Here is a 56,274-nt window from a genome sequence, read left to right on the forward strand (position 1 = left end):
AGCTGCGGCCGAGCGCGTGGCGCCTGCCGCCGGTGACGACGCGCGCGCCCTTCGACACGGCGTCGGCGATGTGCTCTTCGACTTTCTCGACCGCCTGCATGTCGATCAGCGGTCCCTGCGTGACGCCTTCATCGACGCCGTTGCCGACTTTCAGCTTCGCGACCGCGGCGGCGAGCTTTTCGGCAAATGCGTCATACACGCTGTCCTGCACCAGCAGCCGGTTCGCGCAGACGCAGGTCTGGCCGGTGTTGCGGTATTTCGACGCCAGTGCGCCATCGACGGCGGCATCGAGGTCGGCGTCGTCGAAGACGATGAACGGCGCGTTGCCACCGAGCTCGAGCGACAGTTTCTTGATCGTCGGGGCGCATTGCGCGGCGAGCTTGATCCCGACTTCGGTCGACCCGGTGAACGTGAGCTTGCGCACGACCGGGTTGGCGGTGAGTTCGCCGCCGATCTCGGCTGCGGAGCCGGTCAGCACGCTGAACACGCCCGCGGGCACGCCGGCGCGTTCGGCGAGGACGGCGAGCGCGAGCGCCGAATAGGGCGTCTGCGTCGCCGGCTTCAGTACCATCGTGCAGCCCGCGGCGAGCGCCGGCCCGGCCTTGCGCGTGATCATCGCGAGCGGGAAGTTCCACGGCGTGATCGCCGCGCAGACGCCGACCGGCTCCTTCGTCACGACGATGCGCTTGTCGGGCTGGTGGCCGGGGATCACATCGCCGTAGATGCGCTTGCCCTCTTCGGCGAACCACTCGACGAAGGACGCCGCGTACAGGACTTCGCCGCGCGCCTCGCTAAGCGGTTTGCCCTGCTCGGAGGTCATCAACAGCGCGAGATCTTCCTGGTGTTCGACGATCAGGTCGAACCACTTGCGCAGCACGCGCGCCCGCGCGCCGGCGGTCAGCGCACGCCACGCGGGCCACGCCCGACTGGCGGCGTCGATCGCACGGCGCGTCTCCGCGGCGCCCATCTTCGGGATCGTGCCGAGTTGCTCGCCGGTGGCCGGGTTGTGGATCGCGATCGTCGCGCTGCTGTCGGCATCGGCCCACGTGCCGCCGACGAGGCAGCGGCTGCGGAAGAGGTCGGGGTCATTTAACGCGAGGGTCATGGAAAGGCTCCTTGGTCGGGTTTGCACGCAATGCAAGGTGTATCGGGTTGCCGCCGGTCTTGCCGTTCGCGGCGCGACGGGCTACCGGCTCAAGGGCGATTCCACAGATTGCGGATGATGACGATCGAGCCGCGGTAGTTTGAAAAAGGAACCATCCCCTCGATGTGGAAATCGGCCGTCGAGGTGTCGCGGGGAATCGTGGCCAGCATCGGCATGCCATCCGGTTTGACGAAGGCGTGGACGAGCGGGCAGGCGCTGTTTGCCGTCCGCTTCTTGACGACCGCGACCTCGCCGTTCGCGAGCCGCACGATCGCCCCTGGCGGGAAAACGCCGATCTCCTTGATCATCATCTGGATCAGCCGGTTGTCGGTCTGCTTGCCCTGGTCGAGCATCAGCTTGCGCATCGCCTTGCCGGACACCATCGCCCTGCGGTACGGACGGTCGCGCACCATCGCACTATAGATGTCGGCAATTGCCAGCACGCGCGCCGGCAGCCTGATCGCGTCGTCGAAATGGCCATCGGGATAGCCGCTGCCGTCCAGACGCTCGTGGTGGTGGCGGACCGAGTCGAGCCATGCGGTGTCGGTCACGCCGAGACTCGTCAGAATCCATTCGCTATCGACGGGATGGCGTGCGATGCGCCGGCGCTGCAGTGACGTCAGCGGCGTCAGCTGGCGGTCGAGCGTGTCCTGGATGTCGATCAGGCCAACGTCATGGGTCAGGCCGGCCTTGACGAGCGACAGCCGCGACGCCCCGCCGACACCCATTTTCCTGCCGATCAGCTCGCACAGGATCGCTGCCTGCAGGTGATGGACCACCGCATACGACGTCTCGTAGTCCAGGTGCAGGTTCGCGAGCGCGGCGTCGGAGTCGTGCGTGCAGGCCTGCTGGATCGTCAGCGCAATGGTTTCGATGCGCGGAACGAATCCGGTGTCGAGACTGCCCGCCTTGTAGAGGTCGAACGTCCGCTTCAGGCTGATCTTCAGCAAGTCGAGCATCTCGAACGACTTGTGTTCATCGCTCGACGTGGTCGTGGAGGCTGCCGGAATGGGCCGCCCCTCGCGTTCGTGCTCGACGACGCGCCGGAGCGCGTCTTCAGGCTGCTCGCTCACGGTGCCTGGCGCCGCAGCGCATCGTCTTGGGGTTCATCGCATGGCTCACGGGACAGGGGATTCTTCGCATCGGACTGTAACCCTCCGCACTTCGCAACGTCCGCGAGGTGTTGCGGCGCCGAGTAGCGTAGCATTTTCGTCCCCCGCCCGGCAGCAGATGAAGATGTCTTCAGCCTGTTCCGCGCCTGAGGCCCGGTCGCCGCAGGGATGCTGACGACTTTGCCGGGCCACGCTGCGCGCAATTTTTCGCGACCGGATTCGATATCTTGTATAAGATGCATGACCTGACGCCGCACAGGTCGCGAGATGCAATATCGGTTTGACTTCGTTGCGGTTAACCCCTAGTATTGCCGGAATTTTTGAAGCGGTCTGCGCATGCTGCGCATCGCCTCGGCGGATCCCATGTTCAAGATGGTTTTCCTGCAGCTTGGCGCGACGATCGCAGCTACGGCCATCGCGGCCGTTTTTTTCGGCCTGCGCGGCGGAATTTCCGCAGCCCTCGGGGGACTTTCCTGCGTTTTGCCGAATGCGGTTTTCGCGCTCCGGCTGCACCTGGCCTCGAAGCGGCAGGGCGGAGCGAATGTGATCGTTTTCTTTATCGGCGAGTTCCTCAAGATCGCGTCGATCGTGGGATTGTTGGTGCTGGTCGGGCAGTTTTATGAAGACGTCCATTGGGGCGGCATCTTCATCGGCCTGATCCTGGCACTGAAGGCGAATTTATTTGCATTTTTGGTGAAGACCTGACCATGGCTACCGAAGCACCGACCTCCGGCGAATACATCGTCCACCACCTGACCCATATGAACTCCACCGGCCACGCCCAGAAGGCAGTGATCGACTGGAGCGTATGGAACCTCGACACCCTGTTCTTCTCGATCGCGCTCGGCGTCATCACGCTGTTCTTCCTGATCCGCGCCGCCCGCAAGGCGACTCCCGGGGTTCCGGGGCGGTTCCAGGCGGCCGTCGAGATCCTCGTCGAAATGGTTGCCGACCAGGCAAAGGGCATCATCCACAGCGCCGAATCGCGCAAGTTCGTCGCACCGGTCGCGCTGACGGTGTTCCTGTGGATCTTCCTCATGAACTCGATGGACTTCCTGCCGGTCGATCTGCTGCCGCGCCTGTGGGCGATGATCTCCGGCAACGAGCATGCCTATCTGCGCGTCGTGCCGACCGCCGACCTGAACGGCACGCTCGGCATGTCGATCGGCGTGCTGCTGATCTGCCTGTACTACAACATCAAGATCAAGGGAGTCTCGGGCTGGGTGCATGAGCTCTTCACCGCCCCGTTCGGCAGCCACCCGCTGTTGTGGCCGGTCAACTTCCTGATGCAGATCATCGAGTTCCTCGCCAAGACCGTCTCCCACGGCATGCGGCTGTTCGGCAACATGTATGCGGGCGAGCTGATCTTCATGCTGATCGCGCTGCTCGGCGGTACCGCGACGGTGTTCGGTTTCCTCGGCCACATCGTCGCCGGCTCGATCTGGGCGGTCTTCCACATCCTGATCGTCGCGCTGCAGGCCTTCATCTTCATGATGCTGACGCTGGTCTATATCGGCCAGGCTCACGAGAGCCACTAACGGTTTATTTGCAATCCCTGGTTTTTTCAACTTCATCAATCTTTTACTCAAGGAGTCGTCATGGAAAACGTTCTGGGTTTTGTTGCTCTGGCTGCTGGTCTCATCATCGGTATGGGCGCCATCGGTGCTTGTATCGGTATCGGCATCATGGGCTCCAAGTACCTCGAAGCTTCCGCCCGTCAGCCCGAGCTGATGAACGCGCTGCAAACCAAGATGTTCCTGCTGGCTGGTCTGATCGACGCGGCGTTCCTGATCGGTGTCGGTATCGCCATGATGTTCGCCTTCGCCAACCCGTTCCAGCTCGTCTGATCGGTTCGCTTATTTCGCCTCTTTCGGCCTCTCCGACCACAACCGAGGGACAAGAACAGTGAATTTGAACGCAACCCTGATAGCTCAGCTCGTTGTGTTCTTCATTTTGGCGTGGGTCACGATGAAGTTCGTGTGGCCCCCCATCGTGAAGGCGCTCGACGAGCGCGCGAAGAAGATCGCAGACGGGCTGGCAGCTGCGGACAAGGCCAAGGCCGACCTCTCGCTCGCCGAGAAGAAAGTTGTCGATGAACTGCGCAAGGCTCGCGAATCCGCGGGCGACGTGCGTACCTCCGCCGAAAAGCAGGCGGCGAAATTCCTCGACGACGCCCGTGCCGAAGCTGCCCGTATCATCGCCCAGGCCCGCGAAGCTGCCGAAGCCGAAGCCGGCACGGCCGCCCAGCGCGCCAAGGAAGCGCTGCGTGACCAGGTCGCCCATCTGGCTGTCGCCGGCGCCGAGAAGATCCTGCGTCGCGAAATCAACGCGCAGGTGCATGCCGACCTGCTCGCCAACCTGAAAACGGAACTGCAATAAGCCATGGCCGAGAACGTCACCATCGCGCGCCCCTATGCGGATGCCGCCTTCGAGCTGGCTCGCGGGGCAGGTGCGCTGGGGCCTTGGTCGGAAGCACTCGATCGTCTCGCCGCCGCTGCCGCGGATGCGTCGATGAAAGCCTGCATCAGTAATCCCAAGCTGTCCGCGGACCAGCTGTATCAGCTGTTCATCGACGTTGCGGGACAAGGCTTCACTCCCGAGCTGCAGAATTTCGTTCGTGTCCTCGTCGACAACGAGCGTCTGCAGGTGCTTCCGGAGATCCGTGACCTGTTCGTTGAACTCAAGAACGAACACGAAGGCGTCCAGGAGGCGGAAATCGCCTCCGCGTTCCCGCTCGACGATGCCACGCTGGCGAACCTGAAAGCCGATCTTGAGATGCGTTTCAAGACCAGGCTGAACATCAAGGTCAGCCTCGACCCCGAACTCATCGGCGGGGTCCGCATCGCGATCGGCGACGAAGTGATCGACGCCTCGGTCCGCGGCAAGCTCGCGAACATGGCCGCTGCGCTAAAGAACTAGGAGCATATACATGCAACTCAACCCCTCTGAAATCAGTGACCTGATTAAGAGCCGGATCCAGAACCTGCAGCTCGCAGCCACGTCGCGCAACGAAGGCACCGTGGTGTCGGTTACCGACGGCATCACGCGCGTTCACGGTCTCGCCGACGTCATGCAGGGCGAAATGCTGGAGTTCCCCGGCAATACCTTCGGCCTCGCGCTGAACCTCGAGCGCGACTCGGTCGGTGCGGTGGTCCTGGGTGAATACGAACACATCACCGAAGGCGACCCGGTCAAGGCCACCGGCCGCATTCTTGAAGTGCCGGTCGGCCCCGAACTGATCGGCCGCGTCGTCAACGCGCTCGGCCAGCCGATCGACGGCAAGGGCCCGATCAACGCCAAGTTGACCGACAAGATCGAAAAAGTCGCGCCGGGCGTGATCTGGCGCCAATCGGTGTCGCAGCCGGTGCAGACCGGCCTGAAGTCGGTCGATGCGATGGTGCCGATCGGACGTGGCCAGCGCGAGCTGATCATCGGCGACCGCCAGACCGGCAAGACCGCCGTCGCGGTCGATGCGATCATCAACCAGAAAGGCCAGGACATGTTCTGCGTCTACGTCGCGATCGGCCAGAAGGCTTCGACGATCGCGAACGTGGTGCGCAAGCTCGAAGAGCACGGCGCGATGGAATACACCATCGTCGTCGCCGCGACGGCTTCCGAATCGGCCGCGATGCAGTTCATCGCCCCGTACTCGGGCTGCACGATGGGCGAATACTTCCGCGACCGCGGCCAGGACGCGCTGATCATTTATGACGATCTGACCAAGCAGGCGTGGGCCTACCGCCAGATCTCGCTGCTGCTGCGCCGCCCGCCGGGTCGCGAAGCCTACCCCGGCGACGTGTTCTACCTGCACTCGCGTCTGCTCGAGCGTGCGTCGCGCGTGTCCGCCGATCACGTCGAGAAGTTCACGAACGGCGAAGTCAAGGGCAAGACCGGTTCGCTGACGGCGCTGCCGATCATCGAAACCCAGGCCGGCGACGTGTCCGCGTTCGTTCCGACGAACGTGATCTCGATCACCGACGGCCAGATCTTCCTCGACACCGACCTCTTCAACGCCGGTATCCGTCCCGCGATCAACGCCGGTATCTCGGTGTCGCGCGTCGGCGGCGCCGCGCAGACCAAGGTCGTCAAGAAGCTCTCCGGCGGTATCCGTACCGACCTCGCGCAGTATCGCGAACTCGCCGCGTTCGCGCAGTTCGCGTCCGACCTCGACGACGCGACGCGCAAGCAGCTCGAGCGCGGCCGCCGCGTCACCGAACTGATGAAGCAGCCGCAGTACGCGCCGCTGTCGGTCGCCGACATGGCGATCACGCTGTACGCGGTGAATAACGGCTACTTCGACGACGTCGAAGTGCCGCGCCTGCTGGCGTTCGAATCCGGGCTGCAGCAGTACGTCAAGGCCAAGAATCCGGCTCTCGTGACCAAGATCATGACCTCCAAGGAGCTCGACGCCGACGGCGAGAAGCAACTGGTCGCGGTGATCGACGAGTTCAAGAAGAGCTGGGCCTAAGGCCGCGGACGGAGACGGAATATGGCTAGCGGTAAGGAAATCCGTACCAAGATCAAGAGCGTGCAAAACACGCGCAAGATCACCAAGGCCATGGAAATGGTGGCCGCATCCAAGATGCGCAAGGCGCAGGACCGGATGCGTGCCGCTCGTCCCTATGCCGAGAAGATCCGCCGCCTCGCCGCGAACCTGTCCCAGGCCAATGTGACCGATTACAAGCACGCTTTCCTCGTCCAGAAGGACCAGGTGAAGCGGGTGGGTCTGATTCTGGTCACCACCGACAAGGGTCTTTGCGGCGGTCTCAACACCAATATCCAGCGCGTCGCGCTGAACGCGATGAAGGGCTGGGACGCCTCCGGCGCGACCGAGATCCAGGCCTGCTGCATCGGCAACAAGGGTTTCGGCTTCATGCAGCGGCTGGGCGCGAAAGTCGTGTCGCACGTCGTTCAGCTCGGTGACACGCCGCATCTCGAAAAGATGATCGGCCCGGTCAAGATCATGCTCGACGCGTTCCAGAACGGCGAGCTCGACGCGGTCTATGTGGCTTACACGCGCTTCATCAACACGATGAAGCAGGAGCCGGTGCTCGAGCAGCTGCTGCCGCTGACCGGCGAGAAGCTCGGCACGCCGGAAGGTTCGTGGGACTACCTGTACGAGCCCGACCCGCAGGTCGTCATCGACGAGATGCTGGTGCGCTACGTCGAGGCGCTGGTCTATCAGGCAGTCGCCGAGAACATGGCTTCGGAGCAGAGCGCGCGCATGGTGGCGATGAAGGCCGCGTCCGACAACGCGAAGAACGTGATCGGGGAACTGCAGCTGGTCTACAACAAGACCCGCCAGGCAGCGATCACGAAGGAGCTGTCGGAGATCGTCGGCGGCGCCGCCGCGGTGTAACGCATAACTGATTTAAGGAAACGACGATGAGTCAAGGAACGATCGTTCAGTGCATCGGCGCCGTGGTGGATATCCAGTTCCCCCGCGAAGCGATGCCCAAGGTGTATGACGCGCTCAAGCTCGAGAGCGCCGTCGGTTCGTTCGCCGAAGAGGGGCTGACCTTTGAGGTGCAGCAGCAACTCGGCGACGGCGTGGTGCGTACGATTGCAATGGGTTCGTCCGACGGCCTGCGCCGTGGCATGAAAGTCGCCAGCACCGGCAAGGGGATCTCGATCCCCGTCGGCCACGGCACCCTCGGCCGCATCATGGACGTGCTAGGTCGCCCGATCGACGAGGCGGGCCCGATCGAGGCTGACGAGCTGCGCCCGATCCACGCGAAGGCGCCGAAGTTCGACGAGCTGTCGCCATCGGTGGAGCTGCTCGAAACCGGCATCAAGGTCATCGACCTGATCTGCCCGTTCGCGAAGGGCGGCAAGGTCGGCCTGTTCGGCGGCGCCGGCGTCGGCAAGACCGTGAACATGATGGAACTGATCAACAACATCGCCAAGCAGCACTCGGGCCTGTCGGTGTTCGCCGGCGTGGGCGAGCGGACCCGTGAAGGGAACGACTTCTACCACGAGATGAAGGACTCCAACGTTCTCGACAAGGTCGCGATGGTGTTCGGCCAGATGAACGAGCCCCCGGGCAACCGTCTGCGCGTCGCGCTGACCGGCCTGACGATGGCCGAGCGCTTCCGCGACGAGGGCCGCGACATCCTGTTCTTCGTGGACAACATCTACCGCTACACGCTGGCCGGTACCGAAGTGTCCGCGCTGCTGGGCCGGATGCCGTCCGCGGTGGGCTATCAGCCGACGCTAGCGGAAGAAATGGGCCGCCTGCAGGAGCGCATCACCTCGACCAAGGTCGGCTCGATCACGTCGATCCAGGCTGTATACGTTCCTGCGGACGACTTGACCGACCCGTCGCCGGCGACGACCTTCCTGCACCTCGACTCGACCGTCGTGCTGTCGCGTGACATCGCTGCGCTGGGTATCTACCCGGCCGTCGATCCGCTCGACTCCACGTCGCGCCAGCTCGACCCGCTGGTGGTCGGCGAAGAGCACTACAACGTCGCGCGCCAGGTGCAGGTGACGCTGCAGCGCTACAAGGAACTGCGCGACATCATCGCGATTCTGGGCATGGACGAATTGTCGCCGGAAGACAAGCTCGCGGTGTCCCGGGCGCGCAAGATCCAGCGCTTCCTGTCGCAGCCGTTCCACGTCGCGGAAGTGTTCACCGGCTCGCCGGGCAAGTACGTGTCGCTCAAGGACACGATCAACGGCTTCAAGATGATCGTGAACGGCGAGTGCGACCACATGCCCGAACAGGCGTTCTATATGGTCGGCGGTATCGAAGAGGCCATCGAGAAGGCCAAGAAGCTCCAGTAATCGAGCCCGCCGCACGGCAGCTCGCTGTCGTGCGGCCTTGAAAAGGACATCACTATGGCAATGACGGTCCACGTCGACATCGTCAGCGCGGAAGAGCAGATCTTTTCCGGCCTGGCGGAGTTCGTCGCGCTCCCGGGTGAAGCGGGTGAACTCGGCATCCTGCCCGGCCACATGCCGCTGATGACCCGGATCAAGCCGGGTGCGGTACGGGTGAAGCGTCCCGACCAGGCGGAAGAAGAACTCGTTTTCGTCGCCGGCGGGATTATCGAAGTGCAGCCGGGACTGGTCACCGTGCTCGCGGACACTGCGATCCGGGGCAAGGATCTGGACGAGGCGAAAGCTCTCGAAGCCAAGCGCATCGCGGAAGAGGCGCTGAAAAACCAGTCGGCCGAAATCGATTACGCCAAGGCGCAGGCTGAACTCGCCGAAGCGATCGCGCAGATCGCGGCGATCCAGAAGCTGCGCAAACGCAGCCACTGAGCCGGACGGCGGGCAAAGCCGCCGGCATCGGGCAAAACAAAAAGGGCAGATCCGTCAGGACTGCCCTTTTTGTTTGGGTGCTTTCCTGCCTGCGGCGAAGTTAGCGCCCGTCCGGCGGAACGGCCATGGCGGATGCCCGCTGACCATGGCGCGACGGGGACTGTCGGGAGGCGCAGAGCCGCTCAACGCGCTTGTCGAGGCGCGCCAGGTCGTCGCGCAGCGCCCCCAGTTCTCCGCCATGCCCTTCGAGTGCCGCACGCGTGACGAGGAGCGGCTGCTCTTCGGTGAGATATTCGGCGACGTTGCCGCCCAACGCCTGGCACGCCCTCAAACCTCCGTCCCTGACGGCCTGCGCCCCGAGCACGACGCGGTGGGCGAGGATGTCGCCAAGCACGCGCGACAGGTCTTCCTCGGCGTCCCAGCGCAAGTTGCGGAACACGAAGCCGAGCGCATCGGCGAACTCGGCATTGCCGTCGATCCGCACTTCGCTCATTGCCTTCCCGGGATCTCCGGTGAGGAGGCCGGGCAGCGCGCCGAGCGGAAGCGAAAGCGTGATCGAAGGCGTCGTGGCTGCGTCCGCCGCGGCGAGAAAACCGTCCGGCAGGACCGTGAACATGATGTCGAACGGGTCGGCATGTAGTAGCGCATGCCGGCCCGCATGGGGCGAAAGCCGTTCCCGGGCCCAAGGCGCCGGGCCCAGCAGGTGGTTGATGGCGGTGAGGAAACCGCGGCGTGCGACTGACATCGTTTTCTGCGGGACCCCGGCATTCCGGGGTCCGCCGTAGAGGATTCAGGAAAGCTGCTGGATGCCCGCGACGACCCACCCGGCGTTTCCGGTCCTGGGTTTGGTCAGATGCCACACTTCGTCGAACGCCACTGGTGCCGCGCCTTCTTCTTCGCGCAGCAGGCCGGAGAAGCGGATGCTGACGACGTAGCGTTGCGCTTCCTCCACGACTTCGATGACTTCGCCGTTCAGCTCCACGACGTCGGTGCGCTGCGTCCCCGGAGCGCGTTCAGTCAGCTGCATGCGGATTTCAGCAAACATCTCGGGTGACGTGAATTCGCGGATGTCTTCGAGATTGCCGGCATCGTTGGCGGCCTGCAGGCGGATGAACTGGACCTTGGCCTGCCGCACGAACGCTTCGGCATCGAAGTTCGCGGGGATGTTGCCCGCTGGCGCAGGCGCCACCGCGCTGCTGGCAGCGGGGAAGCTTGCCGGCGCAGAAGCGGGGAAGCTCCCGCCGGCAGGAGCGCCGGCGTACTGCATCGCGCCGCCCGAGCGCGCTGCGGCATTGCGACGCGACAGCATGCGGAACAGCATCAGGGCAGCGAGCGCCAGCAGCGCGATCATCAGGAACGAGCCCATTTCGGCGCCGAGGCCCAGATGCGAGAAGAGCGCAGCCAGCCCGAGGCCGGCGGCCAGCCCGGCGAGCGGGCCCATCCACGACCGCTTCTGCGGCACGGCATTCGCGCCCTGCGGCGTCTGCTGCGGCGCGGCCGACGGCTGGCGCGGCGCCGACGGGCTCATCTGGCGCTGCATGCCGAAGCTGCCGCCCCCGCCGAGACGCTTGGCGTCGGCGTCAGGGATGCCGAAACCGAGGGTGAAAATGACCGCGATCAGGCCGAGAAGCAGGTTTTTCATGGGTGATATGTCTCCGTTCATGGTGCGAAACCGGCCGCTCGCCCCGCAGGAAAGGAAGCGGGCGCGCGCAGCGGAATCAGAGCTTGTAGCCGCGGTGCAGGGCGACGACGCCCCCGGTCAGGTTGAAGTAATCGACTCGCTTCAGGCCGACTCGTTCCATCAGCTCCTTCAGTTCGTCCTGCGAGGGGTGCATCCGGATCGATTCGGCCAGGTAACGGTAGCTGTCCGCGTCGTGGGCGACCTTGTCGCCCATCCAGGGCAGGATCTTGAACGAATAGAAATCGTAGGCCGGCGCGAGCGGCGCCCAGACTTTCGAGAATTCGAGCACGAGGAGACGGCCGCCCGGACGCAGCACGCGCCGCATCTCGGCGAGCGCGACGTCCTTGTGGGTCATGTTGCGTAGGCCGAACGCAACCGTCACGCAGTCGAACCAGTTGTCGGGGAACGGCAGCTTCTCGGCGTCGCATTGCGCGACCGGCAGCGCGAAGCCGCGGTCGAGCACCCGGTCGCGCCCGCGCGACAGCATCGCGTGATTGATGTCGGTGAGCCACACCTGGCCGTCGCGGCCGACCCGTTTCGCGAATGCGAGCGACAGGTCTGCTGTCCCGCCGGCGACGTCGAGCACGCGGTCGCCGCAGCCGACTCCCGATATCTGGATCGTGAATGCCTTCCACAGCCGGTGCAGGCCGAAGGACATGAGATCGTTCATCACGTCGTAGCGGCGGGCGACCGAGGAAAACACCTCGGCGACTTTTTTGTGTTTTTCGCCTTCCGCCACCGTCTCGAAGCCGAAATGGGTCGTCTTTTCGTTCATGCTCAGTGCTTGTGACCGCCGCAGCCGGATTTGGGCGGGACGGGTGGATTTTCGGCGGGATCGCGGCTGCGGCCTTCCTGCGCGAGCCGGTCGAGATACTGCTGCCACAGCGTGTCGTGCTGCGTCGCGAGCCAGTACAGGTAGTCCCAGGAATACAGGCCGCTGTCGTGTCCGTCGGAGAACACCGGTTTCACGGCATAGTTGCCGACCGGTTCGAGATCGACGATGTCGACATCGCGTTTGCCGACCTGCAGCACTTCCTGGCCGGCTCCGTGTCCGCGCACCTCTGCCGAGGGGGAATACACCCTCAGATACTCGAACGGCAGCGAAAACTCGCTGCCATCGTCGAACGCGATTTCGAGCACGCGGGATTTGCGGTGCAAGGTGAGCGCGGTGGGGGTGGGTGTTTTGTCGTCGAGTCCGGCCATGGTGACTGGTGAGTCGGGCGATGTCGGGAGTCCAATCATACCCGAATCGGCGCGGCCGAGCGGCGCCCGGCGGGCCGCGCTTCGATTGCGCCGGGATGACTTGTCACAAAAAATTCAAATGGCTGCAATACACTGCGTCGGCCAACATGGAGTGATGCATCGATGCCTGCGAACATTCTGCTAGTGGAAGACGAATCGGCCATTCAGGAGCTTATCGCCGCCAGCTTGACCCGTGCCGGCCACCGCGTCGTGCGGGCATCCGACGCGGAGGCGGCACAGCGCCTCCTGCGCGACGCGCTGCCCGACCTGGTGTTGCTGGACTGGATGCTGCCGGGCATGACGGGCATCGAACTCGCGCGCCGGCTCAGGGCCGACGAACGGACCCGCGCGATCCCGATCATCATGCTGACGGCGCGCGGCGAAGAGCAGGACAAAGTCGCCGGCCTCGAGAGCGGCGCCGACGACTACATCACCAAGCCGTTCAGCCCGCGCGAGCTGGCAGCCCGGATCACGGCCGTGCTGCGCCGGCGCGCACCGCAAACCACCGAGGACGCGGTCGAGGCGGGCGGCCTGCGGCTCGACCCCGCGACGCACCGCGTCGGCTGCGGGGACAGGCCGGTCGCGCTCGGCCCGACTGAATTCCGCCTGCTGCATTTCCTCATGACTCATCCCGAGCGCGTGCATTCGCGCGCCCAGCTGCTCGACAAGGTGTGGGGCGACCATGTCTTCGTCGAGGACCGCACCGTGGATGTGCATGTGCGGCGCCTGCGTGCGGCGCTCGAGCCGAGCGGGCACGACCAGCTGATCCAGACGGTGCGCGGCAGCGGCTACCGTTTCTCGCTGCGGGTCGAGGGCGGCAGCGTGCAATAATCCGGCCTCTGACCGCCTGCCGGAGCCCGCCATCACCCTTTCTGCCCGTTACGTCTGGAGCGTTGCGGCCGGTACGCTTGCGCTCATCGCCCTCGCGGCGCTGGCCGTCGGGCTCGTCGCGGGTCCGCTCGCCGGGCTGCTGACGATGAGCGGTAGCGTGCTGCTGCTGTATGTGCACCATGTGCGCAATCTCTGCCGCCTCGCTGCATGGACGCAGAAACCGGTCGGCACGCCGCCGCCGCACGGAACGGGAACCTGGCAGTACGCGTTTGCCGGCCTCGCACGGCGGGCGCGCCTCGGCGACGAGGCGCGCGAGCAGCTCTCGGTCGCGCTGGAGCGTTTTCGCGAAGCGAGCGAGGCGATGCCCGACGGCGTGATGTACCTTTCCGCCAGCGATCGTATCGAGTGGATCAACACCACGGCCGGGCAGCATTTCAGCCTTGACGGCTCGCAAGACCAGGGAGCGCCGGTCACGACCCTCGTGCGCGAACCCGAGTTCGTGCGCCTGCTGAGGACACGGAATGACGCCGAGCCGGTGGTCCTCCGCTCGGGCCGCCGGCCGGGCCTGACGCTGCTGGTGCAGGCCGTGCCGTTCGGCGACGGGCAGAAAATGATCGTGTCGCGCGACATCAGCCAGCTCGAAAAACTCGAAACCATGCGCCGCGACTTCATCGCGAATGTCTCACACGAATTGCGCACGCCGCTGACGGTCGTCATCGGCTTCCTCGAAACACTGATCGACGGGCATGAGGACCTCGAGCCCGCCGAAGCGATGCGTTATCTTCGGCTCGCGTTCGAGCAGTCGTGCCGGATGCAGTTCCTGATCGAAGACCTGCTGACGCTGTCCGCGCTCGAGACCGGCGCCCCGGCGGCGGCCGAAGAGAAGATCGTGGTCGGCCCGTTGCTCGCCGACATCGCCTGCGACACGGAATTGCTGTCGGGCGGGCGCCACGACGTCAGTCTCGTCGTCGCGGGAGGAAGCGAAGGCGCGGTCCTGCTCGGCAGCGGAAAGGAACTGCGTTCGGCGTTTGCGAACCTCGCGAGCAATGCAGTGCGCTACACGCCGGACGGCGGGCAGATTCGCCTGATCTGGCAACGGGTCGGCGGCGGAGCTGAATTCGCGGTCGAAGACACCGGGATCGGTATCGAAGCCCGGCATCTTCCGCGGCTGACGGAACGCTTCTACCGCGTCGACCGCGGACGCTCGCGTGAAACCGGCGGGACCGGACTCGGCCTCGCGATCGTCAAGCACATCCTGTCGCGCCATGACGCGCAGCTGCACATCGAAAGCGAGTATGGCAAGGGCAGCCGCTTCAGTGCGCGGTTTCCTGCGGCGCGTCTCGCGCGGGATCGGTCAGCGGTTCGAAACTGACCTGATCGAAATTCGTGCCGCGCGCCAGCAGCCCGGTCAGCCTCAACTGCAGCGGCTCGCCATCGTGGACTTCGATGACGCGCCGCTCCTGGAACCACCCGCCGGGCAGCACCAGCGACGCCGGGGCCTTCAGCGCCGGCGTCGCTGGCAGCAGGAAGGCCTGCTGGTAGGCGACATGCGTGCTGACGTTCAGGCCGAACAGGCGGGCGGCGACGACTTTCGGCAGCCCCGCCAGAACGTGGATACCGGCCTCCATCACGCCGTCCTCCCGGTACATCAGCCAGGTCACCTGGCCGAGCAGGAAACGTTCACCGTCGGGGGGGCGGATACCGACGAGCTGGTGATGTTCGAGACGCTCGGTATGCGGGTGTTGCTGCAGGCGAAAGCCGTTCACCGAATGATCGACCATGTCCCAGTGTCCGCAGACGAAGCCGAGTGTCGCGGCGACGTGCTGCCGCTGCTGTTCCGACCACCCCCGGACCGCCTCCGGCGCCCGCTCGCCGAACGTCAGCAGCGAAATGTCGCGTGCCACGCTGCGGGCCGTCGCGCTCCCGGCCGGCTGCTCGAAAGTCCTGCCGCCGACGTGGAAGCCGATCGTCAGCCAGTCGCCGCACAGCTGCGCGCTCCCCTTGCCGCCTCGGCGCGGAAAGCGTCGCGCGGCCGACGCCAGCCCCCACGGACGATAAAGGGACAGCAGCAACGCCGCACAGGCATCGGCCGGACAGTCTGCGCCCAAGCCGAGCGAAGCCGGCGCGGCGCCCCGCCTGAATTGCGTCAGCACTGCCCGGATCTGCCCGGCGAGCCGACTGGCATCGAAGCGGCACACGGCCGCGCCCGGTCGCGCTATCAACCACAGCGGGCGCGGCCCGTGGTCACCGGCGAGATCGATGCCGAACGCGGCTGCCCCCGTCCGCTCGGTGTCGGGCTCCGCGTCCAGGCTGCAATAGGGGGCGAAGCGCTGCGCCCAGCGGTGTACCCATTTGAACTCCCGCTCGCCGCGGCCGAACGGATTCGCGAGGTCGACGAGCACCGCCGAGACGTAAGCTTCCAGCGCGCTCTGCGCTTTCCACACCTCGTTGAGCGAATCCGGCACGCGAATGCTGGCGACGCCGCGCGCCTCCGCAACCGAATAGCTGTCGTGCAGCTCAGCCCACGTGCCGTGCGGCGGCGCCCGATGAGCACGGAAGTACTCCAGCAGCGTCCTGCCGGTGTAATCGACGCGCCGCTGCGCGAGCAGCGCGCGCTGGTCGTCAAGAGTGCCGGAGGCTGCGTCCTGGCGGCTTATCTGCGCGTATGAACGCGCCATCCCGCGCCACAGCGAAACCACCCGCGCGAGCGTCTCGTTTTCGCTGCTGTCGGGAGGGAGCGGGTGGGCGGCGTACCGCTTCGCCATTTCCGCCTGCACGAAGTCGACCTGCGCCCGCACCGACTCGAGGACCTCGAGGTGCTGGTTCGGCGCCGGCAACGCGCGGATCAGCCCGGCGACGATGTCTGCGAGCGTGCGCTGCGTCGCGTCGATGTCGAGCAGGCGCATGCGCTTCAGCAGGTCGAGGCATTCGGCCGGACTGCCATAGTCGATCGGGGATTCGTACGCCATGCGATCCTTGTGTTGCCGATGTGCTCGTCGTGATGACCGGGGTCGGCCCGGATTCAGCCCGCGGTCAGCTCGGTCAGTGCGGTGACGATCGCGCCGGCCAGCGCCTCGACCGCGGGCGCTTCGCGCCGGGCCCCTTCGCGCTGCGGAATTCCCCAGACCGGCTGCGGGAAATGCTTGTCGTCGCGGAAGCGCGGAACGATGTGCCAGTGAAGGTGCGGCACGACATTGCCGAGGCTCGCGAGGTTGATCTTGTCCGGTTGCATCAGCTGGCGCAGCGCGGTCTCGGTCGCGAGCACGACATTCATCAGGTGGCGCTGCGCCGGTGCGGTGAGGTCGCTCATTTCGGCGACGTGTTCATGCCACACGACCCGGCAGAAACCGGGGTAGTCGGGATCACCGGCCAGGATGACGCGACAGCTTCCGTCGCGCCAGATAGTGGTTTCCATTTCGGCAAGACACAAGGTGCAGTCCATCGGCGGCTCCGCAGTCATCGGAATCTGGCAAACGCCAACTCTAGCCCTTCAACATTCCGCACCGAAGAGAAATTTACATATTTCCGGTGGCGCGGAACGGTTGCGAGGCCACGGTGCGGGTGTCGCCGAGCGTTTCGGGGGCGCCGTGCCGAAAAGCCACGAGCGAGCCGGGCGTCATCTGCTGCCAGGTTTCATTGTCGGTCAGCGGCACGGTCGCGATGACCGCGACGCGGTCGTTCGGCGTGGTGTGCCGGCTGAAGTCGACGGTCATGTCCTGATCCGCGAGGTGGGCGACCGTGAACGGCGCTTCGCGCACGATGAACGCGAGCCGTGACGAGCAATGGGCGAACAAGTGTTCTCCGTCCGACAGCAGATAGTTGAACTCGCCGTGCTGTCCGATTTCGATCGTCAGCCCGCGCAGCGCCGCGTGCAGCACGGCCGCGCTCGGCGGGCCGTCCGGAAACTGCTGCGCCAGGCACTGCAGGATGTGGCAGAACGCGGCCTCGGAGTCGGTGCCGCCGACCGGCAGGAAGCGCCCGGTGAGCGCCGGCGCGTAGTCGAGCAGGTTGCCGTTGTGCGCGAAGATCCAGTAGCGCCCCCACAGCTCGCGCTGGAACGGATGCGTGTTGTCGAGGCGCACCTGGCCTTGGGTCGCCTTGCGGATATGGGCGATGACGTTGAGCGAGCGGATTGGGTAGTTGCGGACGAGTTCGGCGACCGGGGAATTCGCGCTCGGCTGGGGGTCGAGGAAAACGCGCACGCCGCGCCCCTCGAAAAACGCGATGCCCCACCCGTCGCGGTGGTGATCGGTGACGCCGCCGCGCGCCTGGAAGCCCGCAAACGAGAAACAGATGTCCGTGGGCACGTTGCAGTTCATGCCGAGGAGCTGACACATCGCCGGTCCTTTGCTCAGGTCGCTGATTGCTACCTGCCATTATAGCGAGCGGCGCGGAGGGTTATTCCGGTCAGGACCGCACCTGCCCCCGCGCGGGTTTGCGCCGCTCAGGCTTCGAGCTTGCGTTTGAGCATCTCGTTGACCTGCGCGGGATTCGCCTTGCCCCGGCTCGCCTTCATGACCTGGCCGACCAGCGCGTTGAACGCCTTGTCCTTGCCGGCGCGGAATTCGTCGACCGACTTCTGGTTCGCGGCGAGCACTTCGTCGATGATCGATTCGATCGCGCCGCTGTCGTTCGTCTGGCGCAGGCCCTGCGCTTCGATGATGCGGTCGGCGGCATCCGCGCCGGTGCCGCCCTCGCCGTTCCACAGCGCGGCGAACACCTTGCGTGCGATGTTGTTCGAAATCGTGCCGTCGGCGATGCGCTGCACGAGGCCGGCGAGCTGCGCGGGCGCGACCGGCGAGTCGGAGATGTCGCATTCGGCGCGGTTGAGCTGCGCGGCGAGCTCGCCCATGACCCAGTTTGCGCACAGCTTCGGCAGCTGGCTGCCCTGTTTCGCGTCGGCCGCGGTGAGCATCGCCTGATAGTACGCGGCGACTTCCTTCGATGCGGTCAGGCTCGCGGCGTCATACGCGGACAGACCGTATTCGGCGACGAGCCGCGCCTTCATCGCGCCCGGCAACTCCGGCATCTCGCTGCGCACGCGTGCGATCCATTCCGGCGAGATCACCAGCGGCAACAGATCGGGGTCGGGGAAGTAGCGGTAATCGTGCGCGTCTTCCTTCGAGCGCATCATGCGTGTCTCGCCGCTGTCGGGGTCGAACAGCACCGTCGCCTGCTGGATCTTGCCGCCGTCCTCGATCGTGCCGATCTGCCACTGCACTTCGAAGTCGATCGCCTGCTGCAGAAAGCGGAACGAGTTCAGGTTCTTGATTTCGCGCCGCGTGCCGAGCGGGCCGCCGGGGCGGCGCACCGAGACGTTCGCATCGCAGCGGAATGAGCCTTCCTGCATGTTGCCGTCGCAGATGTCGATCCAGCGCACCAGCGCGTGCAGCGCCCGCGCGTAGGCGACCGCTTCGGCCGACGAGCGCATGTCCGGTTCGGAGACGATTTCGAGCAGCGGCGTGCCGGCACGGTTCAGGTCGATGCCGCTCATGCCGTGGAAGTCTTCGTGCAGCGATTTGCCGGCGTCTTCCTCGAGATGCGCGCGCGTCAGCTGCACGGTCTTCTCGTAGGCTTTGTCACCGTCGCCGACGCGGATCGTGATCACGCCGCCCTGCACGACCGGCAGCTCGAACTGGCTGATCTGGTAGCCTTTCGGCAGATCCGGATAGAAGTAGTTCTTGCGCGCGAAAACGCTTTTCGGCGCGACCGTCGCGCCGATCGCGACGCCGAAGCGGATCGCCCGCTCGACCGCGCCGCCATTCAGTACCGGCAGCACCCCCGGCAGCGCGATATCGACGGCGCAGGCCTGCGCGTTGGGTTCGGCGCCGAACGCGGTCGAGGCGGCGGAAAAGATCTTCGACGCGGTGTTCAGCTGGGCATGGACTTCCAGTCCGATGACCACTTCCCAGTCGTTTCTGCTCATGGTGTCAAGCTCTCGTTCAGGCGGCGATCGCCGGCCGGCGCAGGTGCCAGTCGCTCGCCTGCTGGAAGCGGTGCGCGGCGTTCAGGAGGCGCGCCTCGGAAAAGTAGTCGCCGACGAGCTGCAGGCCGACCGGCAGCTCGCCCGCGCCGAAGCCGCACGGGTGCGACAGGCCGGGCAGGCCGGCGAGGTTTACCGCGATCGTGTAGATGTCCGACAGGTACATCTGCACCGGATCGTCGGACTTCTCGCCGATCGCCCACGCGGTCGTCGGGCTCGTCGGGCCGGCGATGATGTCGCAGCCGGCGAGCGCGGCCTGGAAGTCCTGCGCGATCAGGCGGCGCAGCTTTTGCGCCTGCAGGTAGTACGCATCGTAGTAGCCGTGCGACAGCACGTAAGTGCCGACGAGGATGCGGCGCTTGACCTCGGCGCCGAAGCCTTCGGCGCGGCTCTTCGAATACATCTCGGCAAGGTCGCGGTACTCGGGGGCGCGGTGGCCGTAGCGCACGCCGTCGAAGCGCGACAGGTTGCTCGACGCCTCGGCCGGCGCGATGACGTAATAAGCGGGGATCGCGAGCTGCGCGTTCGGCAGGCTCACGTCGACGGTCGTCGCGCCGAGCGCGCGGTATTCGTCGAGCGCCGCCTCGACCGCCGAACGCACGTCGTCGGCCATGCCGGCGCCGAAAAATTCCTTCGGCAGGCCGATGCGCAGGCCGGCGAGCGGGCGGGCGGCGGCCTGCGCGGCAAGTTCACGCGAATAGTCTTCAGCGGGCCGTTCGAGGCTCGTCGAGTCGCGCGGATCGAAACCCGCCATCGCGGTCAGCAGCTGCGCACAGTCGGCCGCGGACGCGCCGAAGGCGCCACCCTGGTCGAGCGAACTCGCGTACGCGATCATGCCGTAGCGGCTGACGACGCCGTAGGTCGGCTTGATGCCGGTGACGCCGGTCAGCGCCGCCGGCTGGCGCACCGAGCCGCCGGTGTCGGTGCCGGTCGCGATCGGCACGAGGCGCGCGGCGACCGCGGCCGCCGAGCCGCCGGACGAGCCGCCGGGAATGCGCGTGGTGTCCCAGGGGTTCTTCGCCGGGCCGAAGTGGGAGTTCTCGTTCGACGAGCCCATCGCGAACTCGTCCATGTTGGTCTTGCCGAGGCTGACCGCGCCGGCGGCTTTCAGCAGGCTGACGACGTGCGCGTCGTACGGGCTGACGAAGTTCGCGAGCATCTTCGAGCCGCAGGTCGTCAGCACGCCTTCCGTGCAGAACACGTCCTTGTGCGCGAGCGGGATGCCGGTGAGCGGCCCGGCATCGCCTGCGGCGAGGCGCGCATCGGCGGCGCGGGCGGCCTCGAGCGCGCCGTCGCGGTCGACGGTGATGAAGGCGTTGAGGGCCGCATCGAGCCGCTCGATGCGGTCGAGGAAGAGCGTCGCGAGTTCGACGCTCGAGATTTTTCCGGCGTCGAGCGCGGCGCGCAGTTCGGTGAGGCTGGCGTTGATCATATGTCGTGGGAGCGCCGCGCAGCCGGGACGAAAATGATTCCGTGCGATCCCTGCCGCTGCCCGGCGCCCGCTGTTCCTTACTCGATAACCTTGGGAACGAGATACAGTCCGGCTTCGGTCTGCGGGGCGATGCGCTGGAACGCTTCACGGCGATCGGGCTCGGTCGCGACGTCGGGGCGCAGGCGCTGCGCGACGTCCTGCGGGTGGCTCATCGGCTCGACGCCGGTGGTGTCGACGGCCTGCATCTGCTCGATCAGGCCGAAAATGCCATTCAACTTGCCGCGGGTCGCTTCGGCGTCGGCGTCGGAGAGCTCGATCCGGGCGAGCGTGGCGATGCGCCGGACCTGTTCAGTGGAGAGCGACATGAGGTAACAAAACCTGCTTAAGTCACAAAGGTTTGTAGGTTATCATATTCGTTTGCCGCCTGTTCTGGCCGGTACAGCCGCCCCGTCTTCATTGGTCTCGGAATTGTCCATGTTTGGTTTCCTGCGCTCTTATTTTTCCAACGATCTGGCGATCGACCTCGGCACTGCGAACACGCTGATCTACGTGCGGGGCAAAGGCATCGTGCTCGACGAACCTTCGGTTGTCGCGATCCGTACCGAAGGCGGCCCGAACGCGAAGCGCACGATCCAGGCCGTCGGACACGCAGCGAAACAGATGCTCGGCAAGACTCCCGGCAACATCACCGCGATCAGGCCGATGAAGGATGGCGTGATCGCGGACTTTGTCGTGACCGAGCAGATGATCAAGCAGTTCATCAAGAAGGTTCACGACTCGCGGATGTTCTCGCCCTCCCCGCGCATCATCGTCTGCGTCCCCTGCGGCTCGACGCAGGTCGAGCGGCGCGCGATCCGCGACGCCGCGCTCGCCGCCGGCGCGAGCCAGGTGTACCTGATCGAGGAGCCGATGGCCGCGGCGATCGGCGCGGGGCTGCCGGTGTCGGACGCGACCGGCTCGATGGTCGTCGATATCGGCGGCGGCACGACCGAAGTCGGCGTGATCTCGCTCGGCGGCATGGTCTATGCCGGCTCGGTGCGCGTCGGCGGCGACAAGTTCGACGACTCGATCGTCAATTACATCCGCCGCAACTACGGCATGCTGATTGGCGACACGACCGCGGAGAACATCAAGAAGGGAATCGGTTCCGCGTTTCCGGGCTCCGAGGTGCGCGAGATGGAAGTCAAGGGCCGCAATCTCGCCGAAGGCATCCCGCGCAGTTTCACGATTTCCAGCAACGAGATCCTCGAAGCGCTGACCGAGCCGCTGAACCAGATCGTCTCGGCGGTGAAGATCGCGCTCGAACAGACGCCGCCCGAACTCGGCGCCGACATCGCCGACCGCGGCATGGTGCTGACCGGTGGCGGCGCGCTGCTGCGCGACCTCGACCGGCTGCTGATGGAAGAAACCGGCCTGCCGGTGATCGTCGCCGACGAGCCGTTGACGTGCGTCGCGCGCGGTTGCGGCATGGCGCTCGAGAAAATGGACAAGCTTGGTTCCATCTTCGCTTCGGAATAAGACGACTCCCGGGCCGCGGCGCCTGCCGCCCGCTGCTCGCCCCGCCTAGTCGCCGCGATGTCGCTGGCCGGCCATCAGTCTCCGCCCGTTTTCAAGCAAGGCCCGACGCCGCTCGTGCGGCTGCTCGTACTCGTCTCGGTGTGCCTGGCGATGCTGGTGGCGGACCTCCGGTTCCGCTACCTCGAAGTGGTGCGCCAGGGGCTGTCGGTCGCGACCTGGCCGCTGCAGATGGCGGCGGCCGCGCCGGTCGATTTCGTCCGTGACGCGGCAGTCTATTTCGCGACGCTCGTCGAAGTGCAGCAGGACAACGCCGAGCTGCGGCGCAGCCAGCTCGATGCGGCACAACGGCTGCTGCGTTTCGAGCAGCTCGAACGCGACAACGCGCAGCTGCGGGAACTGCTGCAGATGGCTCCGGCGCCGGGCGTGCGCAGCGTCGCGGCCGAAGTCCTTTACGACGCGCCCGATCCGTTCTCGCGCAAGGTGATCCTCGACCGCGGCAGCCAGCACGGCGTCGCGGCCGGCATGGCAGTCGTCAACGCGCAGGGCATGATCGGGCAGGTCACGCGCGCGTATCCGGTGCAGGCCGAAGTCACGCTGCTGACCGACAAGGACCAGGCCGTGCCGGTGCAGGTCGCGCGCAACGGCCTGCGCGGCGTGCTGTTCGGCGCGGGGCTGGGGCGCATGGAGCTGCGCTTCACGTTGTCCGGAGTCGATGTGCTCCCTGGCGACCGGCTGGAAACGTCGGGGCTCGATGGCATCTTCCTCGCCGGGCTGCCGGTGGCCGAAGTCGTCAGCGTCGATCGCGAATCGCAGACTTTTGCCGTCGTCCTGTGCGACCCGGTCGCTGCGGTCGAGCGCACGACCCAGGTGCTGGTGCTCGGACGTGCCGAAGCCCCGCCGTCCCGGCCGCAGCCGCAGCCGCAGTCCCCGGCGCTGCGCCGCCCCGAGCGGAAAGGATAGTCGTGCAGCCGACCCATCGATCGAGCCGCATCCTGCAGCCGGCGAAGAACTGGTTCGTGTTCCTGAGCCTGTTCGTCGCGCTCGGGCTGGCGTACATCCCGACCGGCCGCCTGCCCGGGGTGCCGGACTGGGTGCCGCTGGTGCTGGCTTTCTGGTGCATCCGCGAGCCGCTGCGCGTCGGCATGGGGACGGCTTTCGTGTTCGGCCTGCTGGTCGATATCGGGCAGGGCGCGGCGATGGGGCAGCACGCGCTCGCCTATGTCGTGCTCGCCTACCTCGCGACGTCCATCGCGCGCCGCGTGCTGTGGTTTCCGCCGTTGCAGCAGGCGCTGCACATCCTGCCGATGTTTTTCCTGACGCAGCTCATCATGGTGCTGGTGCGGCTCGTGGCCGGCGCCGAATTTCCCGGCTGGTGGTATTTCCTGTCGAGCTTTACGAGCGCCGCATTGTGGATTCCGCTGCACTTCCTGCTGTTGCTGCCGCAGTATCGGCCGGTGGACCGGGACGATAACCGGCCGATCTGACGATGACCGAATTCCGCACTCCCGAGGAGGAACTGGGGCGCTTTCGCCGCCGGGTGCTGGTTGCGGGCATCGTCGCGCTGGTGTGCTTCGGCCTGCTCGCGGCGCGCTTCTATTACCTCCAGGTGGTCCGCCACGACTACTTTCTCACGCGCGCCGAGGACAACCGCATCGGCCTCGTGCCGATCGTGCCGACGCGCGGTGCGATCCTCGACCGCAACGGCGTGACGCTGGCGCGCAACTTCGCTGCCTACACGCTCGAGATCACGCCGTCGCAGGTCGCCGACCTCGACGAGACGATCGATGCCTTGAGCGAGATCGTGACGATCGACGCGCGCGACCGGCGGCGCTTTCGCAAGCTGCTCGAGGAGAGCCGCAACTTCGAGAGCGTGCCGATCCGCACGCGCCTCGACGACGCCGAAGTCGCGCGCTTCGTCGCCCGGCGCTACCGCTTTCCCGGCGTCGAAGTCCAGGCGCGCCTGTTCCGCGACTACCCTCAGGGCGAAGTCGCTTCGCACGTCATCGGCTACATCGGGCGGATCAACCTGCGCGACCAGGAACGCATCGAGGAGCGCGGCGACACCGCGAACTATCGCGGCTCGGACCACATCGGCAAGAGCGGGCTGGAGCTCAGCTACGAGACAGAACTCCATGGCGTGACCGGCGTCGAGCAGGTCGAGGTGAACGCGGGTGGGCGCGCGGTGCGGGTCATGTCGCGCACGCCCGCGACGACGGGCAGCGATCTCGAGCTGACGCTCGACATCGAGCTGCAGAAAGTCGCCGAGGCCGCGTTCGGCGACCGGCGCGGCGCGCTCGTCGCGATCGACCCGCGCACTGGCGGCGTGCTGGCGCTCGCGTCGAAACCGGCATTCGACCCGAACCTGTTCGTCGACGGCATCTCCACCGCCGACTGGAATGAACTCAACGATTCGCCGGACCATCCGCTGCTCAACCGCGCGATCTTCAGCGCCTATCCGCCCGGATCGACGTTCAAGCCGTTCATGGCGCTCGCGGCGCTGACGACCGGCAAGCGCACCGCGAACCAGGCGATCGCCGATCCAGGTTACTTCAGCTTCGCCGGACGCCGCTTCATGGACGACAAGGTCGGCGGCCACGGCATGGTCGACCTGCACAAGTCGATCGTCGTGTCGTGCAATACCTATTACTACCAGCTCGCGAACGATCTCGGCATCGAAGGGATCGCCGGCTTCATGGCGCCGCTCGGCTTCGGTTCGCGCACCGGCATCGACATTCCCGGCGAAGCCGAAGGCGTGCTGCCGTCGCCGGCATGGAAGCGCGGTCGCTTCAAGAAGCCCGAGCAGCAGCGCTGGTACGGCGGCGAGACGATCTCGGTCGGCATCGGCCAGGGGTACAACGCCTACACTCCGGTGCAGCTCGCGAACGCGCTGGCCACGATCGTCAACGGCGGCCAGGTGTTCCGGCCGCATGTGGTGCGCCACGTGATAGACACGGCGAGCGGCGAGCGGCGAGCGATCCAGCCCGAGCCGATTCGGCAGCTCGCGATCAAGCCGGCGCATCTGGCCGCGGTGCGCGAGGCGATGGTCGATGTCAATAAGTCCGGGACCGGTGCGCGCGCCTTCGCAGGCGCCCCCTACAGTGCCGGCGGCAAGACCGGCACCGCGCAGGTGTATTCGCTCAAAGGGTCGAAATACGTCGCCGGCCGGGTCCGCGAGCGGCTGCGCGACCACTCGTGGTTCATCGCGTACGCGCCGGCGGAGAATCCGACGATCGCGCTCGCGGTGCTGGTCGAGAACGGCGGCTTCGGCGCCCAGTCGGCAGCGCCGATCGCGCGCCAGGTCATCGACTACCATCTGCTCGGCGCGCGTCTCGACGCACCCGCGCGCGAAGACGCCGAGGCGGCGGAAGCCGAGGACGACACCCACGCCGGACACGACGCGGAGCCGACCCCGTGACCGAACCGCGCTTCAGCCCGCTCCGTCTGCTCGTCGCCGCGATCCGGCCGATCGACCCGATCCTGTTCGGCCTGCTCGCAGTGCTGCTCGGCTACGCGTTCGTGCTGATGCACAGCGCGTCGCCGGAGCGCATCGCATCGCTGCTGGTCAATGCCGGCGTCGCCCTCGCGGCGATGTGGCTCGCTGCCCGCCTGCCGCCGCAACGGCTGCTGTCGCTGGCGCTGCCACTGTACGCCGCGGGCGTGCTGTTGCTGATCGCGGTCGACCTGTTCGGCGAGACGTCCAAAGGCGCGACGCGCTGGCTCGACATCGGCATCACCCGCATCCAGCCGTCCGAGATCATGAAGATCGCGATGCCGCTGATGCTGGCGTGGTATTTCCAGCAGCGCGAGGGGCACATCCGGCTGCGCGAGTTCGTCGTCGCCGGCGCGCTGCTCGCAGTGCCGGTCGCGCTGATCCTGGTCCAGCCGGACCTCGGCACGAGCCTGCTCGTTGCCGCCGCCGGCTTCTACGTGATCTTCTTCGCCGGCCTGTCGTGGAAGCTGATCGTCCCGGTCGCGCTCGTCGGCGTCGTCGGCATCGGCGCGATCGTCGGCTTCGGCGACCAGCTGTGCCAGCCCGGCGTGGACTGGCAAGTGCTGCGCGAGTACCAGAAGCATCGCGTGTGCACGCTGCTCGATCCGACCCAGGATCCGCTCGGCCGGGGTTTTCACATCATCCAGTCGACGATCGCGATCGGCTCCGGCGGCCTCCTCGGCAAAGGCTGGACCGAAGGGACGCAGACCCATCTCGCGTTCCTCCCCGAGCGCCACACCGATTTCATCTTCTCGGTGCTCGCCGAGGAATTTGGCCTGCTCGGCGCGCTGCTGCTGCTGGCGAGCTATCTGCTGCTGCTGCTGCGCGGCTTCGTCATCGCGGCGCAGGCGCCTTCGCTGGCGACGCGCCTGCTGGCCGGTTCGATCACGATGATCTTCTTCACCTATGCTTTCGTGAACATGGGCATGGTCAGCGGCATCCTGCCTGTCGTGGGCGTGCCGTTGCCGTTCATCAGTTACGGCGGCACCGCATTGGTGACCTTGTGCCTCGGGATCGGTATCCTCATGAGCATCCAGCGCAGCCGTGTGCTCGCAAAAGGTTGAAAGAAGAAGAGGAACTCGAGTGCGTTCGAACGATTGCGATCCGATGACTGCGGCCGGCATCCGGTCGCTGGTGCTGGCGCTGGCGCTGGCCCTGGCGGGGGCGTTCGCGGCAGGGCTGTCCGGCTGCGGCTCGACTCCGTCGCGCGACACGACGATGCAGGTGCCTGCGGGCACCGCCCCGGCAGCGCGGCGCGGCGGTTACTACAAGGACGACGGCCCCGGCACCGACATTCCGGCGAACCTCGATGCCATCGCGGACGCCGAACCGCGCCTCGAGCCGCTGCATCGTTTCGCCAACCGGCCGTACAGCGTGTTCGGCAAGGAGTACGTTCCCGCGACCGCGCTGACCGCGTTCCGCCAGCGCGGGCGTGCGAGCTGGTACGGTCGGCGCTTCCACGGCAAACCGACGTCGAGCGGCGAGCCCTACGACATGTACGCGATGACGGCGGCACATCCGACGCTGCCGATCCCGAGCTATGCGCGCGTGACGAACCCGGCCAATGGTCGCACAGTCGTGGTCCGCATCAACGATCGGGGCCCGTTCCACAAGGACCGCGTCATCGACCTCTCGTATGCCGGCGCGCATCGGCTCGGCTACGTGAATGCCGGCAGCGCCCCGGTCGAGATCGAGACGATCCTGCCCGAGGAAATCGCGCTGCGCGCGCCGTCGCAGCCGGCGCAGGGATTGACCGTGCGGCGCGGCGTGTTTCTTCAGCTCGGCACGTTTTCTTCGGCAGCGAAGGCCGAAGGGTTGCGCGCGCGGGTTCGCGACGAGTTCGAAACGCTCGCCGACCGCCTCGAACTCCAGGAAGACGGCAGCCGCTATCGCGTGCAGCTCGGGCCGTTCGCCTCCGCCGACGAAGCGCGCGACGAAGCCGGACGCCTTGCGGCGGCGCTGGATATCCGCCCGTTTGTCGTTACACGCTGAAACATGATCACCCGTCCCGCATCGGATCCGCGCCGGCTTTGCCCGTTCGACCCCCTATAATCACAGGTTCCGCTGTTCCTTCCCTTCCCCACGTTCCGGTTCTCCATCACGTCCTCATGCGTTTATTCATTGTCCTGCTTCTCGCGTTGCTCGCCTTTCCCGCTTCAGCCCAGAATGTCCCCGCGCCGACGCTGGCGGCCAAAGCCTGGCTGCTGATGGATCACGCCACCGGGCAGGTGCTCGCGGCGCAGGCACCGGACGCGCGTATCGAACCGGCGTCGCTGACGAAGCTGATGACCGCTTACCTGACGTTCGCAGCGCTGAAGAACGGCACGATCACGCTCGATCAGGCGGTGCCGGTATCGGAGAAAGCCTGGCGCAGCGAAGGCTCGCGGATGTTCATCGAACCGAACCGGCCCGTGACCGTCGGCGAACTCACTTCGGGGATGATCATCCAGTCCGGCAACGATGCGTGCGTCGCGCTGGCCGAGCTTCTCGCCGGTTCCGAGGAAGCGTTCGCGCACATGATGAACGCCGAGGCCCAGCGTCTCGGCATGAAGAACACCCACTTCACGAACTCGACCGGCCTGCCCGACCCGCAGCTCTACACGACCGCGCGCGACCTGGGCCTGCTCGCTTCGGCGATCGTGCGCGATTTCCCCCAGCATTACCGCTACTACTCGCAGAAAGAGTACACGTACAACAAGATCACCCAGCCCAACCGCAACCGCCTGCTATGGCTGGACACGACCGTCGACGGCCTGAAGACCGGGCACACCAGCAGCGCCGGCTACTGCCTGATTTCGTCGGCGCAGCGCGGTCCGCGCCGGCTGATCTCGGTCGTGCTCGGCACCGATTCGGACACGATCCGGGCGCAGGAGTCGCTGAAACTGCTGAACTACGGCTTCCAGTTCCACGACACCGTCAAACTCTATTCGGCCGCCCAGGAACTGTCGCGCTTCCAGGTGTGGAAAGGCCAGGCCGACGACGTCGCGGTCGGTTTTCTCGGCGACTTCGTGATGTCGCTGCCGAAAGGGCAGTCGGAGAAAATCGAGGCCTCGCTGGTCAGCCAGCAGCCGGTCATCGCGCCGATCCAGAAAGGCCAGCCGCTCGGCACGCTGCGCCTGAACCTCGACGGCAAGCCGCTCGGCGAATACGCGGTCGTGGCGCTGCAGGACGTGCCGGTGGCGGGCTTCTTCGGCCGCCTGTGGGATACGCTGCTGCTGTGGATCAAGAGTCTGTGACGCCGATGCGGAGACGCATATGAGCATCTGCTTTGTGAACGGGACGTACCAGCCGCTCGCCGAGGCGCGGATTTCGCCGCTGGACCGCGGTTTCCTGTTCGGCGACGGCGGCTACGAGGTGATCCCGGTGTATTCGCGCCGGCCGTTCCGCCTCGCGCAGCATCTCGAGCGGCTCGCCCATACGCTCGAGGCGATCCGCCTGCCGAATCCGCACGCGCCGTCCGAATGGTCTGGGATCATCAACGAGATCGTCGCGCGCAACCCGTGGGAGGACCAGTCGGTCTACTTGCAGGTGTCGCGCGGTTGCGGCAACGGGCGCAACCACGCGTTCCCGGTGCCGACGCGGCCCACCGTGTTCCTGATGAGCGACGAGCTCGTCACGCCGCCGGCGGCGCAGCTCGCGCGCGGCGTCGCAGCGGTCAGCGCGGCCGATTTCCGCTGGCTGCGCTGCGACCTCAAGAGCACCGCGCTGCTCGCGAACTGCCTGCTGCGCCAGGTCGCGATCGACAGCGGCTGTGTCGAAACCGTGCTGTTCCGCGACGGTTTTCTCACCGAAGGGGCGGCGTCGAACATCGTCATCGTCAAGGACGGCATGATGCTCGCACCGCCGAAGAGCCACCTGATGCTGCCCGGCATCACGTACGACGTGGTGCTCGAGCTTGCCGCGCGCCACGGTCTGCCGTACCAGGTGCGCGAGATCCTCGAAGACGAGGTGCGGACCGCCGACGAAGTGTGGATGACGTCATCGACGAAGGAAGTGCTCGCGATCACGACGCTCGACGGCCTCGCCGTGGGGAGCGGAACTCCCGGCCCCGTCGCGCGCCAAATGTACGACTGGTACCAGGACTTCAAGAACACGGTGATGCGCAGTGGCTGACGAGACGCGACCGACCCTCCTCGAATTCCCGTGCGATTTCCCGATCAAGATCATGGGCGCGCGGGTCGATGAGTTCGCCCAGTCCGTGGTCGAAGTGGTGCTGCGCCACGCCCCGGATTTCGATGCCCGCCTGGTCGAGATGCGCCCGTCGCGCAAGGGCAACTACCTCGCGCTGACCTGCACGATCCGCGCGGTGTCGCGGCCGCAGCTCGACGCGCTGTATCGCGAACTGACCGCGCATCCCCTCGTGAAGGTGGTGCTCTAGATGATCGCCGGCGGCGAGCTGGCGGGCCTTCCGACGCAAGCACCACAGCCTGCCGGCACGCCGGTGCTGGTCGTTCGCCGCCTCGGCTGCGTCGATTACGAACCCACCTGGCACGCGATGCGCGCCTTCACCGACGCCCGCGGCGCCGACACGCCGGACGAAATCTGGCTGCTCGAACATCCGCCGGTCTACACGCTCGGGCAGGCGGGCCGGCCGGAACACCTGCTGCGCGACGTCGGCATCCCGCTGGTGAAAATCGACCGCGGCGGGCAGATCACGTATCACGGCCCCGGCCAGCTCGTCGCGTATCTGCTGATCGACCTGCACCGCCGCTGCCTCAAGGTGCGCGAGCTGGTGACTCTCATGGAACAGGCCGTCATCGACTGCCTCGCCGACTACGGCGTCAGCGCCGAGCGCAAGGCCGGCGCGCCGGGAGTCTACGTCGACGGCGCGAAGATCGGCGCGCTCGGGCTGCGCGTGCGCAACGGCCGCAGCTATCACGGCCTGGCGCTGAACGTCGACGTCGACCTGGCGCCGTTTTCCTCGATCAACCCCTGCGGTTACGAAGGCCTCCGGACCGTCCGGCTCAAGGACTTCGGCATCGCCGACGACGTAGCGAGTGTTGGCGAGCGCCTGCTCGCCGCTCTGCAGCGCCTGCTGCCACCGGTGTACCCCGCCGACCGGCCGCCGGCCTGAAACCTGAACGGCTTACCCGCCCCGACCCATCACGACACGAGAGACCCGCATGGAAACCACGGCACGCAAGCAGCGCGGCGCAGACAAGACCGCGCGCATCCCGATCAAGATCGTCCCCGCCGAACGCCTGAAGAAGCCCGAGTGGATCCGCATCCGGCTCGGCGCCGGCCACGAAGCCGAGCGCTTCAACGAGATCAAGGCGAGCCTGCGCGAGCACAAGCTGCACACCGTGTGCGAGGAAGCGTCGTGCCCGAACATCCATGAATGCTTCGGCAAGGGCACCGCGACGTTCATGATCATGGGCGACATCTGCACGCGTCGCTGCCCGTTCTGCGACGTCGGCCACGGCCGGCCCGAGCCGCTGAACGCCAACGAGCCGGCCGAACTCGCGGCGACGATCGCGGCGATGCGGCTCAACTACGTCGTCATCACCAGCGTCGACCGCGACGACCTGCGCGACGGCGGGGCGCAGCATTTCGTCGACTGCATCCGCGAGACGCGTGCGGCGTCGCCGCAGACGCGCATCGAAGTGCTCGTGCCGGACTTCCGCGGCCGCCTCGAGATTGCGCTCGAGATCTTCGACCAGGCGCCGCCCGACGTCATGAACCACAACCTCGAGACGGTGCCGCGGCTCTACAAACAGGCCCGCCCGGGCGCGGATTACGCGTACTCGCTGCGGCTGCTGAAGGAGTTCAAGGCGCGCCATGCGGAGGTGCCGACGAAGTCCGGCCTGATGGTCGGCCTCGGCGAGACCGACGAGGAAATCCTCGACGTGCTGCGCGACCTGCGCGCGCACGACGTCGAGATGCTGACGATCGGCCAGTACCTGCAGCCTTCGACCGGCCACCTGCCGGTGCTGCGCTACGTGCCCCCGGATACTTTCAGGATGTTCGAGCGCGAGGCGCTGGCGATGGGCTTCAAAAATGCTGCGTGCGGGCCGATGGTGCGCTCGAGCTACTGGGCCGACCAGCAGGCGCACGGCGCGGGCATCGTCTGACCTGACGGCCGGCCGGCGACGTCACGGCCGCCGTCGTGCGGCCCGTTCGCGCTGTGCCGTTCCAGGGCGAGGCCGGACGATGCGGCGCGTTCAGCGGAACAGCCGCTCGGCCCGTTCGTGCCGCTCCTGCTCCTCGAGACTCAGCGTCGCGGTCGGCCGCGCGAGCAGGCGGCCGACGCCGATCGGCTCTCCGGTCGCTTCGCAATAACCGTAAGTGCCGTCCGCGATGCGTCGCAGCGCCGCTTCGACCTTGTGCAGCAGCTTCAATTCGCGGTCGCGGATGCGTTGCTCCAGCACCTGCTCTTCTTCCTGCGTCGCGCGGTCGGCCTCGTCGGGCGTGGCGATCGTTTCGCGCAGATGCGAGCGGGTTTCCTCGCTGTTCTCGCGCAGTTCCGCCTGCAGCGCGAGCAGCCGCTCGCGGAAGAACTCGAGCTGCACGTCGTTCATGTAGTCGTCGGCCGACATGCCGAGCAGTTCGGCTTCCGACAGGCGACGCTTGCGGGGTGATGAGTTTTTCATAATGAGCTCTCCGTGTTACTTCCATGCCGGCCGGCAGGATTCGCAGGACGGCACTGCAAGGTTGCAAAATCGCTTCGATTCCCGGCATCGCGACTGCCAGAGCGGCGAATATCCCGATCAAACGGGAATCCCGTCGTTGGAGATCATCACGCAGTCCATTCTGAAAGCTTTCGCCTCCCTTGTCATCTGCGGGGACAAGGGCCGAGGGCGCCGGCCTGATCGGTTAGAATGCCAGCGTGCCGCCTGCCGGCGGCATCCCTTTTCCGCAGTCCTGCCCGCTCGACGCCCATGTCCGCTCATCTGAACGCCCCACAGCGCGACGCGATCCACTATCTCGACGGGCCGAGCCTCGTGCTCGCCGGCGCGGGCAGCGGCAAGACGCGCGTCATCACGCACAAGATCGCGCATCTGATCAACGCCTGCGGGCTGAATCCCGCGAACATCGCCGCGATCACGTTTACCAACAAGGCGGCGAAGGAGATGCAGGAGCGCGTCGCCGGACTGATGGGCGGGCGCGTGCCGGGCGGGCTGACGGTGTGCACCTTCCACGCGCTGGGCGTGAAGATCGTGCGCCAGGAAGCGAAGCACTGCCGGCTCAAGCCGCAGTTCTCGATCCTCGACGCCTCCGATACGGTGCAGATCGTCGCCGACATCACGCGCGACGCCGACAAGGCGCGCTCGAAGGCGATGCAGTGGCAGATCTCGGGCTGGAAGAACGCGATGGTGACGCCGGAGCAGGCAGCGCAGCTCGCCGACAACGAGCTCGCGTCGGCCGCGGCGCTGCTGTACGCCGAATACGAGCGCACGCTGCGCGCGTACCAAGCGGTCGACTTCGACGACCTGATCAGCCTGCCGGTGCGCCTCTTCGATGAACACCCGGAGGTGCGCGAGCGCTGGCAGAACAAGCTGCGCTACCTGCTCGTCGACGAATATCAGGACACGAACCGGGCGCAGTACACGCTGCTGCGCCATCTCGCCGGCGTGCGCGGCGCCTTCACCGCAGTCGGCGACGACGACCAGGCGATCTACGCGTGGCGCGGCGCCGACGTCGAGAACCTGAAGCTCTTGCAGCAGGACTACCCGAAGCTCAAGGTCATCAAGCTCGAACAGAACTACCGCTCGTCGAAGCGCATCCTCACCGCCGCAAACACGCTGATCGCGAACAACGAGAAGTTGTTCGACAAGCGGCTGTGGTCCGAGCACGGCGCCGGCGAACAGGTCACGGTGACCGCGTGCCGCGACGCCGAGCACGAGGCCGAATGGGTCGCGTCGAAAATCAACGCGCACAAGTTCGAGCACCGCACGAAGTTTTCCGACTACGCCGTGCTGTACCGCGGCAACCACCAGGCGCGGCTGATCGAGCAGCAGCTGCGCAACCAGAAGATCCCGTACGTGATCTCCGGCGGCCAGTCGTTCTTCGACAAGGCCGAGATCCGCGACCTGATCGCGTACCTGCGCCTCCTGATGAACGAGGACGACGACCTCGCGTTCATTCGCGCGATCACGACGCCGCGGCGCGGCATCGGCGCCGGCACGCTCGAAGCGCTCGGCAGCTATGCCGGACGGCGCCACGTCAGCCTCTTCGCCGCGACCTTCGAGGAAGGCGCGGCGCAGGCGTTGAACGCGCGCCAGCTCGAGCAGGTGCAGGAGTTCGGCAACTTCATCAACCGCCTGCAGTATCGCGCGACGCGCGAGCCGGCGTCGCGTCTGCTCGAGGACCTGCTCGCGGCGATCCGCTACGAGGCTTGGCTGTTCGAGCATCTCGACCCGCGCGAGGCGGAGTCGAAATGGAGCAACGTGCGCGACTTCGTCGGCTGGCTCGGCAGGAAGGGCGACGAGGACGGCAAGAACCTCATCGAGCTGACGCAGACGATCGCGCTGATCTCGATGCTCGACAAGAACGACAGCGAGTTCGACGGCGTGCAGCTCGCGACGCTGCACGCGTCGAAGGGGCTGGAGTTCAAGCACGTGTTCCTCGTCGGCGTCGAGGAAGGGCTGCTGCCCCACCAGTCCTCCATCGACGAGGACAAGATCGAGGAGGAGCGCCGCCTGATGTACGTCGGCATCACGCGCGCGCAGCGCAGCCTCAACATCACGTGGTGCGAGCGGCGCAAGGCCGGCAAGGAAGCGCGCACCTGCGAGCCGTCGCGCTTCATCGAGGAGATGGGCGGCGACGTGAAAGTCAATGACCGCAAGTCGAACGTGCCGGTGTCGAAGGAAGAAGGCCGCGCGCGCATCGCCAACCTGATGGCGATGCTCGAAGGGCGCGGCGGCTGACGTCCTCCTCATCGAGACGGCATCGTGCCCGTCGACGCACAACGGCCTGCCCGCGAAGCTGGAGCGGAGCTGATCCCGCAACAGTAAAACGGGATGTAACGTGATGACGAATGCAAGCACGAGGGTCTATATTGAATCGAACCCTGCCTTCGCGGCCTGCCCGGTCGTCACACGTTCGTGGGGGCGCCGGCGGCGAGGCATTCCCGATCCTATCGACGATGGAGGTTACGATGAAACGCAGGACGTTATTGGCGATGTTCGCGGCGGTGCTGCTTTCCGGCGGCGCGCTCGCGCAACCCGCAGGCGATCTGCCAGCGGTCGACGACAACACGCCGATCTACGGCTCCCAGATCATGACGCCGCAAGAGCGCGCCGAGCACCGCCAGCGCATGCGCGCCGCGAAAACGCTAGAAGAGCGCGAGCAGATCCGTGCCGAGCATCACGAGCAGATGGTTCGCCGAGCGAAGGAGCGCGGTGTGACGTTGCCGGAAGAGCCACCGATGCGCGGCGGGCCAATGATGGGTCCCGGTGGCGGCATGGGGCCCGGTGGCGGTGCCGGATCCGGCGGCGGAATGGGACCGGGTGGCGGCCCCGGTGACCGTGAGCGCCTCGGTCCTGCTGACCGGATGGGCCCGCGCGGGATGGGTTCCGGAGGGGGTATGGGCGCCGGGTCCGGCGGTGGATCGAACCGCTAGAATGCCGGCAGCGGCGTGATTACTGTCCGGTCGGCGGCTCGGTAAAGTCCGCGCCGGCGGTGTTCGCGAGGTAGGCTACCGCGCGGCGCACCTCGGTATCGGTCAGGTCCGTGCCGCCGCCGCGGGGAGGCATCGCACGGATTCCGTTGATCGCATTCGTCGTCAACGTATCAAAACCCTGCGCAATGCGCGGCGCCCAGGCTGGCGCGTCACCTGTCTTCGGCGCGCCGAGCAACCCGGCTGCGTGGCAGCTCATGCAGACGCTCTGGTAGATCTGTTCGCCGCTGCGGCTCCCCGGCGCAACCTTTGCAACCTTGAGTTCGAGTCTTGCCACCGGCTGGATCAGCGTGGCGGTCGTTTCGGGATCGGGCGCGGCCTGTTCGCCGCAGCCGGCGAGCTGGACGACGGCGAACGCCGCGGCAGCTGAAAGCATCAGGCGGCCAGGGCGCCTCACGAACTGAACTCGGTATCTCGACATGCTTGCTCCTGTCTGGGGTTGGGGACGAGCCAGGTGCGAAGTATATCCGGGCACATCGGCCGGGCCACGGATGTCGGATGATTTGGACCGCCCGTGCGACGTAGACAAGAACGGGAGGTGGGGAAAGGCGCAGATTCACTGCTTGCAAACGTCTGGCCATCCTCGCTCCCGGCCATATGGCCTGCCCGGAGATGGGATCCAGAACGCAGATCGAGCAGCAACCGGCTCGAAACACCGTGTCGCACGGAATATGCCGAGGTTGTAACAGTGATGTAAACGTAAAAACCTTCACGCTCGTCTCGTCTATGCTGGATGCGTTCGACGTGACTTTTCCAGACGGAGGCAAAAATGGGACTCTTTTCGTTCATCAAGGATGCCGGCGAGAAACTCTTCGGTGGCGACGAGGCCAAGGCGGCCGCCCCGGCTGCACCGGCAAACGCGGCCGCTCCGGCAACGGCAGATGCGAGTGCCGCGAATGCCAAGGCGGCCGAAGCGATCAAGCAGTACATCATGTCAATGAACCTCGCTCCCTCCGACCTCGGCGTGAAATTCGATGCCGCGACCTCCGTCGTCACCGTGTCCGGCACTGCGCCCGACCAGGCAACGAAGGAAAAGATCCTGCTTGCCGCCGGCAACGTCCGCGGCGTCGAGCGGGTCGACGACCGCCTGAGCGTACCCCGCGCTGAGCCCGAAGCCCGCTTCCACATCGTTGCGAGCGGTGACACGCTCTCTGCGATCTCGAAGAAGTATTACGGCGACGCCAATAAGTACAACGCGATCTTCGAGGCGAACAAGCCGATGCTGACCCACCCCGACAAGATCTATCCCGGCCAGGTGCTGCGCATCCCGCCGCAGGGCTGACCGGGTTTCTTCCTCCAGCGCCACACCGGGCGACGTCACTCACGGGGTAGCGAACAAGCAGCGGCGCATGGACTTTGCAGCCGAACAGGTATAAGCTTGCGCGCTCAATTCCGGGGCTCGCCCCGGCCAAGCGCCCGTAGCTCAGCTGGATAGAGTACTGCCCTCCGAAGGCAGGGGTCGGACGTTCGAATCGTCTCGGGCGCGCCAAATCTCAAAAGGCGCTGACTTCACGAAGAAATCAGCGCCTCTTTCAATTCGCCGGCCATCCCACCCATCGCCACCTGCTGGCGCGAAGTTCATACGGCATTTCAGGCTTTTCCGAGCAGCCAGACACTCTCTTTTGCTGCCCGCCGGGCACGTCCGTGCTCGCGAGGTGGTCAGGTTGAAGATTTGTCCGTAGTGTCGATGGACACTCTGCGCTATCGATTGAAAACGGCGGTCCAGCGTGCAAATTCTGGTCGTACTCGAAGCGCACAAGCAGTCGAGGTGCTTTGTCCGTGATCTCGACGAGATGGGCTGCGTACCGGTGTCGCATCGTTTCAGGCAGCGCTACCAAGGCGGCCCGGTCATAGATCGCGTGGACCGGACCAAGCATGCCAGGGGTCAAATGGAAGATATCGCCGACGTAGATGTCGATATCTTCCGCCGCGTAGTGATCAATATCGCCGACACGCGAAATCGTCGGTTCCACGCCGAGTTCGGCGAACAATTGCTGGATTGCGAGTTGGCTCAGTTCCGCGCCAGCAACACGATAGCCGTTGGAGAGCAGCCAATGGATATCGAGCGTCTTTCCGCACAACGGCAGGAAGATGCGGCGTAAGCGGTGCCTGACCGGCGTCCTTGCCTACTTCGAGATTGCGAAGAGATCGGATCGCAGCGGGTTGGCCACGAAGGACTGCTTCCACAGCCTGGGGGTAAGGTGCGCCACCTCTGTGGCTGGATGCTGGCCGACGCGCTGGAGCACATCGACCAAGTACGTATAGGGGTCGATGTTGTGCAGGCGGCAGGTGGCGATGAGGGGCTCTGCGCGATGCCCACGTATTTGGCGCCGACCTCGGTCCAGCAGAAGAGCCAGTTGCGACGCCCCATCGGCGTCACGCGCAGGGCGCGCTCCAGATGGTGGTTGGTGTCGATCGGCACCTCGGGGTCGGCCGGCCCGGCGCTCACGGACATAGGCCATGGCGGTGGTGAGCGGTGAGTTCGGCAGCAAGCCCTGGGACTCGAACTGGGCAGTCTGCAGGGGGTGAAACTGATCCGCGAGACGCACGGCCAGGGCTGTCTGCTGGTGAGGCGTGCTTTGGAACTTAAAAAGGTGCCAATCGATCATAAGCTTACCTCGATCCCTGGTTGCAACCGAATCGGCCGGGCTTGGCGCGCTCGGTGCGGAATAGGGATCGATACGACGCTCGTCCGGATGGACATGCGGGCGAGACAACAGTCAGACGGACGCCACCAGGCAGGAGGATGATATGAGCTCGATCTATCGCAAGTCTTTGCTGGCCGGCGCACTTGCGGCGCTCGTTGCGGTCCCTATGGGGGCTGCTGCGGACTCGTACACTGAAGGCCAGACCAAGCACCAGATGCGCTCGCAGATGGGGGCTTCAGGACAGGTACAGTCGATGACCCCGAGCCAACTGCGGGGAACCCAGGTCGTCGATGCGAGCGGTGAACAAATCGGTTCGGTGAAAATGGTCGTCCGCAGCCGCCAGGACGAAAACATCCATGCGGTGATTTCAGCAGGCGGTTTTCTCGGTGTCGGCGACAAGGAAATCACCGTGCCGCTCAACCGCATGCGTTACGAGGACGGCAAGCTGCGTCTGAGCGCGGGCGCGGATGAATTGAGGGCAAGGCCCGAGTACCGTCCGGAGCAGTACGTCGAACTGCGGCCGATGGATCAGCCGATCAGCGAGTTCTCGGCGCTCGAGACGGTGCCGGACAAGTCCGCGCCTTATCGTGGCCAGGGCACCTCATGGGACAGCGAGCGCAGTGCAGACCCGAATGCGCCGTATCCGGAGGGCTGGAGGGTCAGTCCGTAGTCATTCGGGAATGATGCCCGGGCGAGGTTCGCCCGACATGCGGCAAATGCCGGCACTCCCACGGGTGCCGGCTTTTTTTTCGGTCGTCCAGCACTGCTGGCTCGAGGGGCAGGCGGCGGAGCCCTTGCCGTCAGTTGCGGGTGCCGTCGCGGCGCTCTTCCCGAACCTCGCGCACGACCTCACCCTCAATCACGATTCCCTGGCCGGGTTTCGGGTTCCGCTGGGCAGACGCTCTGGCCTGCGTCTGTGTCGCCCGCATGACCTTGCGCAAGTCGCGTGTTTTCCACCAGACATAGCCCCAGATCAGTACTCCCGCTGCCACCACCACCGCGAAGAAGATCACCGAGAAGGTCAGTGCAAGGCCGAAGATGACCGCGGCAGCGGCGATCGCACCGAGCTTCTGCAGCAGACCGGCAGGTTTCGACGGGTTGTGGTTGAGGTTTTTCAGAAGGGCTTCGAATCTCGGGTCGCGTTGCATGCATGTTCCTGGTTGTGGCTCGATGTGTGAGGTGGACCGCCTGTGGCGAAAAGATTCCCTGGCTGCGGGCCTTGCACCGGGGGTGATCGCCAAATTGCGCTACCACGTGGTGGAGACAAACAAGGTCAGCGCATGCAGCAGCAATCCGATCCCGCCCCCCACGATAGTGCCATTGAGCCGGATGAACTGAAGATCGCGACCGACGCTCAGTTCGAGTTCACGGACGAGGTCCTCGTCCTTCCAGCTCCTTATCGTTGAGGCGATGTGGCGGGACAGCGCGTCGCGGAGATCGTCCGCGAGCGCGACCACGGCGGATTCGAGATGGTCGTCGAGAGAGTCGCGCAAGGCGCGGTTTTCGGCGAGGGTCGTGCCGAAGGCGCTTGCGGCGTCGCTGATTCGCTGCCGGAGTTGCGAGTCCGGTTCATGAAGGCCCTTGCGCAGCCAGGCTTTCAGCTCGTCCCACAGTCCGTCCAGGTAGCGTGCCAGAACCGGATGCGTCAATACCTCCAGCTTCGCGGCGTTGACCCGTGACTTGAAGTCGGCGTCGTTCTTCATGCGGGCGATGAACTCGGCCACCGTTTCGTTGAAGGCCTGCCGACGCGGGTGCCGCGGATCGTCCCCGATATCGTGCAACCAGCCGTTGATGCCCCTCACGATGCCGGCGGCGATTCTGCGGGAGAATTCTTCGGTGTTGGTGACGAGGCCCACCGTCTTCAGGGTCTTCGGGTACTCCTTGCCTGCGATCTCGATGATCATCGCGGCGAAGGCGATCTGCACCTCCGGGTCGTCGAGCCAGCGTGCCAATCGTCCGAGCGCGGCGTCCAGCAATTCCTGATGCCGGGCGTCGACCGTCAGGGTGTCGAGGATTTGTCCCGCCACCTCTGATACGTCGATCGCCCTGAGTCGTTCCCCGATCCTTGCAGCCAGCAGGCTGCGCACGCGCTCGTCGTCGATGAAGTCCAGCCACCCGGCCAACGCGCCGGCGAGCTTCCCGGCGACGATTTCAGTGTTGTCCCGCTGCCGCAGCCAGCCGGCAAGCCGCTCGGCCGGACTGAACGCGCGGAGCTTGTGGACGAGGGTGTCGGTCGCGAGGAACTTGTCGCGAACGAATTCCGCAAGGTTGTCGGCGAGCCGCTCCTTGTTTGCCGGAATGATCGCGGTGTGGGGAATCGGTAGCCCGAGGGGATGCCGGAAGAGTGCAACGACAGCGAACCAGTCGGCCAGTGCACCGATCATCGCAGCTTCGGCAAAGGCCGCCACCCAGCCCCAGATCCCGGCCCCTTGTTGCAAGCGGGCGACCACGAACAGGGCCGTGACCGCGACCAGCAGCACGCCGGCCAGCTGCTTCATCTTTGCCAATTGACGCGCCTTCGCGTCCCCGAATGTGGGCGACATATCAGCTGCTCCGTGGGAGTGCTCATGAAAACGCCGGGGCTTGCGGCGCTGCACGAAGGGTAGCTTGCAGCGCGTATTACGGTAAGACGGTGATGTATATGACGCGCGGTGGAGGGCTTCCCCGCGCACGGACCGGGCGCAGCGTTTGCTGGCGCGGCACCAAAGCCTCCTACGGAAGCGAGGCTTCGCGACGAGGAAAAACGAGGGAAAGGAGACTGCAATGTGTTCAGGATGCAATGGCCGCCCGAAGCGCCGGGCCGTCGCGTTCCTGTGGGCAGCCGCTGTTGCGGTACTGCTGTCGTTGCCAGCGTACGGTCACGAACCGGCGCGTAGCGGGAAGGCTCATGCACTCGAAACGAGGGTCGGGCTCGCTTCGTACTATGCGCGCAGCCTGCATGGACGAGAAACCGCAAGCGGCGAGATCTTCGACCGGACCGAGATGGTCGCAGCGCATCCCCGCTATCCGCTCGGGACGCGCGTGCGGGTGACGAACCGGAAGAATGGGCGGGCGATCGTGGTCCGCATCAACGACCGAGGGCCGACGAGGCCGAACCGGAAGGAGGGTGTGATCATCGATCTCTCCCCGGCGGCGGCGGCCAAACTCGGCATGATCAAGGACGGCAGATCACGTGTGAAGGTGGAGGTGCTGGAATGGGGTGACGACAATCGGCAGTGATCCAGGTGACGGGGGCATCGGAGATGGTGCCGTTCCACAGCTGAACAAAGAAATATCGGAAGATGTCTCGAAGGGGGTTGACGGGCGCGATCACGCCCGTATAATTCGCTCCCTTGCTGCAGCGATGTAGCGGTTCTTTAAAAAGTTGAACAACCGATAAGTGTGGGTACTGGGTTGCTGCGGTGAAGAATTGCCTTCGGGCAGTTTTGGCATTGCAAAGATTGAGTGCTCACGAGTCAGTAATGATTTTGAGTACTTTGTTGGATTGAACTTAAGAGTTTGATCCTGGCTCAGATTGAACGCTGGCGGCATGCTTTACACATGCAAGTCGAACGGCAGCGGGGGCTTCGGCCTGCCGGCGAGTGGCGAACGGGTGAGTAATGCATCGGAACGTACCCAGTCGTGGGGGATAACTACGCGAAAGCGTAGCTAATACCGCATACGCCCTGAGGGGGAAAGCGGGGGACCTTCGGGCCTCGCGCGATTGGAGCGGCTGATGTCGGATTAGCTAGTTGGTGGGGTAAAGGCCTACCAAGGCGACGATCCGTAGCTGGTCTGAGAGGATGATCAGCCACACTGGGACTGAGACACGGCCCAGACTCCTACGGGAGGCAGCAGTGGGGAATTTTGGACAATGGGCGCAAGCCTGATCCAGCCATGCCGCGTGAGTGAAGAAGGCCTTCGGGTTGTAAAGCTCTTTCAGACGGAAAGAAATCGGGCGCGTGAATAGCGTGCCTGGATGACGGTACTGTCAGAAGAAGCACCGGCTAACTACGTGCCAGCAGCCGCGGTAATACGTAGGGTGCGAGCGTTAATCGGAATTACTGGGCGTAAAGCGTGCGCAGGCGGTTGTGTAAGACAGGTGTGAAATCCCCGGGCTTAACCTGGGAACTGCGCTTGTGACTGCACGGCTAGAGTACGGCAGAGGGGGGTGGAATTCCACGTGTAGCAGTGAAATGCGTAGATATGTGGAGGAACACCGATGGCGAAGGCAGCCCCCTGGGCCGATACTGACGCTCATGCACGAAAGCGTGGGGAGCAAACAGGATTAGATACCCTGGTAGTCCACGCCCTAAACGATGTCGACTAGTTGTTCGGGAAGGTAACTTTCTGAGTAACGCAGCTAACGCGTGAAGTCGACCGCCTGGGGAGTACGGCCGCAAGGTTAAAACTCAAAGGAATTGACGGGGACCCGCACAAGCGGTGGATGATGTGGATTAATTCGATGCAACGCGAAAAACCTTACCTACCCTTGACATGCCTGGAATCCTTGAGAGATCGAGGAGTGCCTTCGGGAGCCAGGACACAGGTGCTGCATGGCTGTCGTCAGCTCGTGTCGTGAGATGTTGGGTTAAGTCCCGCAACGAGCGCAACCCTTGTCGTTAATTGCCAGCATTGAGTTGGGCACTTTAACGAGACTGCCGGTGACAAACCGGAGGAAGGTGGGGATGACGTCAAGTCCTCATGGCCCTTATGGGTAGGGCTTCACACGTCATACAATGGTCGGTACAGAGGGTTGCCAAGCCGTGAGGCGGAGCCAATCCCACAAAGCCGATCGTAGTCCGGATCGTAGTCTGCAACTCGACTACGTGAAGTCGGAATCGCTAGTAATCGCAGATCAGCATGCTGCGGTGAATACGTTCCCGGGTCTTGTACACACCGCCCGTCACACCATGGGAGTGGGTTTCACCAGAAGTAGGTAGCTTAACCTTCGGGAGGGCGCTTACCACGGTGAGATTCATGACTGGGGTGAAGTCGTAACAAGGTAGCCGTATCGGAAGGTGCGGCTGGATCACCTCCTTTCAAGAGATGAGGCCGCGGCGGCCCAGTATCCACAACTTATCGGTTGTTCAGGCAAAGAGCCTCGAGGCATGAGGGTCTGTAGCTCAGCTGGTTAGAGCACCGTCTTGATAAGGCGGGGGTCGTTGGTTCGAACCCAACCAGACCCACCAAGCGATCAAGCGGGGGATTAGCTCAGCTGGGAGAGCACCTGCTTTGCAAGCAGGGGGTCGACGGTTCGATCCCGTCATCCTCCACCAGCGTTTGGGGTGGGCAGGCGTCGAAGGGCTAAGCCGTGCGGATGGTGTCCGCAGGGCTTAGGCCTTGGCAGGTTTTTGAGGCTGCGTTCTTTAACAAAGTGGAAGAAGTAAAGTGTGCGACAGTTGGCCGCAAGGCGGGCTGTTGCATGGGTTGGTGTGATTGCATTTTTTTGCGGTCCTCCGCGCTTTGAACCAGCGGCGGGGGGCGGCGAGCACAAGCGTGAGTTCGTCTATGGCGGTGGTGCCCTGGTGACAGGGTCCATGGTTATAGGATCAAGCGACTAAGTGCATGTGGTGGATGCCTTGGCGATCACAGGCGATGAAGGACGTGCAAGCCTGCGAAAAGCGGGGGGGAGCTGGCAATGGAGCTTTGATCCCCCGATGTCCGAATGGGGAAACCCACTCCTTTTGGAGTATCCCAGACTGAATCCATAGGTCTGAGGAGGCGAACGCGGCGAACTGAAACATCTAAGTAGCCGCAGGAACAGAAATCAACCGAGATTCCCCAAGTAGTGGCGAGCGAACGGGGATGAGCCTGCACGACTAAACCAATTACTTAGCAAAACGGTCTGGAAAGTCCGACGATACAGGGTGATAGTCCCGTATGCGAAAAGTAGCTGGCGGGTCTGAGCGTGCGACAAGTAGGGCGGGACACGAGAAATCCTGTCTGAAGATGGGGGGACCATCCTCCAAGGCTAAATACTCGTGATCGACCGATAGTGAACCAGTACCGTGAGGGAAAGGCGAAAAGAACCCCGGGAGGGGAGTGAAATAGATCCTGAAACCGCATGCATACAAACAGTGGGAGCCTCCGTCAGGGGGTGACTGCGTACCTTTTGTATAATGGGTCAGCGACTTACGTTCAGTAGCGAGCTTAACCGAATAGGGGAGGCGTAGGGAAACCGAGTCTGACAAGGGCGATTGAGTTGCTGGGCGTAGACCCGAAACCGGATGATCTATCCATGGCCAGGATGAAGGTGCGGTAACACGCACTGGAGGTCCGAACCCACTAATGTTGAAAAATTAGGGGATGAGCTGTGGATAGGGGTGAAAGGCTAAACAAATCCGGAAATAGCTGGTTCTCCCCGAAAACTATTTAGGTAGTGCGTCGTACGGACACTTGCGGGGGTAGAGCACTGTAATCGTTGGGGGGGTCACTGCGATCTACCCCGCGATAGCAAACTCCGAATACCGCAAAGTGATATACGGCAGACAGTCCTGGGGTGCTAACGTCCTGGGACAAGAGGGAAACAACCCAGACCGCCAGCTAAGGTCCCAAATACATGGCTAAGTGGGAAACGAAGTGGGAAGGCCCAGACAGCTAGGAGGTTGGCTTAGAAGCAGCCATCCTTTAAAGAAAGCGTAATAGCTCACTAGTCGAGTCGTCCTGCGCGGAAGATGTAACGGGGCTCAAGCCATGAACCGAAGCTGCGGATCTCGCAAGAGATGGTAGGGGAGCGTTCCGTAAGCCTGCGAAGGTGTCTCGAGAGGGATGCTGGAGGTATCGGAAGTGCGAATGCTGACATGAGTAGCGATAAAGGGTGTGAAAAGCACCCTCGCCGAAAGCCCAAGGTTTCCTGCGCAACGTTCATCGGCGCAGGGTGAGTCGGCCCCTAAGGCGAGGCAGAAATGCGTAGTCGATGGGAAACGGGTCAATATTCCCGTACCGGTTCTGGATGCGATGGGGGGACGGAGAAGGTTAGGCCAGCCGGGTGTTGGACGTCCCGGTTTAAGCGTGTAGGCGTGCCCCGTAGGCAAATCCGCGGGGATTAAGCTGAGGCGTGATGACGAGGGCTCTTTGAGCCCGAAGTGGTTGATACCATGCTTCCAGGAAAAGCCTCTAAGCTTCAGTCCAGAATCGACCGTACCGCAAACCGACACAGGTGGGCAGGTAGAAAATACCCAGGCGCTTGAGAGAACTCAGGAGAAGGAACTCGGCAAATTGATACCGTAACTTCGGGAGAAGGTATGCCCCATTAGCTTGTAGGAGTACATCCGAAGGGCGAAGGGGCCGCAGAGAATCGGTGGCTGCGACTGTTTATTAAAAACACAGCACTGTGCAAACACGAAAGTGGACGTATACGGTGTGACGCCTGCCCGGTGCCGGAAGGTTAAGTGATGGGGTGCAAGCTCTTGATCGAAGCCCCGGTAAACGGCGGCCGTAACTATAACGGTCCTAAGGTAGCGAAATTCCTTGTCGGGTAAGTTCCGACCTGCACGAATGGCGTAACGATGGCCACACTGTCTCCTCCTGAGACTCAGCGAAGTTGAAATGTTTGTGAAGATGCAATCTCCCCGCGGCAAGACGGAAAGACCCCATGAACCTTTACTGTAGCTTTGCATTGGACTTTGACGGGACTTGTGTAGGATAGGTGGGAGGCTGTGAAGCGGGGACGCTAGTTCTCGTGGAGCCAACCTTGAAATACCACCCTGGTGTCGTTGAGGTTCTAACCTTGGCCCGTGAATCCGGGTCGGGGACCGTGCATGGCAGGCAGTTTGACTGGGGCGGTCTCCTCCCAAAAGGTAACGGAGGAGTACGAAGGTCGCCTAGACACGGTCGGACATCGTGTTGATAGTGCAATGGCAAAAGGCGGCTTGACTGCGAGACCGACAAGTCGAGCAGGTGCGAAAGCAGGTCATAGTGATCCGGTGGTTCTGTATGGAAGGGCCATCGCTCAACGGATAAAAGGTACTCTGGGGATAACAGGCTGATTCCGCCCAAGAGTTCACATCGACGGCGGAGTTTGGCACCTCGATGTCGGCTCATCACATCCTGGGGCTGTAGCCGGTCCCAAGGGTATGGCTGTTCGCCATTTAAAGTGGTACGTGAGCTGGGTTTAAAACGTCGTGAGACAGTTTGGTCCCTATCTGCCGTGGGCGCTGGAAGTTTGAGAGGACCTGCTCCTAGTACGAGAGGACCGGAGTGGACGCACCCCTGGTGTACCGGTTGTGACGCCAGTCGCATCGCCGGGTAGCTAAGTGCGGAAGAGATAACCGCTGAAAGCATCTAAGCGGGAAACTCGCCTCAAGATGAGACTTCCCCGGGGCCTCGAGCCCCCTGAAGGGTCGTTGAAGACCACAACGTTGATAGGTCGGGTGTGGAAGCGCAGCAATGCGTTGAGCTAACCGATACTAATTGCCCGTGAGGCTTGATCCTATAACCCTGGATCAACACCGCGACAACTCACCCAATACGCATCACACCCCCCACACACTTTGCTTCCCCGCTTTGTTACCCCTTACAGTCTGACGACCATAGCATCCTGGCACCACCCCTTCCCATCCCGAACAGGACCGTGAAACAGGATCGCGCCGATGATAGTGCCCAATTCGGGTGCGAAAGTAGGTCATCGTCAGACTACCCCATTGCCCGAAAAGCCGCCTTCCCAGCCAGGAAGGCGGCTTTTTTGATGGCAACCGCCAAAACCCCCCCTCCCGCCTCTCGGGCGTAAGCGCAGTCGAACCGGATGGAAGCGATAATCTGGCGCCGCTCCGACCGCGGTGAAGCCTGCATATCGACAGCCCCCCGGTTTCAGAACCCCTTCGTCACGATCACCTGGCTCTGCCCCCCGGGGAGGCGTTTGACGTGGATGCGCGTGCCGATGCGTTCGGTCATTTCCTGCACGTGCGATATCACGCCGACCGTGCGCCCCATGGACTGCAGGCTGTCGAGGGCATCGATTGCGACCCGTAGGGTGTCGGAATCCAGGCTGCCGAAACCTTCGTCGATGAACAGCGACTCCACCTGCACGCGATGCGACGACAGAGATGCGAGGCCTAGTGCGAGCGCGAGGGAAACCAGGAACGATTCGCCGCCGGAAAGCGAATGGACCGAGCGTTGCTCGTCGCCCATGTCCTGGTCGACCACCATGAGCCCCAGGCTGTTCGGTACGCGCTCAAGCCGGTAGCGGCGCGCGAGATCCTTGAGGTGCGCGTTGGCGTAGGCGAGCAGGATGTCCAGCGTGAGCTGCTGCGCATAGTTGCGGAACTTCTTGCCGTCGGCGGCGCCGATGAGTTCGTTCATCTGCCACCAGATGCGGGCGGCCCGCGTCTGCGCCTCGATCGCCTCGACGAGCTTTGCGGAATGCTCGCGCACCTCGTCGTCGCGGCGCAGTGCGAGGTCGAGCTCGCCGAGTTTGTTGCGCAGTGCAGCGATGTCAATGACGGATGCGGCGAGCGCGGCCTGCAGTGCGTCCGGCGTGTCGGCGACCGGTGAGGGGGCGGGCCCGCGGCCGCGCTCATGCGCTTCGCGCAGGTGGCGCATCCTGTCAAGGCCGCCGTTCGCGCTCGCGATCGCCGCCTCGAGTTGCTGCAAGGCTTCGCGCTCGGTCGCGATCCATGCTGCGTCCTGCGCCAGAAGGAAGTGCAGGGCGGTAAGGTCGAGATTGGCGATCTCGTTCTGCTGATTCTGCTGCCGGTTGAACGCCACGAGCCACTTGTCGAGCGTTGCGGCAGTGCAGCGGGCGGATTCCGCAATCGTCGCCGCTTGCCGGATCAGCTCGGCGAGGGTCGACTGGCAGCTGGCGAGTTGCTGTCCGGTCTCCTTTGCAGCCTGTTCGCATGCGTCCCGGCGCTGGCGGGCAGCGGCCAGCGCGCCATCCAGCGCAGCTTCGATTTCGGCAACGGTCAGGGTGTCGGAGGGTAATGTGGCCGGCGGGCCGGATTGGGCCGCGAGGGTCATGCCGGCGAAAACCGTGCGACGGGCAGACTCTTTCGCGTCGAGCGCGCGGCGAAGCTCATCCGCTGCCGCGTCCGCCTGCCGTTGCCGCAGATTTGCCTGTTCGACGAGGCGTGCAATCCCTACCGCTTCGGTGTCGAGCTTCCCGATCTCCGCCTGCAGCGTCGTCGTGGCGTCCCGTTGTGCGCTCCACTCGGTGACGGACTGTCGACAGCCGGCGTGGTAGGCAGCGGGATCGGCTTCCCACGCGGCGCGCCAAGTCCGCTCGTCGCCCGCCGGCTGAAGATGTGCGGCGTCCAGCTGGGCGAGCAGATCCTCGAGGCGGATTTCGCACTGCGCCTGCATTTCGGCGGCGGATTGCAGGGCCGCCGCTGTCCGGTCTGCGGCCGATTGCAGTCGCGTGACGGCCTCGCGGGCGCCGTGCTCCGCTTTGCGGCTGTCGTCGAGTGCCTGCTGCACTGCCTGACGTTTTTCCTGCGCGTGGCGGTACGCGGCTTCGTCGCCGGCGAGGCCCTGCGCGGCACGGCGAAGTTCCATGTTGCACGCTGCCAGCCACGCCGATACCGCTGCGCCGTCGTCGGCCGGCGTCGGCGAAAAAAACTCGCCGAGGTCACGCAGTGCATCACACCACGCGTCGTGCAGCACCACCTGCTGCTGATCGAGAGCCGCGAGTCGGGGCGCGATTTCCGCCCGCTGCCTGTCGCGTGCCGCAGTGTCCTTGGCGAACGCCTGTTCCTCGATTGTCAGCTCGTGCAGGACGCTTTGACAGCGTTCGCGTTCCCCTGCAAGCCGGGTGAGCGCGTCATCGAAGGCCGGGTGGCGGGCGACATAGGGGTGGTCTGCGCTGCCGCACACGGGGCAAGGCGCGTCCGGTCGAAGTTGCGCGCGCAACGCTTCGACGCTCGCCTGCGTCGCCTCGAACACGACTTTCCAGCCTTGGTCTGCCTGCGCAAAAGCGGCTTCCGCGGCCGGCCGCAGCGCGCGGAGTTCCGCGCCGCGCGTCTGGTTGGCTGCCAAGACTTTGCGCTGCGCCTCGCACTGACTGGCCAGATCGTTTCGCTGCGCCTGGAGAGCGCACAAATCCCGCCAGGTGCGCTCGGCGGACTGGATGGCCTGCTGCTTCGTCTCGAGCCCGGGCCGGCGCGCAGCGAGCGTCGCGACGTCGAAGCATTTGAGCGCGTTCGTCGCCGTGGCCACTTCGGTTTCCCGCTGCGCCAGTTCCTGCGCGGTGGCGGACTGGGTGATCACGGCGGCCTTCAGCGCATCGGCCTCGCTGCGGGACTGTTGCGTCAGCAGCTGCAGCTTTGCGCGTGCGGCGAGTCGAGCGCGGCGTTCGATTGCCGCGTGCTCAAGTAGCGAATCCCACTTGATCCAGCCCTCTGCCAGCGGTGCGAGCTGCGCGGAGGCAGCGAGCCACGCCTGGGCGGCTGCAAGCCGGGTGAGCCGGGCGCTGCGCGCTGCGGCGTTGCCGTCGGCATCGTTGCGCGCTTTGGCGAGCGCCGCCGCGGCTTCTTCGCGCGCGCGTGCAGCCTTCGCATGTTCCGGGCGTAGCGCGGCGATTTCGGTGTCCAGTTGCCGCGCACGGGCGATCAGCGGGTGGAAGTGCTGCTGCACCGATTCGGCCGCGGCGAGGGCAGCATCCGCGGCAATCCGGCCAGCGTTCGCTGTCGCGACGAGGCTGGCAGCGGCCTCGACAGCCGCTTCAGCCTGCGCCACGCGAGCGGTGGCGCTGCCGCGTTCGCGCGCCAGCCGCTCGGTCTCGGCGACCATCGCGCGGGCCGGCTGAACCGCTTCGACGCGCGCGAGGTGTTCGCGCCGCGGGCTGGCCGCTTCGCGCTGCGCGAGCGCCCTGTCGAGCATCGCGCGCGCCTCGGCTTCACGCTCCCGCGCCAGGTCGAGCTCGCGGTGCCACTGGAGCTGCGTCTGCAGGTGCTTTTCCAGCGCTTCCTGCTCGGCGAGCGCGGCTTTCGTGCCGGCCCGTGCCTCGTCGATGTGCGCGCGTTCTTCCGCGGCAAGCGGCTGCTGGTGCTCGAGTTGCGCCTTCAAGGCTTCGAGTTTCTGTTGCTCCAGCTTGTTGCGCTCGTAGGCGCGCCGCGACAGCACTTCGAAGCGGTCGGTGGCGGTGAGCGTCTGCAGCAGCGTCGCGCGCTCGTCTTCGCCGGCCTTGAGAAAAGTGAAGAACTCGTTCTGCGCGAGCAGCACGGCGCGGGTGAATTGCTCGAACGAAAGGCCGATGCGCGCGGCAATGGCCGGCAGCACCTCGGATTTCAACCGCCCGCCAACCGGCTGCAGATCCTCGATGCGACACAGCGACATCTCGGACTGCTGCAGCTTGCCGTTCGCCTTGCTGCGCGCCCGGCGCACGCTCCAGCGGGCCCGGTAGCCGACGCCGTCATTGCCGCGAAAGTCGACTTCCGCCTGCGCTTCGGCGCAACCGCGGCGCAGGATGTTGCGCCGGTCGTTCGGCAAGGTTGTCTCCGTTCCGACGTCGGGCAGTTCAATGCCGCGTCCGCCGGCGTTGCGCAGGCGCGGTGTGTCATCGAAAAGCGCGAGGCACAACGCGTCGAGCAGCGTGCTCTTGCCCGCGCCGGTGGGACCGCTGATCGCGAAAAGTCCGGTCGAGGCGAGCGGCTCGGCCTGGAAGTCGACTTCGAACGCGCCGGCCAGCGAGGCGAGGTTGTTGCCGCGGATCGCGAGGATTTTCATGCGGACGCCCCCTCGGCGGGCTCGATCGCGAGTTCGGCGAAGGCCGCCGCGAGCGCGCCGAGCAGGACTTTGCGCTCGTCGGGATGGCCGCCGAGGCGCTGTTCGCACAAGCGCGCGAACACCGTTTCCGGCGCGAGCCGTTCCAGGTCGCCGAGCGACATCGCGGAACTGGCGGGCGCATCGCCGCTGCGCGAACTGACCGGGTCGATGCGCGCGAGCCGCACGGGCCTGCCGGCAAGCGTCGCCTCGATTCGGGCGCGCAGGCCCGGCTCAGGGGCGTCGAGCCGAACGCGCACTTCGAGGTAGGGATGGGCGTGCACGGGACCTTCGGCTGCCGCGCCCGGATCGAGCGTTTCGAGCAAGGGCAGGACCTCGTCGATCGACGCATGGGTCTTCGGCACGCGGATCAACTCCACGCTGCGCGGCACACGTACCGGACGAATTTCGGCGACTGCTTCACCGTCGAGCTCGACGCATACGACCTGGTGCGGATAGTCGAGCTCGGCGAACGACATCGGCAACGGGCTCCCGCTGTAGCGGATGTGGTCGCGGCCGCCGACCGGTTGCGCCAGATGCAGGTGCCCGAGCGCGACGTAGGCGATCGCCGGGTCGAAAATGCCGGCGGGCAGCGCCTCGGCGCCGCCGATGACGATGCGTCGTTCCGAGTGTTCCGAGAGCTTGCCGTGGGCCATGTGACAATGGCCCATGGCGACGATCGCCTGGCCCGGCTGGCGACGCGATTGCGCCACCGCAAGTGCCTGGCGATAGAGCTCGGCGACGCCCGCGAGGTACGCGTCTTGCTCGCCTTCGTCGGCGACGCGGGGCACATCGCCCGGGCGCAGGAACGGGACCGCGAGGCACCACGCGGCGACGGTCCCTTCACGATTCTTCAGCGGCACCACCAGGCGTTCGATGTCGATCGACTGATCGGCACGGCGATGGACGTGGCCGACGACGGCGGCGTCGAACAGCTCCAGGAACGGCGAAGTGGCCTCGAGCCGCCCCGGAGAGTCGTGATTGCCGGCGATGATGACGATCGACAGATGCGGCATGCGCTTGCGGGCCGCGGTGAGGAAACGGTACAACTGGTGCTGCGCGCCGGCCGACGGATTCGCGTTGTCGAAGACGTCGCCGGCGATCAGCAGGACATCGGGCCGCTCGGTGGCGATCAGGGCCAGCAGCCAGTCGAGGAATTGCTGATGTTCGTAGGTGCGGTCGAAGTCATGCAGGGACTGGCCGAGATGCCAGTCGGAAGTGTGCAGGAGCCGCATCGGGAGCTCGATTCCTTTGTCGGGGGTCACGTCGTCGTGCGGGGCGAGGTCGCATCGACCGGGGATTCGTGCGTATTGTGCCGCAGTCCGGGCCGGTGCATCGATACGAGTGTCACCGCAGGCCCCTGTCGGGCGAGCCGGGAGAGGGCGTACCGTTGGTGCCCCGAGAATTGCCGGCCGATCGTGACGACGAGCGGCGCATCGCGCCGTACGGTACGATGCGGGCCGTTTCGCCGCGCCGGCGAGCCGGCGAGCCGGCACGAGGCCGCCGGCAGCTTCGCAGTGCTCGATGGCGCCACGATAATGCCGGGCGGAGGCAGGATGAAAAATCCGTCCTTCGCCCGCTGACGAACAAGGAGAACGATGAGGAAAGCCCAGGGAATCGCGAACATCAGAGGTTTCGCACTTGCCGCATGCGCGCTGCTCGCAGGCTGCACCACGATCCCCAAGCCGGTCGTCGAGGCCCAGGCGCCGGCCCCGGTCGAGGTGCGGTTGCCGAAAACCGTCCGCGATGCCCCGCCGCATGCGCCCGTCGTACGCCCCGCTGCGCCACCGGCATCGGAGCCACCGGAGGCGATATTCTCGCCGGCGCCGGTCGGCCCGATCTCGGCGCTGCGCTACCCGGGCCGCCAGCAGGGCGTTGCACGGGTGCTGGAGCTGCTGCCGCCGAGCGTGACGCGGGACAGGGACGGTTGGGCCGCGGACATCTTCGCGGCTTTTGCCGCGTTGCGCCTCGCGCCGACCGCCGAAAACTTCTGTGCCGCGATTGCCGTCATCGAACAGGAGTCAGGCTTTGTCGCCGACCCGGTGGTGCCGGGGCTGTCGCGCATCGCGTGGCGGGAAATCGAGGCGCGTCGCCAGCGCTTCCATATCCCGAAGCTCGCACTGGATGCGGCGCTGGCGAAACCGTCACCGGACAGCCAGACGTACAAGCGTCGACTCGATACGCTCCGGACCGAGCGGCAGATGAGCCTGCTCTATGACGACATGATCGACGAGCTGCCCGGCGGCCGGTTGCTGTTGAGCGGCTACAACCCGGTGCACACCGGCGGGCCGATGCAGGTCAGCATCGCGTTCGCCGAAGCGCACGCGCGCGCCGCCCCGGAATACGGCGGCGGGTTCGGCAAGGGGCTGCGCAACGCGGTATTCACCCGTCCGGGCGGGCTCTATTTCGGTATCGCGCACCTGCTCGATTACCCGGCGCCGTATCACGACCCGCTGTTTCGCTTCGCCGACTTCAACGCGGGGCATTACAGCAGCCGCAATGCGGCCTTCCAGCAGGCGGTGGCGCGGCTGGCCGGCGTCAAGCTGGTCCTCGACGGGGACCTGCTGCGTTACGAAAACGGGGAACCGAGCGGCAAGGCCAGCGCGACGCAGAAGGCGGTGATGGCGCTGTCCGGACGGCTGAAGCTCGATTCCGCGGAGATCCTTGCGGCGTTGCGGCAGGAAAAGCGCGAGGCGTTCGCGCATACCCAGCTTTACCTGCGCGTCTTCGCGATGGCCGACCAGGCCGCCGGGGCCCGCGTGCCGCGCGAAGCGATGCCGCGCATCGAGCTCAAGAGTCCGAAGATCCAGCGCAAGCTGACGACCGCGTGGTTTGCCGAGCGGGTGCACATGCGCTATCGCGCCTGCATGAAGCGCGCACCGGTGGCCTGACGCCGGGGGGTCGAAGGGTGGCCGTGGTGCCGGGCAGAAGGAGATCCAGCAATGTGAACAGACTCCTGCCGGGGTGCTCGTGTTTCCCTGGTTCGATGTCGCGAGAGATTGGATCACAGCCGCCGCCCACGTTATGTTCGGCGTCACGGCGGCCGGTGCCTGCCGACACCTGTCGGCGCGATAGCACGGCAGCTGCTCCGGCGCCTACGACCTGTTCGCGAACCAGCGCGACGGGGTGCTGAAGATCGCGATCAAGCCGTGATGCGAGCGGCAGCGGCCGGCGTGCCGCTGCCGCGTCAGTGTCCGGCGAGCAGGTGGCCGAGCCGTTGGGCCTTGGTGCGCAGGTAGTTCGCGTTGTGCGGGTTCGGCTCGATGACGTGCGGCACGCGCTCGGCGACCGTGATGCCGTACTGCCCGAGCGCGTCGACCTTGCGCGGATTGTTCGTCATCAGCCGCAGCGAGGCGATGCCGAGTTCGCGCAGCATCGAGGCGGCGACCGCGTAATCGCGCGTGTCGGCGTCGAAGCCGAGGAGGTGATTGGCTTCGACGGTGTCCGCGCCTTCGTCCTGCAGCGCGTAGGCGCGTACCTTGTTCAGCAGGCCGATGCCGCGGCCTTCCTGGCGCAGGTACAGCAGCACGCCGCGCCCTTCGGCGGCGATCGCTGCGAGCGCCGCTTCGAGTTGCGGGCCGCAGTCGCAGCGCCGGCTGAACAGGGCGTCGCCGGTGAGGCACTCGGAGTGGACGCGGGTCAGCACCGGCTTGCCGTCGGCGATCGTGCCGAGCGTCAGCGCGACGTGCTCGCGCCCGGTCGCCGGCTCTTCGAAGCCGTGCATCCGGAAGGTGGCCCAGGGGGTCGGCAACCGGCATGAAGCGACGAGGCGGGTGTTCCGCTGGTCCGTTTCATCGGCGCTCGCGACCGGTCCGGCGCTTTGGGTATCCGCGGTGTGCATCGTGATCTCTCTTCCATTACGGGTGGCGGCCGGGGTCATCGGGACGGCCTGCGCGGAGGAGGTTTTCGTCAGCGTCCGCGCGAGGCCCGTCGTACCGCCTTCGACGAGAAGGTGACGTGTGCGCGCGGATCGGTCAACTGCAAAATGCGTGCTTCCGTTGCAGGCCGCGCTCCATCGCGCCCGGGTTCGATGGGGGCTGTGGCAAGGCGCCGAACGAGTGATCATTCTATTCCAGCCGAAACAGCATCCTGCGGCGCGCGCTCAGGCCGTGGCGAGGGGCCGGAACAAGTGGTGGATTTCGCGGCGCAGCCAGCGGTTGCCCGGGTCGTTATGGAAGCGCTGGTGCCAGAACTGGCGGATCGTGAAGGTCGGCGCGTCGAAAGGCAGCGGCAAGGCCTCGACCCCGCCCGATTCCTTCAGCGTGCGTGCGACCTCGGCGGGAACCACCGCGATGAGATCGGTGCGGGTGACGATGTGGAGCAGGCTCAGGAAGCTCGACACCCGCAGTTTCACGTTGAGATCGAGCCTGAGCTGGCGCATGTGTTGCTCGATCAGCACCATGCTGCGGGCGGGGGAGCTCACCGTGACGTGGCGCGCCGCGAGGAAACGCTCCATCGTCAGCTCGCCCCGTGCGAGCGGGTTGTCCGCGCGGACGATGCAGACGAAGCCGCAGTCGAGCAGCCCCTGCTGGAAATACTGGCCCTGTTCGAGGTCGGTGAAGGGGCCGATCGCGAGGTCGACTTCCCCAGTGAGCATCGCTTCCTTCATCGCGTTCGATGGCATGAACACGGTTCGGAGGCTGACGCCCGGGGCCTTGACCTGCAGCGCGTTCATCAGCATCGGCACATAGTTGCTCTCGCCGATGTCGGCCATGCACAGCGTGAAGCGGCGCGTCGATTGCGCCGGGTCGAACGGCGCGGCGCCGAAGACGTCGTTCTTTATCTTTTCGATCACCTCGCCGATCGGCATCGCCAGCAGCGACGCGCGCGCCGTTGGCAGCATCTCGATTCCGGTGCGGAAGAACAGCGGATCGTCGAAGGTCGTGCGCAGCTTCGCCAGCGCATAGCTCATCGCCGGCTGGCTGAGGCCGAGCTCGGCTCCGGCGTCCTTGACGCTCTTGTGGCGCAGGATCGCATCGAAGACTACCAATAGATTCAGATCCACTGAATGAAGATTCATTTTTTGGATTTCCCTAATCCATCGGAGCGGATTGACGGACTCTAGCACTTTCCGGATATTGGCCCTCAGCCGCAGGGAGGCAATGCACACGATGAACGACATCTGCGAAACGCTCGACGAAACCCCGGCCGCGGTCGCCGCCACCCCTTCCGCCTTCGACACGCGCTGGCAGCGGATCATCGATTGCGTCGCGCTGAAGCAGCCGGACCGCATGCCGGTGGCTTTCTACTCGACATTCTGGCTCGCCCGCTACGCCGGCATCACGTGCCGCGAGCTGATGTACGACTACGAAAAGACGCGCGAGATCGGCGAGCGCGCGGTGCTGGAATTCGACCCCGACGTTGTCAGTCCGCTGCTGCTCACGGCGACTGCCGGCCCGTCGCTCGAAGCCATCGGCTTCAAGCAGCTGCAGTGGCCGGGGCACGGCGTCGGCGACGACCAGCCGTTCCAGTACCTCGACCGCGAATACATGAAAGCCGACGAGTACGAAGATTTCATCTTCGATCCGACCGGCTATTACCTGCACACCTACCTGCCGCGTGTCGCCTCGGCGTTCGAGGGCTTCGAGGACCTGCCTTATCTTCCCGGGCTGTACTACTTCCGGCTGCTC

The 56,274-nt window shown here is 65.2% G+C and carries 51 protein-coding genes, 3 tRNA genes, 3 rRNA genes and 1 pseudogene (2 of these 58 running past the window's edge); 35 read left to right on the forward strand and 23 right to left on the reverse strand.

Annotation, left to right across the window (positions count from 1 at the left end; genetic code table 11):
- Both gabD and pbN1_RS09070 read right to left on the reverse strand, forming a co-directional pair.
- Positions 1-1,105, reverse strand: the 5' portion of a protein-coding gene (gabD, locus tag pbN1_RS09065; RefSeq protein ID WP_169200837.1) for an NADP-dependent succinate-semialdehyde dehydrogenase. It extends 356 nt beyond the left edge of the window; 1,105 of the gene's 1,461 nt are visible here — the first part of the coding sequence; its start codon is at positions 1,103-1,105; its stop codon lies beyond the left edge, outside the window.
- 89 nt (positions 1,106-1,194) lie between these two features.
- The gene (locus tag pbN1_RS09070; protein ID WP_244857220.1) at positions 1,195-2,217 is read right to left on the reverse strand and encodes an HD-GYP domain-containing protein; all 1,023 of its coding nucleotides are present in this window, start codon (positions 2,215-2,217) and stop codon (positions 1,195-1,197) included.
- 402 nt (positions 2,218-2,619) lie between these two features.
- Between pbN1_RS09070 and pbN1_RS09075 the strand changes: the two genes are divergently transcribed.
- From pbN1_RS09075 to pbN1_RS09115, 9 genes are read left to right on the forward strand one after another with little or no spacing between them, the layout of a single operon-like run.
- Positions 2,620-2,961: an ATP synthase subunit I gene (locus pbN1_RS09075; protein WP_169116943.1), complete on the forward strand. Its 342-nt coding sequence runs from the start codon at positions 2,620-2,622 to the stop codon at positions 2,959-2,961.
- 2 nt (positions 2,962-2,963) lie between these two features.
- Complete coding sequence (atpB, locus tag pbN1_RS09080; RefSeq protein ID WP_169200836.1) at positions 2,964-3,794, forward strand: F0F1 ATP synthase subunit A; 831 nt, start codon at positions 2,964-2,966, stop codon at positions 3,792-3,794.
- A gap of 60 nt (positions 3,795-3,854) precedes the next feature.
- The gene (gene atpE / locus pbN1_RS09085) at positions 3,855-4,103 is read left to right on the forward strand and encodes a F0F1 ATP synthase subunit C (protein WP_169116871.1); all 249 of its coding nucleotides are present in this window, start codon (positions 3,855-3,857) and stop codon (positions 4,101-4,103) included.
- 58 nt (positions 4,104-4,161) lie between these two features.
- Positions 4,162-4,635 carry a F0F1 ATP synthase subunit B gene (locus pbN1_RS09090; protein WP_053420603.1) on the forward strand — a complete coding sequence of 158 codons (474 nt, stop codon included), beginning with the start codon at positions 4,162-4,164 and terminating at the stop codon, positions 4,633-4,635.
- Positions 4,636-4,638: 3 nt separating this feature from the next.
- A complete protein-coding gene (locus pbN1_RS09095) occupies positions 4,639-5,175 on the forward strand; it encodes a F0F1 ATP synthase subunit delta (protein ID WP_169116870.1) in 537 nt (178 codons plus the stop codon).
- Between the two features lie 10 nt (positions 5,176-5,185).
- Positions 5,186-6,724, forward strand: coding sequence for a F0F1 ATP synthase subunit alpha (gene atpA / locus pbN1_RS09100; RefSeq protein WP_169116869.1), 1,539 nt, complete (start codon positions 5,186-5,188; stop codon positions 6,722-6,724).
- Positions 6,725-6,745: 21 nt separating this feature from the next.
- Positions 6,746-7,615, forward strand: coding sequence for a F0F1 ATP synthase subunit gamma (atpG, locus tag pbN1_RS09105; protein ID WP_169116868.1), 870 nt, complete (start codon positions 6,746-6,748; stop codon positions 7,613-7,615).
- 26 nt (positions 7,616-7,641) lie between these two features.
- Complete coding sequence (gene atpD / locus pbN1_RS09110; RefSeq protein ID WP_169116867.1) at positions 7,642-9,042, forward strand: F0F1 ATP synthase subunit beta; 1,401 nt, start codon at positions 7,642-7,644, stop codon at positions 9,040-9,042.
- A 54-nt stretch (positions 9,043-9,096) separates the two neighbouring features.
- Entirely contained in the window at positions 9,097-9,522 is a 426-nt protein-coding gene (locus tag pbN1_RS09115) for a F0F1 ATP synthase subunit epsilon (RefSeq protein ID WP_169200835.1), read from the forward strand.
- 100 nt (positions 9,523-9,622) lie between these two features.
- Here the strand turns inward: pbN1_RS09115 and pbN1_RS09120 are convergent, their stop codons facing one another.
- From pbN1_RS09120 to pbN1_RS09135, 4 genes are all read right to left on the reverse strand, one after another.
- The gene (locus tag pbN1_RS09120; RefSeq protein ID WP_169116865.1) at positions 9,623-10,267 is read right to left on the reverse strand and encodes a ubiquinone biosynthesis accessory factor UbiJ; all 645 of its coding nucleotides are present in this window, start codon (positions 10,265-10,267) and stop codon (positions 9,623-9,625) included.
- A 45-nt stretch (positions 10,268-10,312) separates the two neighbouring features.
- Positions 10,313-11,164, reverse strand: a complete 852-nt coding sequence (locus pbN1_RS09125) for a Tim44 domain-containing protein (RefSeq protein ID WP_169116864.1) — start codon at positions 11,162-11,164, stop codon at positions 10,313-10,315.
- 76 nt (positions 11,165-11,240) lie between these two features.
- Positions 11,241-11,978 carry a bifunctional demethylmenaquinone methyltransferase/2-methoxy-6-polyprenyl-1,4-benzoquinol methylase UbiE gene (ubiE, locus tag pbN1_RS09130; RefSeq protein ID WP_169116863.1) on the reverse strand — a complete coding sequence of 246 codons (738 nt, stop codon included), beginning with the start codon at positions 11,976-11,978 and terminating at the stop codon, positions 11,241-11,243.
- A gap of 2 nt (positions 11,979-11,980) precedes the next feature.
- Positions 11,981-12,406 carry a gamma-butyrobetaine hydroxylase family protein gene (locus pbN1_RS09135; RefSeq protein WP_169116862.1) on the reverse strand — a complete coding sequence of 142 codons (426 nt, stop codon included), beginning with the start codon at positions 12,404-12,406 and terminating at the stop codon, positions 11,981-11,983.
- 162 nt (positions 12,407-12,568) lie between these two features.
- Here pbN1_RS09135 and phoB point away from each other — a divergent pair, with 162 nt between their 5' ends.
- Together phoB and phoR are read left to right on the forward strand one after the other, a co-directional pair.
- A complete protein-coding gene (phoB, locus tag pbN1_RS09140) occupies positions 12,569-13,276 on the forward strand; it encodes a phosphate regulon transcriptional regulator PhoB (protein ID WP_169116861.1) in 708 nt (235 codons plus the stop codon).
- A 31-nt stretch (positions 13,277-13,307) separates the two neighbouring features.
- Positions 13,308-14,648, forward strand: a complete 1,341-nt coding sequence (gene phoR, locus pbN1_RS09145; protein WP_169200938.1) for a phosphate regulon sensor histidine kinase PhoR — start codon at positions 13,308-13,310, stop codon at positions 14,646-14,648.
- Here phoR and pbN1_RS09150 read toward each other — a convergent pair.
- From pbN1_RS09150 to gatC, 6 genes are all read right to left on the reverse strand, one after another.
- Entirely contained in the window at positions 14,590-16,245 is a 1,656-nt protein-coding gene (locus pbN1_RS09150) for a hypothetical protein (RefSeq protein WP_210147704.1), read from the reverse strand. The genes phoR and pbN1_RS09150 overlap by 59 nt on opposite strands.
- Before the next feature lie 53 nt (positions 16,246-16,298).
- The gene (locus pbN1_RS09155) at positions 16,299-16,718 is read right to left on the reverse strand and encodes an HIT family protein (RefSeq protein WP_169200834.1); all 420 of its coding nucleotides are present in this window, start codon (positions 16,716-16,718) and stop codon (positions 16,299-16,301) included.
- Positions 16,719-16,791: 73 nt separating this feature from the next.
- A complete protein-coding gene (locus pbN1_RS09160) occupies positions 16,792-17,613 on the reverse strand; it encodes a class II glutamine amidotransferase (RefSeq protein ID WP_169200833.1) in 822 nt (273 codons plus the stop codon).
- 107 nt (positions 17,614-17,720) lie between these two features.
- Positions 17,721-19,202: an Asp-tRNA(Asn)/Glu-tRNA(Gln) amidotransferase subunit GatB gene (gatB, locus tag pbN1_RS09165; RefSeq protein ID WP_169200832.1), complete on the reverse strand. Its 1,482-nt coding sequence runs from the start codon at positions 19,200-19,202 to the stop codon at positions 17,721-17,723.
- Positions 19,203-19,218: 16 nt separating this feature from the next.
- Positions 19,219-20,691, reverse strand: coding sequence for an Asp-tRNA(Asn)/Glu-tRNA(Gln) amidotransferase subunit GatA (gene gatA / locus pbN1_RS09170; protein ID WP_169200831.1), 1,473 nt, complete (start codon positions 20,689-20,691; stop codon positions 19,219-19,221).
- A 77-nt stretch (positions 20,692-20,768) separates the two neighbouring features.
- Positions 20,769-21,056 carry an Asp-tRNA(Asn)/Glu-tRNA(Gln) amidotransferase subunit GatC gene (gatC, locus tag pbN1_RS09175; protein ID WP_169200830.1) on the reverse strand — a complete coding sequence of 96 codons (288 nt, stop codon included), beginning with the start codon at positions 21,054-21,056 and terminating at the stop codon, positions 20,769-20,771.
- A 109-nt stretch (positions 21,057-21,165) separates the two neighbouring features.
- On the opposite strand from gatC, the gene pbN1_RS09180 reads away from it, so the two are divergent.
- The 11 genes from pbN1_RS09180 to lipA all read left to right on the forward strand — a co-directional run bounded on the left by pbN1_RS09180 (position 21,166) and on the right by lipA (position 31,770).
- Positions 21,166-22,209, forward strand: a complete 1,044-nt coding sequence (locus tag pbN1_RS09180) for a rod shape-determining protein (RefSeq protein WP_011237549.1) — start codon at positions 21,166-21,168, stop codon at positions 22,207-22,209.
- A 57-nt stretch (positions 22,210-22,266) separates the two neighbouring features.
- Positions 22,267-23,169 carry a rod shape-determining protein MreC gene (gene mreC / locus pbN1_RS09185; protein WP_169200829.1) on the forward strand — a complete coding sequence of 301 codons (903 nt, stop codon included), beginning with the start codon at positions 22,267-22,269 and terminating at the stop codon, positions 23,167-23,169.
- Positions 23,170-23,171: 2 nt separating this feature from the next.
- Entirely contained in the window at positions 23,172-23,693 is a 522-nt protein-coding gene (gene mreD, locus pbN1_RS09190; RefSeq protein WP_169200828.1) for a rod shape-determining protein MreD, read from the forward strand.
- A gap of 2 nt (positions 23,694-23,695) precedes the next feature.
- Positions 23,696-25,624, forward strand: coding sequence for a penicillin-binding protein 2 (gene mrdA / locus pbN1_RS09195; RefSeq protein WP_169200827.1), 1,929 nt, complete (start codon positions 23,696-23,698; stop codon positions 25,622-25,624).
- Positions 25,621-26,763, forward strand: coding sequence for a rod shape-determining protein RodA (gene rodA, locus pbN1_RS09200; protein ID WP_169200826.1), 1,143 nt, complete (start codon positions 25,621-25,623; stop codon positions 26,761-26,763). Before mrdA ends, rodA begins: the two co-directional genes overlap by 4 nt.
- A gap of 19 nt (positions 26,764-26,782) precedes the next feature.
- A complete protein-coding gene (locus pbN1_RS09205; RefSeq protein ID WP_244857221.1) occupies positions 26,783-27,691 on the forward strand; it encodes a septal ring lytic transglycosylase RlpA family protein in 909 nt (302 codons plus the stop codon).
- A 116-nt stretch (positions 27,692-27,807) separates the two neighbouring features.
- The gene (locus pbN1_RS09210) at positions 27,808-28,935 is read left to right on the forward strand and encodes a D-alanyl-D-alanine carboxypeptidase family protein (RefSeq protein WP_169200825.1); all 1,128 of its coding nucleotides are present in this window, start codon (positions 27,808-27,810) and stop codon (positions 28,933-28,935) included.
- Between the two features lie 19 nt (positions 28,936-28,954).
- Positions 28,955-29,812 (forward strand): D-amino acid aminotransferase, encoded by an 858-nt coding sequence (locus tag pbN1_RS09215; protein ID WP_169200824.1) that lies wholly within the window; start codon positions 28,955-28,957, stop codon positions 29,810-29,812.
- Positions 29,805-30,077 (forward strand): YbeD family protein, encoded by a 273-nt coding sequence (locus tag pbN1_RS09220; RefSeq protein ID WP_169200823.1) that lies wholly within the window; start codon positions 29,805-29,807, stop codon positions 30,075-30,077. Before pbN1_RS09215 ends, pbN1_RS09220 begins: the two co-directional genes overlap by 8 nt.
- Positions 30,078-30,773, forward strand: coding sequence for a lipoyl(octanoyl) transferase LipB (gene lipB / locus pbN1_RS09225; protein WP_280516180.1), 696 nt, complete (start codon positions 30,078-30,080; stop codon positions 30,771-30,773).
- A gap of 49 nt (positions 30,774-30,822) precedes the next feature.
- Positions 30,823-31,770 carry a lipoyl synthase gene (lipA, locus tag pbN1_RS09230; protein ID WP_169200822.1) on the forward strand — a complete coding sequence of 316 codons (948 nt, stop codon included), beginning with the start codon at positions 30,823-30,825 and terminating at the stop codon, positions 31,768-31,770.
- A 90-nt stretch (positions 31,771-31,860) separates the two neighbouring features.
- Here the strand turns inward: lipA and dksA are convergent, their stop codons facing one another.
- Positions 31,861-32,289, reverse strand: coding sequence for an RNA polymerase-binding protein DksA (gene dksA, locus pbN1_RS09235; RefSeq protein ID WP_169200821.1), 429 nt, complete (start codon positions 32,287-32,289; stop codon positions 31,861-31,863).
- A gap of 288 nt (positions 32,290-32,577) precedes the next feature.
- Between dksA and pbN1_RS09240 the strand changes: the two genes are divergently transcribed.
- Together pbN1_RS09240 and pbN1_RS09245 are read left to right on the forward strand one after the other, a co-directional pair.
- Entirely contained in the window at positions 32,578-34,566 is a 1,989-nt protein-coding gene (locus pbN1_RS09240) for a UvrD-helicase domain-containing protein (RefSeq protein ID WP_169200820.1), read from the forward strand.
- A gap of 230 nt (positions 34,567-34,796) precedes the next feature.
- A complete protein-coding gene (locus pbN1_RS09245) occupies positions 34,797-35,261 on the forward strand; it encodes a hypothetical protein (protein ID WP_169200819.1) in 465 nt (154 codons plus the stop codon).
- Between the two features lie 19 nt (positions 35,262-35,280).
- On the opposite strand, the gene pbN1_RS09250 is transcribed toward pbN1_RS09245, so the two are convergent.
- On the reverse strand, positions 35,281-35,739 hold the full coding sequence (locus pbN1_RS09250) for a c-type cytochrome (protein WP_169200818.1): 459 nt from the start codon (positions 35,737-35,739) through the stop codon (positions 35,281-35,283).
- Between the two features lie 348 nt (positions 35,740-36,087).
- Here pbN1_RS09250 and lysM point away from each other — a divergent pair, with 348 nt between their 5' ends.
- The gene (lysM, locus tag pbN1_RS09255) at positions 36,088-36,600 is read left to right on the forward strand and encodes a peptidoglycan-binding protein LysM (protein ID WP_169200817.1); all 513 of its coding nucleotides are present in this window, start codon (positions 36,088-36,090) and stop codon (positions 36,598-36,600) included.
- Positions 36,601-36,730: 130 nt separating this feature from the next.
- Positions 36,731-36,807: transfer RNA gene (locus pbN1_RS09260), tRNA-Arg, on the forward strand.
- 43 nt (positions 36,808-36,850) lie between these two features.
- On the opposite strand, the gene pbN1_RS09265 is transcribed toward pbN1_RS09260, so the two are convergent.
- Positions 36,851-37,399 carry a class I SAM-dependent methyltransferase gene (locus pbN1_RS09265; protein WP_244857222.1) on the reverse strand — a complete coding sequence of 183 codons (549 nt, stop codon included), beginning with the start codon at positions 37,397-37,399 and terminating at the stop codon, positions 36,851-36,853.
- 45 nt (positions 37,400-37,444) lie between these two features.
- Positions 37,445-37,834, reverse strand: a pseudogene (locus pbN1_RS09270) (transposase domain-containing protein); the annotation flags it as partial.
- A 235-nt stretch (positions 37,835-38,069) separates the two neighbouring features.
- On the opposite strand from pbN1_RS09270, the gene pbN1_RS09275 reads away from it, so the two are divergent.
- Positions 38,070-38,636: a PRC-barrel domain-containing protein gene (locus tag pbN1_RS09275; protein ID WP_169200816.1), complete on the forward strand. Its 567-nt coding sequence runs from the start codon at positions 38,070-38,072 to the stop codon at positions 38,634-38,636.
- Between the two features lie 130 nt (positions 38,637-38,766).
- Here pbN1_RS09275 and pbN1_RS09280 read toward each other — a convergent pair whose 3' ends face one another.
- Both pbN1_RS09280 and pbN1_RS09285 read right to left on the reverse strand, forming a co-directional pair.
- Complete coding sequence (locus pbN1_RS09280; RefSeq protein ID WP_169200815.1) at positions 38,767-39,114, reverse strand: CPBP family intramembrane glutamic endopeptidase; 348 nt, start codon at positions 39,112-39,114, stop codon at positions 38,767-38,769.
- Positions 39,115-39,213: 99 nt separating this feature from the next.
- The gene (locus pbN1_RS09285; protein WP_244857223.1) at positions 39,214-40,464 is read right to left on the reverse strand and encodes a DUF445 domain-containing protein; all 1,251 of its coding nucleotides are present in this window, start codon (positions 40,462-40,464) and stop codon (positions 39,214-39,216) included.
- Between the two features lie 265 nt (positions 40,465-40,729).
- Here pbN1_RS09285 and pbN1_RS09290 point away from each other — a divergent pair, with 265 nt between their 5' ends.
- The 6 genes from pbN1_RS09290 to rrf all read left to right on the forward strand — a co-directional run bounded on the left by pbN1_RS09290 (position 40,730) and on the right by rrf (position 46,583).
- A complete protein-coding gene (locus pbN1_RS09290) occupies positions 40,730-41,185 on the forward strand; it encodes a septal ring lytic transglycosylase RlpA family protein (protein ID WP_169200814.1) in 456 nt (151 codons plus the stop codon).
- Positions 41,186-41,452: 267 nt separating this feature from the next.
- Positions 41,453-42,988 (forward strand): 16S ribosomal RNA (locus tag pbN1_RS09295).
- 72 nt (positions 42,989-43,060) lie between these two features.
- A tRNA-Ile gene (locus tag pbN1_RS09300) sits at positions 43,061-43,137 on the forward strand.
- 11 nt (positions 43,138-43,148) lie between these two features.
- Positions 43,149-43,224, forward strand: a tRNA-Ala gene (locus tag pbN1_RS09305).
- A 271-nt stretch (positions 43,225-43,495) separates the two neighbouring features.
- Positions 43,496-46,381, forward strand: a 23S ribosomal RNA gene (locus pbN1_RS09310).
- An 88-nt stretch (positions 46,382-46,469) separates the two neighbouring features.
- Positions 46,470-46,583 (forward strand): 5S ribosomal RNA (rrf, locus tag pbN1_RS09315).
- Together the 16S, 23S and 5S rRNA genes with 2 tRNA genes alongside form the textbook arrangement of a ribosomal RNA operon.
- Positions 46,584-46,756: 173 nt before the next feature.
- Here rrf and pbN1_RS09320 read toward each other — a convergent pair.
- The 3 genes from pbN1_RS09320 to pbN1_RS09330 are packed head-to-tail and all read right to left on the reverse strand — an operon-like array spanning position 46,757 to position 52,271.
- Positions 46,757-50,608: an AAA family ATPase gene (locus tag pbN1_RS09320; RefSeq protein WP_169203778.1), complete on the reverse strand. Its 3,852-nt coding sequence runs from the start codon at positions 50,606-50,608 to the stop codon at positions 46,757-46,759.
- Positions 50,605-51,879, reverse strand: coding sequence for an exonuclease SbcCD subunit D C-terminal domain-containing protein (locus pbN1_RS09325; protein WP_169203779.1), 1,275 nt, complete (start codon positions 51,877-51,879; stop codon positions 50,605-50,607). The genes pbN1_RS09320 and pbN1_RS09325 overlap by 4 nt, the downstream gene beginning before the upstream one ends.
- Positions 51,880-51,905: 26 nt before the next feature.
- Entirely contained in the window at positions 51,906-52,271 is a 366-nt protein-coding gene (locus pbN1_RS09330) for a hypothetical protein (protein WP_169203780.1), read from the reverse strand.
- Between pbN1_RS09330 and pbN1_RS09335 the strand changes: the two genes are divergently transcribed.
- On the forward strand, positions 52,243-53,535 hold the full coding sequence (locus pbN1_RS09335) for a DUF1615 domain-containing protein (protein WP_169203781.1): 1,293 nt from the start codon (positions 52,243-52,245) through the stop codon (positions 53,533-53,535). The genes pbN1_RS09330 and pbN1_RS09335 overlap by 29 nt on opposite strands.
- Before the next feature lie 296 nt (positions 53,536-53,831).
- Here pbN1_RS09335 and ribA read toward each other — a convergent pair whose 3' ends face one another.
- The gene (gene ribA, locus pbN1_RS09340; RefSeq protein WP_169203789.1) at positions 53,832-54,485 is read right to left on the reverse strand and encodes a GTP cyclohydrolase II; all 654 of its coding nucleotides are present in this window, start codon (positions 54,483-54,485) and stop codon (positions 53,832-53,834) included.
- Between the two features lie 261 nt (positions 54,486-54,746).
- The gene (locus pbN1_RS09345; RefSeq protein ID WP_169118804.1) at positions 54,747-55,664 is read right to left on the reverse strand and encodes a LysR family transcriptional regulator; all 918 of its coding nucleotides are present in this window, start codon (positions 55,662-55,664) and stop codon (positions 54,747-54,749) included.
- A gap of 82 nt (positions 55,665-55,746) precedes the next feature.
- Between pbN1_RS09345 and pbN1_RS09350 the strand changes: the two genes are divergently transcribed.
- Positions 55,747-56,274 carry the 5' end (the start) of a uroporphyrinogen decarboxylase family protein gene (locus tag pbN1_RS09350; RefSeq protein WP_244857224.1) on the forward strand. It continues 768 nt past the right edge of the window, so 528 of the gene's 1,296 nt are visible here — the first part of the coding sequence; the start codon lies at positions 55,747-55,749; the stop codon falls past the right edge of the window.

The organism is Aromatoleum bremense (assembly GCF_017894365.1).
In the GTDB taxonomy this organism is placed as follows: domain Bacteria; phylum Pseudomonadota; class Gammaproteobacteria; order Burkholderiales; family Rhodocyclaceae; genus Aromatoleum; species Aromatoleum bremense.

Excerpts from the sequence above, each read along its gene's own strand:
- pbN1_RS09075 (WP_169116943.1), top strand. The coding sequence starts at position 2,620 with ATGTTCAAGATGGTTTTCCTGCAGCTTGGCGCGACGATCGCAGCTACG.
- atpB (WP_169200836.1), top strand. The coding sequence starts at position 2,964 with ATGGCTACCGAAGCACCGACCTCCGGCGAATACATCGTCCACCACCTG.
- atpE (WP_169116871.1), top strand. The coding sequence starts at position 3,855 with ATGGAAAACGTTCTGGGTTTTGTTGCTCTGGCTGCTGGTCTCATCATC.
- pbN1_RS09095 (WP_169116870.1), top strand. The coding sequence starts at position 4,639 with ATGGCCGAGAACGTCACCATCGCGCGCCCCTATGCGGATGCCGCCTTC.
- atpA (WP_169116869.1), top strand. The coding sequence starts at position 5,186 with ATGCAACTCAACCCCTCTGAAATCAGTGACCTGATTAAGAGCCGGATC.
- atpG (WP_169116868.1), top strand. The coding sequence starts at position 6,746 with ATGGCTAGCGGTAAGGAAATCCGTACCAAGATCAAGAGCGTGCAAAAC.
- atpD (WP_169116867.1), top strand. The coding sequence starts at position 7,642 with ATGAGTCAAGGAACGATCGTTCAGTGCATCGGCGCCGTGGTGGATATC.
- pbN1_RS09115 (WP_169200835.1), top strand. The coding sequence starts at position 9,097 with ATGGCAATGACGGTCCACGTCGACATCGTCAGCGCGGAAGAGCAGATC.
- pbN1_RS09120 (WP_169116865.1), bottom strand. The coding sequence starts at position 10,267 with ATGTCAGTCGCACGCCGCGGTTTCCTCACCGCCATCAACCACCTGCTG.
- pbN1_RS09125 (WP_169116864.1), bottom strand. The coding sequence starts at position 11,164 with ATGAAAAACCTGCTTCTCGGCCTGATCGCGGTCATTTTCACCCTCGGT.
- ubiE (WP_169116863.1), bottom strand. The coding sequence starts at position 11,978 with ATGAACGAAAAGACGACCCATTTCGGCTTCGAGACGGTGGCGGAAGGC.
- pbN1_RS09135 (WP_169116862.1), bottom strand. The coding sequence starts at position 12,406 with ATGGCCGGACTCGACGACAAAACACCCACCCCCACCGCGCTCACCTTG.
- phoB (WP_169116861.1), top strand. The coding sequence starts at position 12,569 with ATGCCTGCGAACATTCTGCTAGTGGAAGACGAATCGGCCATTCAGGAG.
- pbN1_RS09150 (WP_210147704.1), bottom strand. The coding sequence starts at position 16,245 with ATGGCGTACGAATCCCCGATCGACTATGGCAGTCCGGCCGAATGCCTC.
- pbN1_RS09155 (WP_169200834.1), bottom strand. The coding sequence starts at position 16,718 with ATGGACTGCACCTTGTGTCTTGCCGAAATGGAAACCACTATCTGGCGC.
- pbN1_RS09160 (WP_169200833.1), bottom strand. The coding sequence starts at position 17,613 with ATGTGTCAGCTCCTCGGCATGAACTGCAACGTGCCCACGGACATCTGT.
- gatB (WP_169200832.1), bottom strand. The coding sequence starts at position 19,202 with ATGAGCAGAAACGACTGGGAAGTGGTCATCGGACTGGAAGTCCATGCC.
- gatA (WP_169200831.1), bottom strand. The coding sequence starts at position 20,691 with ATGATCAACGCCAGCCTCACCGAACTGCGCGCCGCGCTCGACGCCGGA.
- gatC (WP_169200830.1), bottom strand. The coding sequence starts at position 21,056 with ATGTCGCTCTCCACTGAACAGGTCCGGCGCATCGCCACGCTCGCCCGG.
- pbN1_RS09180 (WP_011237549.1), top strand. The coding sequence starts at position 21,166 with ATGTTTGGTTTCCTGCGCTCTTATTTTTCCAACGATCTGGCGATCGAC.
- mreC (WP_169200829.1), top strand. The coding sequence starts at position 22,267 with ATGTCGCTGGCCGGCCATCAGTCTCCGCCCGTTTTCAAGCAAGGCCCG.
- mrdA (WP_169200827.1), top strand. The coding sequence starts at position 23,696 with ATGACCGAATTCCGCACTCCCGAGGAGGAACTGGGGCGCTTTCGCCGC.
- pbN1_RS09210 (WP_169200825.1), top strand. The coding sequence starts at position 27,808 with ATGCGTTTATTCATTGTCCTGCTTCTCGCGTTGCTCGCCTTTCCCGCT.
- pbN1_RS09215 (WP_169200824.1), top strand. The coding sequence starts at position 28,955 with ATGAGCATCTGCTTTGTGAACGGGACGTACCAGCCGCTCGCCGAGGCG.
- lipB (WP_280516180.1), top strand. The coding sequence starts at position 30,078 with ATGATCGCCGGCGGCGAGCTGGCGGGCCTTCCGACGCAAGCACCACAG.
- lipA (WP_169200822.1), top strand. The coding sequence starts at position 30,823 with ATGGAAACCACGGCACGCAAGCAGCGCGGCGCAGACAAGACCGCGCGC.
- dksA (WP_169200821.1), bottom strand. The coding sequence starts at position 32,289 with ATGAAAAACTCATCACCCCGCAAGCGTCGCCTGTCGGAAGCCGAACTG.
- pbN1_RS09240 (WP_169200820.1), top strand. The coding sequence starts at position 32,578 with ATGTCCGCTCATCTGAACGCCCCACAGCGCGACGCGATCCACTATCTC.
- pbN1_RS09245 (WP_169200819.1), top strand. The coding sequence starts at position 34,797 with ATGAAACGCAGGACGTTATTGGCGATGTTCGCGGCGGTGCTGCTTTCC.
- pbN1_RS09250 (WP_169200818.1), bottom strand. The coding sequence starts at position 35,739 with ATGTCGAGATACCGAGTTCAGTTCGTGAGGCGCCCTGGCCGCCTGATG.
- lysM (WP_169200817.1), top strand. The coding sequence starts at position 36,088 with ATGGGACTCTTTTCGTTCATCAAGGATGCCGGCGAGAAACTCTTCGGT.
- pbN1_RS09275 (WP_169200816.1), top strand. The coding sequence starts at position 38,070 with ATGAGCTCGATCTATCGCAAGTCTTTGCTGGCCGGCGCACTTGCGGCG.
- pbN1_RS09280 (WP_169200815.1), bottom strand. The coding sequence starts at position 39,114 with ATGCAACGCGACCCGAGATTCGAAGCCCTTCTGAAAAACCTCAACCAC.
- pbN1_RS09285 (WP_244857223.1), bottom strand. The coding sequence starts at position 40,464 with ATGAAGCAGCTGGCCGGCGTGCTGCTGGTCGCGGTCACGGCCCTGTTC.
- pbN1_RS09290 (WP_169200814.1), top strand. The coding sequence starts at position 40,730 with ATGTGTTCAGGATGCAATGGCCGCCCGAAGCGCCGGGCCGTCGCGTTC.
- pbN1_RS09320 (WP_169203778.1), bottom strand. The coding sequence starts at position 50,608 with ATGAAAATCCTCGCGATCCGCGGCAACAACCTCGCCTCGCTGGCCGGC.
- pbN1_RS09325 (WP_169203779.1), bottom strand. The coding sequence starts at position 51,879 with ATGCGGCTCCTGCACACTTCCGACTGGCATCTCGGCCAGTCCCTGCAT.
- pbN1_RS09335 (WP_169203781.1), top strand. The coding sequence starts at position 52,243 with ATGAGGAAAGCCCAGGGAATCGCGAACATCAGAGGTTTCGCACTTGCC.
- pbN1_RS09330 (WP_169203780.1), bottom strand. The coding sequence starts at position 52,271 with ATGTTCGCGATTCCCTGGGCTTTCCTCATCGTTCTCCTTGTTCGTCAG.
- ribA (WP_169203789.1), bottom strand. The coding sequence starts at position 54,485 with ATGCACACCGCGGATACCCAAAGCGCCGGACCGGTCGCGAGCGCCGAT.
- pbN1_RS09345 (WP_169118804.1), bottom strand. The coding sequence starts at position 55,664 with ATGAATCTTCATTCAGTGGATCTGAATCTATTGGTAGTCTTCGATGCG.